Origin of the sequence: Brevundimonas terrae (genome assembly GCF_011761985.1) — a bacterium.
Classification (GTDB): Bacteria; Pseudomonadota; Alphaproteobacteria; order Caulobacterales; family Caulobacteraceae; genus Brevundimonas; species Brevundimonas terrae.
On the sequence record NZ_JAASQT010000002.1, the window covers coordinates 616188 to 672632 of the forward strand.

A 56445-nucleotide genomic window follows, 5' to 3' on the forward strand; every position below is an offset into this window, starting at 1 on the left:
GCCGCGTTCGCGCTGCCAATCAGGCTGTCGAGGACGGTGTGCCGGAGAAACCCGCACGTCCGGTCAAGAAGGAAGGCTGGGCCAAGGCCACGCCCAAGTTCGAGCACAAGAAGACCTTTAAACCTCGTGCCCGTCCGGGTTCGGATGAAGGTTATGAGCGCGGCCCCCGCGAGGATCGCCCGCGTCCGGCATTCCAGCGTGACGTGCAGTTCATCGATGACCGCCGCAAACCTGCGGGCAAGTCCTTTGGCGACAAGCCAGCGGGCCGCTCGTTCGGAGACAAGCCGGCGGGGCGTCCGTATGGCGACCGTCCTTCGGGCGAACGCTCGGGTGGTGAACGCACGTTCGGTGGCAAACCTGCCGGCCGTTCGTATGGCGACCGCCCGTCGGGTGATCGTTCGGGCGGTGAACGCCCGTACGGTGACAAGCCGGCGGGTCGTTCCTATGGCGACCGTCCTTCGGGCGAACGCTCGGGTGGTGAACGCTCGTTCGGTGGCAAGCCTGCCGGCCGTTCCTATGGCGACCGTCCTTCGGGTGATCGTTCGGGCGGTGAACGCTCGTACGGCGACAAGCCGGCGGGTCGTTCGTATGGCGACCGTCCTTCGGGCGAACGCTCGGGCGGTGAACGCTCGTTCGGTGACAAGCCTGCTGGCCGTTCGTATGGGGATCGCCCGTCGGGTGATCGTTCGGGGGGGGATCGTCCGTTTGGTGGCAAGCCGGGCGGTAAGCCTGCTGGCCGTTCGTTCGGTGATCGTCCTTCGGGCGGCAAGCCATTTGGCGGTAAACCTTCCGGTGGTGGTAAGCCTTCGGGCGGTGGCCGTGGCGGCCCGCGTGGTCGTTCCTAAGCCATGCGGATTGTCGCCGGCAGTCTGAAAGGTCGCGCCATTGTCGCGCCGGAGGGGCAGGGCACACGCCCGACCTCCGACCGCGCACGGCAGGCTATTTTCAACGTGCTTGAACACGCCGCATGGGCCGAGGATGTTCTGGACGGCGCACGGGTCATCGACCTGTACGCCGGTTCCGGTGCGCTCGGCTATGAAGCCATTTCGCGTGGTGGTGCCTTCTGCCTGTTCGTCGAAACCGACGATGAGGCGCGTGGTGCCATACGTGAAAACATGGATGCCTATGGCCTGTTCGGGCGCACACGGGTTCATCGCCGCAGCGCGATTGATCTGGGGCCTCGTCCGGGGTCAACGGGCGAAGCCTTTACGCTGGCCTTCCTTGATCCGCCCTATGCCAAGGGATTGGGCGAGCAGACCTTGCAGAAGCTTCTGGAGGGCAACTGGCTGGCCCCTGAAGCGGTGGTTGTTTACGAGCGCGGTTCGGACGAGCCGGAAATCGACACCCCCGGTTATGAACGCATGGATGCGCGTGACTATGGCGCGGCGCGTGTGCTGTTCCTGAAGGTCGCACCTTCGCAATAACAAGGTTAGGCTGTGGCGCATGATGATTCATCGCCGCAGCCTGATCGCCTCTGTTGCCGTAACCGCGGCACTTCCCCGCATGTCTATAGCTTCGGAAAGCCCGCACTGGCAGCGACGGGCCGAAATGCCGTGGGCGACGCAGGAGATCTACTGCGCGGTGCTGGATGGCAAGGTCTATGTGGCGGGCGGGCTGATCCGTGATGTCGTTGGAACGCGGATCAATGACCGCATGGGCATCTATTATCCGGCCCATGACAGTTGGGCGGAGGGGACGCGCCTGCCGCAGCCACGCCACCACCCGATGCTGGCCGCTGCGCGCGGGCGAGTTTGGGCCTTTGGCGGCTATGACCGGCGCGAGGGCGGTGAATGGACGTCCATGACCGACTATTGGGCGCTGGATGGCGATGTCTGGCATCCGGTTGGCCAGATGCCAGAGCCTTTGGCCGAGACTGTCGGCGTCACGGTGGGCGATCATGTGCATCTGGTGACGGGGCGCTCTCCTCTTGGGGGCAAGAACGGCCAATGGAACGATCAGGGTGATGTCGCCACCCATTTGGTGTTCGACGCCTCGAATAATAGCTGGACTACAGCACGTCCTGCCCCCGAGGCCCGCAACAGTGCGGCGGGGGCGGTGTATGGCGGTCATATCTACATTGCTGGCGGGCGCATGGTCGAAGGCGGGCGTGGGACGGGACGTCTGGATCGCTATGATCCGCAATCAGACCAATGGGATACGCTCAGCCCTGTTCCGGTATCGGATACGGGCAATCAGGTCGGTGGCGGTCTGGCCATGGCGACTGTGGGTGATAGGCTGGTGGCCTTTGGCGGTGAATGGCTGGCCAGACCGGGCGGTGTTTTCACCGAGACGTGGATTTACGACATTGCCGCAGACCGTTGGACGCGCGGGCCGGATATGGGCGTGCCGCGTCACGGCTTGGCGGGATGCAGTGTGGATGGCGTCATCTATGCCATTGCGGGTGGCGAGGTCTATTCGGGCGGCAAGGCCAGCGGTGTGGTCGAGGCCCTGAGACTGTAGGTGTCGCGGTATGGGGGCGAAGCTGTTACAGGCGGGGCAGTTTTACGCGACCCGAGGATGTGTCGATGATCCAGCCCACTGCTTCGTTCAAGGATAACCTGCAACTGCTGCCGTCAATCGATGGCCTTGCCCGTATCGATCTGGTTGATGACGCGGGCGCTGTGGTCGCATCCATCGAAAATCAGGCTGGGAAACAGGGATCGCTGCGCGTCTATCAATACCTGCTGCAAGTCTTTGGCGCGCTTGATGCCAAGGCTGCCGCGCACGGTCTGGATGTTTTTGCCGAACATACGGCCGATGCCAAAAACCGTCCGGGCGCGCACCCGAATATCGACCGCCTTATCGAGATCGTGGATGGCGCGGCCCCGCTGGACATCAAGCTGATAGCAGCCTGAAGGGCTTAGTCCGGCTTGTGGGCCAGATGATCGGCCAGACCTTTTGAGGCCTCGACCACATCGGCCCAAGTGACGGAAAAACCGTCTTCATCGCCATAATAGGGGTCTTCTACCGAAGCCCCCTCGCGGCCCTTGGCCCAGTCCATCATCAGGCTGAGGCGGGCCGTGCTGTCTTGCGGCTGCACGCGTTTCAGGTTGGCGAGGTTGTCGGTGTCCATCGCCACGATGTGGGTGAAGCGCTTGAAATCTGCGGGTTTGACCTGACGGGCGCGTAGAGAGGCGATATTCACCCCGTTGCGCTTTGCCGTGGCTATGGCACGTGGATCGGGCGGATTATCGGTGTGATAGGCGGCGGTTCCTGCCGAGTCCGTGATGATCGACAGTTTGCGCTTGGCGACCTCGTCACGGAACGCGCCCTCGGCCAGAGGGGAGCGGCAAATATTGCCAAGACAGACGAATAGAACGCTGTACATGATTGATTATCAACGCCTTCCGAACAGTTTTTCGAGGTCGTTGAGTTTCAGTTCGACATAGGTCGGGCGGCCGTGATTGCACTGGCCAGAATGGGGTGTAGCCTCCATCTGGCGCAGCAGAGCATTCATCTCGGGGGCGCTCAACACGCGACCCGCACGGACAGAACCGTGACAGGCCATAGTGCCACAGACCTCGGCCATGCGTTCTTTCAGCGACAGAGCCGAACCATGCTCGGACAGGTCATCGGCAATATCGCGGATCAGGCCCTGAACATCTGTATCCCCCAACAGCGCAGGGGTTTCGCGCACCAGCACGGCACCTGCGCCAAAGGCTTCGACGATCAGGCCCATCTCGGCCAATTCGTCGGCCTTGGCGGAAACACGTTCGGCTTCGGCGGGGTCCAGTTCAACGACTTCGGGGGTCAGCAAGGCCTGACGGGAGACGTGGCCGCCTTCCATCTGTCCCTTCATGCGCTCATAGACGAGGCGTTCATGGGCGGCGTGCTGGTCCACAATCACCAGACCGTCGCGGGTTTGGGCAACGATATAGGTGGCGTGAAGCTGGGCGCGGGCGGCCCCCAACGGGAAGTCGATGGGATCGACCGGCGTATGGGGCGCAGGCGCGATCTGGCCTGCATGTTCGGCCTGAACCTCGGCGAGAGTGCGGAAGGTTGGCGCGGCCTGCTGGCCCGACCATGTGTGTTCAACGCGGGCCGAGCGTTCGGACAGGCCGGGGATGATCTGGGCAGCGGCTTCGGGTCTGGACCATCCGGCCCATGCCGAGAAACCCGAAGCCGAAGGTTCGGACGGCGCATACTGCCCGTGGTTCTGCACGCCCGTATGCGGCTGGAAGCCGGACAGGGCATCGGCGGCCACTGTGGTCGAGGCGCGGTGACCGGCGGCGTGGAGCGCATGTTTCAACGCGCCGACAATCAGGCCACGCACCAGTGCCGGATCACGGAAACGGACCTCGGCCTTGGCGGGATGGACGTTCACATCGACATAGAGCGGGTCGATATCGATAAACAAAACTGCCGCCGGATGGCGGTCGCGGGCAAGGAAGTCGGCATAGGCTCCGCGTAGTGCGCCCTGCAACAAACGGTCCCGCACTGGGCGGCCATTCACAAACAGGAACTGGTGCGCTGCATTGCCCCGTGAATAGGTCGGCAGACCGGCATAGCCCGACAGGCGGGTGCCATCACGTTCCTGATCGATCAGCAGGGCATTGGCCTCGAAATCGCGGCCCAGAATGGAGCCGAGGCGACGAAGGCGACCTTCATCACCTTTGTGTTCGGCAGGCAGGCGCAAGGTCGTCTTGCCGTCCAGCGTCAGGGTAAAGGCCACTTCCTCGTGCGCCATGGCCTGTCGCTTGATCTCCTCGGAGATGGCCATGGCCTCGGAGCGTTCCGACTTCATAAATTTCAGGCGGGCAGGGGTGGCGTAGAACAGGTCGCGCACTTCGACGCGCGCGCCGTGCGGGCCGGGGAAACCGGCGGGGGCGACAGGATGATGGTGGCCGCCTTCAACAGTGATCGCCCATGCGTCGTTCTGGCCGGTTTCGGCCTTGGCGCGGGTCGTGATGTTCAGACGCGCAACCGAACCGATCGAGGGCAGGGCCTCGCCACGGAAGCCCAGCGTAAAGATACGCAACAGGTCCACATCGCCCGCATCATCGGGCTCCAGTTTCGATGTCGCGTGACGTTCAACCGCGATGGGCAGTTCGTCTTTGGGTATGCCCTTGCCGTCGTCAGCGATCAGGATGCGGGTCAGTCCGCCACCGTCCGCCTGTATCTCGATGTGGCTCGCGCCAGCATCAATAGCGTTCTCCACCAGTTCCTTGATGGCGCTGGCGGGGCGTTCAACCACTTCGCCTGCGGCGATGCGGTTTACGGTTTCGGGTGGGAGACGACGAATGGGCATGTGATTCACAAGATAGGACGGATGGCACCAAGGTGCATCTGGCGCATTCTGTTTCTCGCGAAGATTTTTTTGATACCGGCGGGGTTGCGGTTTTCTATTCGCAACATATACTGTTACGGACTAGCGGCGAGAGTCGTTAAGCCATTTTTTCCTGCCCTGCTTTGGTACCTTCAAAGAGGGGCAGGCCATATCCGGGAACTCAAGATGAAGATCAAAGCTGCTTTTGTTGCTATTTCGGCCGCCGCACTGCTGGCTGCCTGCGGTCAATCGGCTACGCCTGCTACGGGCACGACCGATGCTGCTGCCACCGCTCCGGTCGAGCTGAAGGCTCCGTCGGGCGTCTATAATCTGGACCCGACCCATGCCAGCCTGCAATGGTCGGTGCCGCACAACTCGGTTTCCAACTACACCGCCCGTTTCAACACCTTCTCGGCCAAGCTGGTTCTGGATGCTGCCGATCTGTCGAAGTCGACCATTGAAGCGACCATCGATCCGACTTCGGTTGATGCCAACTATGCGGGCGATTACCTCGGCACCCACGCTGCCACCGGCTTCAAGAGCTGGAGCGAGGACATTGCCAAGGCGGCTGACAAGCTGAACGCCGCTGCTTTCCCGCAAATCACCTTCAAGTCGACCAAGGTTGAACTGACCGGCCCGCGCACGGCTGATGTGACCGGTGATCTGACCTTCCTCGGCGTCACCAAGCCGGTGACCCTGAAGGCGACCTTCGGCGGCGAGATCGAAAAGCATCCGTTCCTGCAAGTTCCGACCCTCGGCTTCTCGGCTGAAGGCAGCTTCAAGCGTAGCGATTTCGGTATGCCTGCCGGCTATGTGGGCGATGAGGCCACCATCAAGTTTGATGGCGAGTTCATTCAGGAAGTCGCTCCGGCGGCTGCCGCTGCTCCGGCTGCCTAAGCTTCGAGCTTGATTGACGGGCGGGGCCAAAAGCTCCGCCCGTTTCTTTTAGACGTTCAAAAAAACCGAGCCTGACCATGTCCGAGCGCCCGAACCGATATTCTGCTGTGGCCATCACCCTTCACTGGCTGATTGCGCTGGCCATCCTGTCCATGATCCCGATGGGGTTGTGGATGAGCGATGCGATCAATGATCCGGCGCAACAGGCGCTGGCCTATCGGGTGTTCCAGATCCACAAGTCGGTCGGCTTCCTGATTTTAACCCTGACGGTTCTGCGTGTTCTGTGGCGTTTGAGTCATCCGGTTCCGGCACTGCCGCTGGAAATGAAGGGTTGGGAACAGTTTGCGGCGCGGGCAACGCATGTGGCGTTTTATGCGCTGATGATCGCCATGCCTCTGACGGGTTGGGTTTATGTGTCCTCGGGGTGGGCGGTGACAACCGATCATCCTCTGGCGGTGGCAACCAGCTGGTTTGGTCTGTTCGGCATTCCCCATATCGGCTTTGTTGAACATGCGGCCGAGGTGGCCCGTCGCAACATCGCCTTTGCCAGCATGGGCGCACACACCTTTATGGCGTGGGGTGCGGTGGTTCTGGTGGCCCTGCATGTCGGTGCGGCTCTGAAGCACCAGTTCCTGAACCGTGATGGCGTGCTGGCCCACATGGTGCCGGTGTTCAAACATGTTGACGGCCCGACGGCGGCTGAACCCAAGGCATCGACCAAATGGGCCGAGCGAATGGCGGGTCTGGGCCTGATTGCGGTACTGGCTGTGGCGGGTGCCATTGCGGCGCGTCCGGCCCCAATGACCGAAGGTCCGGCAAAGGCACCGGTCGCAGCTTCGGCTCCGCAGGATGCCGATGTGGTGGCGGGTACGGCCCAAGCCTGGACTATCGACAAGGCGCAATCGAATATCGCGTTCAGCGGCACCCATTCGGGCGCACCCTTTACCGGCACGTTCGGCGAATGGGATGCCAAGGTCTGGTTCGATCCGGCTGATCTGGCGGGCTCCAAGGCGGTGGTGACCATCTCGACCGCATCGGGCAAGACGGGCGATGCGACCAAGGATGGCTCGCTGGGCGGTGCCGAATGGTTTGATCCGGCTACCTATCCGACGGCCCGTTTCGAGGCCGACAGCTTTACGGCTCTGGGCGGCAACCGCTTCGAGGCGCGCGGCACCCTGCGAATCAAATCGATGACCGTTCCGGTGGTTCTACCCTTTACCTTTAACGAGGCATCCGGCGTGGCCACGGTCGAAGGTAAGGTCGAGCTGGATCGCACGGCCTTTGATCTGGGCATGGCGTCCGATGCCGCCGGAAGCTGGGTGTCCAAGGCCATCGAGGTCACGATCAAGGTGCGTGCCGAGCGCGCATCCTGACCGATTGCAGCACTCTTTGAGCGTTTGAGGCGCTACGGGGTTTGCCTGATGGGGCAGGGGGCGGTAGAGCAGGCGCTCTTCCAACCTTTGCCCCAGATACAGGCCAAGACCATGCACGACATCAGAGCGATCCGAGACAACCCCGACCTCTATGTGGCCGGCTGGTCGTCGCGCGGCGTGGATGACGCGCAAAACGTGGTCGATAACATCCTGAAACTGGATGAAGCTCTGCGTGCTGCCCAGACCAAGGGTCAGGAAGCACTGGCCAAACGCAATGCGGCCTCCAAGGCCATTGGCGCGGCCATGGGCAAGAAGGACATGGCCGAGGCCGAGCGCCTGAAGGCCGAGGTGGAAACCCTCAAGAACGAGATTGCCGAAGCGGGCGAAGTCGAAGCCGCCAAGGGTGGTGAACTGCGCGACCTGCTGGCGGGCCTTAAGAACCTCGCTGCTGCCGACGTGCCGAACGGTGCCGATGAAAACGACAATGTCGAAGTCAGCAAGTGGGGCAGCCCGCGCACCGAAGGTCCGAAGAAAGACCACGCCGATCTGGGCGAAGCGCTCAAGATGTTGGACTTCGAAGGCGCGGCCAAGATGTCCGGCTCGCGCTTTGCAGTGCTGAAGGGGCAACTGGCGCGTATGGAACGCGCCATTGGCCAGTTCATGCTGGACCTGCAAACGGACAAGCACGGCTACACCGAAGTGAACCCGCCGCTGCTGGTGAAAGATCAAGCCATGTTTGGCACTGGCCAATTGCCTAAGTTCGAGGAAGATCTCTTCTTCGCCACCAGCAAGGCTACGCTCGAAAAAGATGAAAACGGTAACCCGATTATTTCGGGCGATAATGTCTTCATTCCGAACGTTTCTGGTGCGGATATTTTTGAAGATGGTAGCGGCAAACTTAGCGCTTACATTCCGGCTCAAAATGCACTGTCGGTCAACGATGCACGCTATTTGATCCCGACCGCCGAGGTGTCTCTGACCAACCTCGTCCGCGAACAAATCCTGCCGGATGAGGAAGTGGCCCAGCCGATCCGCATGACGGCGCTGACCTATTGCTTCCGTGCCGAGGCGGGTTCTGCCGGTCGTGACACGCGCGGCCTGATCCGTCAGCACCAGTTCCAGAAGGTGGAAATGGTGTCGATCTGCAAGCCGGAAGACAGTGAAGCCGAACACGAGCGCATGACCGGTTGTGCCGAAGCTGTGCTTCAAGCGCTGGAACTGCCGTATCGCAAGGTTCTGCTGTGCAAGGGCGATATGGGCTTCTCTGCCACCAAGACCTACGACCTCGAAGTGTGGCTGCCGTCGCAGAACACCTATCGCGAGATCAGCTCCTGCTCGAACTGCGGTGACTTCCAGAGCCGCCGCATGGACGCTCGCTTCAAGCGCGCTGGCGAGAAGAAGACCGAGTTCCTGCATACCCTGAACGGTTCGGGTCTGGCGGTAGGCCGCACCCTTGTGGCCGTGATGGAAAACTATCAGCGCGAAGACGGCTCGATTGCTGTGCCTGCCGTGCTGCAACCCTATATGGGCGGTCTGACCGCCATCGCTGCTGCATAAACGAGTATCATGCGTATTCTTCTGACCAATGACGACGGCATCGATGCCGAAGGCCTGACCTGTCTGGAAAACATCGCCCGCGCATTGTCGGACGATGTGTGGATCGTGGCCCCTGCGGTTGAACAGTCGGGCAAGGGCCGTGGCCTGACCCTGACCGAGCCTCTGCGCGTCAACAAACTGGGCGACAAGCGTTTCTCGGTGACCGGCACCCCGACCGACTGCGTTATTCTGGCCGTCAATGAACTGATGCCTGAAAAGCCCGATCTGGTGCTGTCGGGCGTCAATCGCGGCCACAATGTCGGCGAGGACACCTCCTATTCGGGCACTGTCGCCGGTGCGCTGCAAGGCATGGCCTTTGGCATTCGCTCGATTGCCCTGTCGCAATCGCTGGAGCGCTTCCATGACGAGGCCGTCGCCCATTGGGAAACGGCCGAAGCCTTTGCGCCGGGAATCATTCAAAAGCTGCTGGACCAGAAATGGCCGGACGGCGTGATTATGAACGTCAACTTCCCGCGCTTGCCGCCGGAACTGGTCAAGACGGTAGAAATCACCCGTCAGGGCTTCCGCGATATTGGCGAACTGCATGCCATCCGTCGTGATGACCTGCGCGGGCGCCCGTATTACTGGATGGCCTTCCGCGGCCAGCCGCACGAACATGCCCAAGGCACCGACTTGCGCGCTATGGAAGAGGGCCGTATCTCGGTCACACCGCTGCAAATCGATCTGACGCACACGCAAATGATCAACGATCTCAAGAAAGTGCTGGGTGGCGCACCACCCAAGGGACCGCACGAACAATGACTTTAAGGGACGACCGTGCCGGACGCCTGATCCTGTCGCTACGGCGGCAGGGTGTCACCGATGCGCGCGTCCTTGCGGCCATGGAACAGGTGGATCGCTCCCTGTTCGTACATGAGAGATTTCTGGATCAGGCATGGGAAGATCAGGCGCTTCCCATCGACTGCGCCCAGACCATCAGCCAGCCCTATATTGTCGGCCTGATGACGCAGGCTCTACAGGTCGGGCCGCGCCACCGTGTGCTGGAGATCGGCACCGGCAGTGGCTATCAGTGCGCGGTACTCAGCCGCATGGCGCGCTTCGTCTATACGGTTGAGCGATACAAAAGCCTGCTGACCGAGGCCGAAATCCGGATGAAACGTCTTGGTCTCGAAAATGTGTTTACCCGCCATGGTGATGGCGGTGTGGGCTGGATCGAGCAGGCACCGTTTGATCGCATCATGGTGACGGCGGCATCCCCGCACGAACCGACCGAACTGTTGAAACAACTCAAGCCGGGCGGGGTTCTGGTGGCTCCGGTGGGGCGTACTTCGGTTCAGATGTTGAACCGCTATACCGGACAACCGGACGGCAGTTTCACACGCGAAAGCCTGTGCGAGGTGCGCTTTGTGCCCTTGGTCGAAGGCACCGCCAAAGAAGGGTAAACGCGCCCTTAACTATTCCGCCCCATTTTTGCACAAGTTAACCGTTTCAGTCTGCCGCGAATCCGGCAAGGCCGGTTGATGATGTGATTTTCAAGATGGAGACGGGCATGCTGGGCAGCCGCAACTGGATCAAAGCGGGATTGCTGGCAGGGAGTGCGCTGACGCTCGCCGCCTGTTCGACCTACCCCCAAGAGCCGCGCTACTCGACGCGTCCGGTGCCGACCGGTCAGGCACCTGTACCCTATGGCCAAAGCCCGTATGCCAACCGTCCGCAGCAACAGCCTGCGGCACCGGCCCAGCAGCCGAACAATCCCTATTACCAGCCGACCACGCCACCTGCAGTAGAGCAGGGGCCGATTGCTTCGGCGGGCTCTATTGCAGGGGGCGGGTTGCCGCCGGCTTCGTCGGGACCGGCCTATCCGTCTACGGGTGAGCCGGTGCGCGTGACGCCGCCCGCATCGTCCGGTCCTGTACAAGCTGGGTCTGCCTATATCATTCAGCCCGGTGACACGATTTCCGGCGTGGGCCGTCGTTTCCAGACTCCGGTTCAAACTCTGATCGAGCTGAACGGACTTGGTCCGCGCGGGGCCATCAGTTCCGGCCAGCGGATTATCCTGCCGACGACGGCTGTGGATGGTGGAACCGATCCCTATGCAACAGGTCCGGCTCCTTCGGGTGTCGTGAGCCGTGTCGAGGGCGTGACCGCGCCGCCACCGCCACCACCGAGCGGCAATGCGCCTCTACCGGTGGCCCGCCAACCGGCAGCAAGCGTGCCGCCAGCCCGGACACAAGCGCCAGTGCAAGCCCCAGCGCAAGCTCCGGCGCAACCCGCCGCCGCATTGGGCCAGAACATTGCCCTGCAATGGCCGGTGCGCGGTGACATCCTGCGCCGTTTCGGCCCGACAGGCATGGGCGAGCGTAATAACGGCATCAATATCGGCGCGTCGGCCGGTGCCGAGGTCAAGGCTTCGGCGGATGGCACTGTGGCCTATGTCGGCGATGACATTGTGGGGCAGGGCCTGACGGTTCTGATCGTCCACCGCGACGGCTGGCGCACGGTTTACAGCCATCTCGGTTCTTCGACCGTTCGTGATGGCGCACAGGTTCGTGCCGGTCAGGTGATCGGAACGGTGGGTACAACCGCCGGTGATGGTCGCCCGTCGATCCATTACGAAGTGCGCCAGATGCGCGGTGATGATCCGGTCGCACTGGACCCGCTGGGCGTCCTACCGCGCTAAAATCGCGACAAAGTGACATTATCGGGGGCGGATTGGTTGAAATGATCCGTCCCTGTCATGCCGTCGCGTTGCAAATGCATGCGGCGCACCCTAGTTTTCGCGCCTTAAATCCATTGAGCCCCCCACTGTGGGACGAGGCTCAGTATGGGGAGCCTTACATTGAATACCCAAGATCCCGGCATGATGGGTGCTATCATTCAGTTCGCACCGCTCGTTCTGATTTTCGTCCTGTTCTACTTCCTGATGATCCGTCCGCAGCAAAAGCGCATGAAGGAACACCAGTCCACGCTGAAGGCTCTGAAGCGCGGTGATGAAGTGGTTCTGTCGAACGGCATGGTCGGCAAGGTAACCCGCGTTGAAGAAACCGAAGTGATGGTGGATATCGCCCAGGGCGTCTCGGTCCGTGTGGTCCGTTCCATGATCGCCGACGTGCGCAACCGCACCGCCATCGCCGCCAACGACAAGGGCTAAGCCCCTTTTACCACGGCTTTTAAGCCGCCCGGAGAAGCCCTGACATGATTCAGCTTGCACGCTGGAAAGTCGTCTTGGTCTCGCTGTCGCTCGTTTTCGGGCTACTGCTGGCCTTCCCGAGCATGCTCACGCCCGAGCAGCGCGCTGCGCTGCCGGGCTGGCTGCCGAAAAATGGTGTGAACCTCGGTCTGGACCTTCAGGGGGGCTCTTACCTCCTGTTGGAAGTCGATGTTCCGGCCATGCGCGAGAAGCGCGTGGGTAACCTGATTGAAGATGTTCGCGTCTCGCTGGGCGAGCAGCGCGTTAATATTGGCAATCTGCAACGTGAAGATAGCGGTGTTGTTATCACTGTGGCCGATGGTGCCCAGTTCGATACAGCCCTGAAAACGCTGCGTGACATGGCCAATACGGGCGTCGGTTCGACCGGCGTTTCGGATCGTCAGGTTTCGCGCCTCAGCGGTAACCGTATCCGTTACGGCTTCACCGATCTGGCTATGGCCAATATGGGTGCAACTGCCGTCGACCAGTCGATCGAGGTTGTACGCCGCCGTCTCGACAGCTCGGGCACCAAGGAAATCTCGATCACCCGTCAGGGCTCGGACCGTATTGTGGTTCAGGCCCCGGGTCAGAGCGATCCGGCCGAGCTGGAACGTCTGGTGGGCCAAACCGCCCAGCTGACTTTCCAGATGGTTGATACCAGCGCCACGGGTCTTCAGGACGCATTGGCAGGCCGTGTGGCTCCGGATTCGGAACTGCTGGCCGATGATGCCGGCACGCCGTATCTGGTGAAGCGCCGCGTGCTGGTTTCGGGTGAAAACCTGACCCGCGCCAATGTTGGCTCGGACCAGTCGGGCCGTCCGGCCATCGACTTCCAGTTCGATGGTCAAGGCGCACGTCGCTTTGGCGAGGCTACAGCCCAGAACATCGGCAAGCCTTTTGCCATCATTCTGGACGGCAAGGTTATTTCGGCACCGACCATCCAGTCGCCGATTACCGGCGGTAGCGGCCAGATTACCGGCAGCTTCTCGATCCAGTCCGCTTCGGAACTGGTGAACCTTCTGAATGGTGGTGCCCTTCCGGCTCCGCTGAAGGTTGAAGAGCGCCGCGTGGTGACTGCGGAACTGGGGGCTGATGCTGTTAAGGCGGGTGCGATTTCGACCATGATCGGCTTTGGCCTGATCATTGTCTTCATGATCGGTGCCTACGGCTTCCTGTTCGGCGGTATCTCTGTTCTGGGCTTGATCCTGAACGGTATCCTGATCGTGGCAGCCATGTCGCTTATCGGCGCAACCCTGACCCTGCCCGGTATTGCCGGTCTGGTGTTGACGTTCGCCGTGGCCGTTGATGCCAACGTGCTGATCTATGAGCGTATGCGTGACGAAGCCCGTCTGGGACGTTCGCCTATCGCGACTATGGATGCCGGTTTCAACCGCGCCATGGGCACCATTGTTGACGCCAACCTGACGACCCTTGTGGCGGCCCTGATCATGTTCATGTTCGGTGCCGGTCCGGTTCGCGGCTTCGCATGGACCCTGACCATTGGCGTCTTCACCTCGATGTTCTCGTCGGTGATGGTTGCCCAAGTTCTGCTTGGCTACTGGCTCAAAGTGGCCAAGCCTAAAAAACTGCCGATTGCGGAGTAATGCCGATGCGTGGATGGCCTCTCATCAAACTGCTTCCGCAGACAACGAACTTCCAGTTCGTCAAACACTCCAAGCTTATGGGCGGTTTGGCTGTACTTCTTTGCGTGGCCTCGATCGTGGGTTGTTTCTATCCGGGGTTGAACCTGGGTATCGACTTCCGTGGTGGTGCCTCGATGGAAGTGAGCAAGCCTGCCGGTCAGGTTCTGGAGCTTGATAAAGTGCGTACTGCCATGGGCGATCTCGACCTTGGTGACGTACAGGTTCAGGGTATCGACAGTGACTCTGCCGCTCTGATCCGTTTCCAGATTCCCGACGGTGCCAATCAGTCCGAAGTCGTTGCTCGCGTTGAAAAAGCGATCAGCGACTCAGTTGGCGAGGTCACCTATTCGGGTGTCAGCGTCGTGGGTTCCAAGGTCTCTGGCGAACTGTTCCGTTCAGGCATCTATGCACTGGGCGCAGCCATTTTCCTGATGTTCCTCTACATCTGGTTCCGCTTCGAGCCTCAGTTCGGTTTCGGTGCCATCATCGGTCTGCTTCACGACGTGATCCTGACCTTTGGACTGATCGTTCTGTTCCGCTTCGAGTTCAGCCTGAATACCGTGGCCGCCATTCTGACGGTTATCGGTTATTCGATGAACGATACCGTGGTTGTATTTGACCGCCTGCGCGAGAACCTGCGCAAGTACAAAACCATGCCACTCAAGGACGTTATCGATCAGTCGCTGAACGAAACCCTGTCGCGTACGATCATTACCGGTGTGACAGCCGTTGGTGTTCTGGCGGTTCTGGCTCTGTTTGGCGGTGAGGCCCTGTTCGACTTCTCGATCGTTCTGATGATCGGTATTGTCATCGGTACCTTCTCGTCGATCTATGTCGGCACGCCGGTCGTGCTGCTCTGGGGCGTCAAGCGCGGTAATATCGACCGCGACAAGGACGACCTGAAGCCCGTCAAGCTGGGCATGGCCAGCCGTCCGTAAGGACAGCGAAACCTAAAGACATAGACCCGCTCTTTCGTAAGAAAGGGCGGGTTTCTTTTTGGTCGCAGGTGCGTTGTGTCGTTCGGGCTTGCGCCACGGGGCAGGGTGCCGCATGGCATGGGCAACATGACTTCCCTAGATCTAGACTCACAGGTCCGCGTGGCCGACATTGACCGTTGGCTGTCCAGCCGCTTTGTTGATGATCTTCAGGCACGCGCCGACCTTATCACCCTCTATGCATTCGAGGCCGAGTTGCTGGCCATCCCTACGCGCGTCACCCAGCCCTTACTGGCCGAGATGCGATTTACGTGGTGGGCCGAGCAGTTGGACGGGGTATTTTCCAACACGCCGCGCAAAGGCCATCCTATTCTGGAGGCACTGACCGAGCTTGCAACACGTCGTGCATTGGAACGGGCGCAGTTTGATGCCTTGATCGAGGCTCACATCGGCCGTGTTCATAATCAGCCTCACGATCTGGATGCCTTCTTTGTGGCACCGATGCAGATCGCGGTTCAGATATTGGCTGGCAAGGGCCATGATGCGGCTGTTGCCGAGGCTGGCAAGCTGTTTGGTTTGATGCAGACGGGGCGGGATGCCGAGGCCAAGGCCTTGCGCGCAAAGGCCAACAGGGCGCTGAAAGCACTTCCGGCCAAGGCGTTTCCGGCGGTCGCCCATGCCAGCCTGTCGCGTTCGGCACCCGAACCCGTCAAACGGCTACAACTATTCTGGAACACGGTGAGGGGCCGTATCTGATGTCTGAAGCACACCTGAGGAAACCGGCATCCATGTGGCTGGCGGTAACGACCCTGTTCGGCCTCGCCGGGACGATTGTGGGACTATTGCCGGTTATTATGGTCTGGGGCGGCTTTCGGGCGGGCACGGTGCCGCTGGGCACCGCGCTGTTGACCATGGTGCCGTATTGCAGCCTGATGCTCTGCCCGTTGATTGCATGGTGGATGCTGATGCGACGTCAGTACAAGCTGGCCCTGATCATCGCCAGTCCGCCGATCGTGATGTGGTCTGCGTCGGTGCTGATCAATGCTGTGAGATAAGAGAAAAGGCGGTGACCGTGGTCACCGCCTTCTTTTTTGGTCCGGCCTGATCAGGCGTTGGCGTCGCGCCAAGCCTTGAGGGCTTCAAGGCCGCGTATGCTTTGCAGGCGCTTCTTGGCGCGTCCGCGTTCCTTGGGATGGATGCGCTTGCCTTCTTCATCAACCTTGGGCGCTTCCAGCGGCGGCAGCAGACCATAGTTGATGTTCATCGGCTGGAATTTCGAACCCGCCATGTGGCCACCGGTAATGTGTTCCACCAGTGCGCCCATTGCCGTTTCCGGCGGCGGGACGGACAGTGCCTTGCCCAGTGACTGAGCCGCAGCCAGACGACCGGTCAACAGACCCATGGCTGCGCTCTCGACATAGCCTTCGACGCCCGTGACCTGACCGGCAAAGCGCAGACGCGGCATGGCCTTGAGGCGCAACTGCTTGTCCAGCAGTTTGGGGCTGTTCAGATAGGTGTTGCGGTGTAGGCCACCCAGACGGGCGAACTGTGCATTTTCCAGACCCGGGATCATACGCAGGACCTCGGTCTGGGCCCCGTACTTCATCTTGGTCTGGAAGCCGACGATATTATACAGCGTGCCAAGGGCATTATCCTGACGCAGCTGGACAATGGCGTGGCATTTCACGGTGGGGTTGCGCGGATTGGTCAGGCCGACCGGCTTCATCGGGCCGTGACGCAGAGTCTCGCGACCACGCTCGGACATGACCTCGATGGGCAGACAGCCATCGAAATAGGGGACGTGTTCCCATTCCTTGGACACAGCAGTCGGGCTGGCCAGCAGGGCGTCGATAAAGGCGTCGTACTGTTCCTTGTCCATCGGACAGTTGACATAGGCCGCCGTCTCGCCGCTGGGGCCTTCCTTGTCATAGCGCGACTGGCGCCACGCAATGTCGAAATTGATGCTGTCGGCGTGGACGATCGGGGCAATAGCGTCAAAGAAGCTGAGCCCTTCTTCGCCACCCAGTTTGAGGATGGCATCGGCCAGCGCCTGTGACGTCAGCGGGCCGGTGGCGACGATGACATTGTCCCACTCTTCGGGCGGGATACCGGCGACTTCTTCGCGCACGATGGTGATCAGCGGGTGCTCGGACAGCTTCTTGGTCACGGCATCCGAGAAACCGTCACGGTCCACAGCCAGCGCACCACCGGCGGGGACCTGATGGTCGTGACCGCAGGCCATGATGATGCTGTTCAGTTCGCGCATTTCCTGATGCAGCAGGCCGACAGCATTATACTCCCAGTCGTCCGAACGGAACGAGTTGGAGCATACCAGTTCGGCCAGACCGGCAGTCTGGTGGGCATCGGTGCGAATCTCGACGGTCGAACCGTCGGCGGCTGTCTCGTCGCGGCGCATCTCGTGCAGGATGACAGGGACGCCAGCATTGGCGATCTGCCAGGCGGCTTCGGAACCGGCCATGCCGCCGCCAATGACGTGGACAGGGCGAATAGGGGATTGGGTGGACATGCAGCGGCTTCTAGCGGTGAAAAGGCCCGCTGTCATGTTGAACAAACATCGCTTAATCTCTGCGCGAGGCTCGGGAGGGAGATTCCATCAAGATGCGTGTTCAATACGATATCGGTAAGGTGTTCGCGGACAGCTTTGCATTAGTGCGCGCTCGCCCTTGGTGGGTTGTGGCATGGGGCGCATTGCTGATTGTTTTGCCGACCATTCCCGTCATTCCGATGTTTGTCTGGATAGCAGGCAATTTCGAGGTTCTGGTCGATAATCCCGAAGCGATGAACGAGATGATCGGGCTGAACATGCTCGCCAATCTGTCTTCGATTTTGCAGTTCGTGCTGCTGATCCCGATAATCGGCGCCATTGTGCGCTTGGTGCTAGACAAGGGAACAGGCCGCTTTATCGGTCTGCGCGCCAGCATGGACGAGTTGTGGGTCTTCGTGACCTATATCGCGCTTGTGCTCGGCTTCTGCGTGGTGGCCATGGTTGTTGGCATGATCGCGGTACTTGTCGGCGTGATCGTGGGTTACAGCAGTGGTACAGAGGCCGCAGGTGTGGGGGCCGGTATTTTTGTTGCCCTGCTGGCGGTGCTGCCATTGATTTGGGCAGGAGTTCGTCTGTGTCTGCTTATTCCGGCCAGTGTTGACCTGAACACCTTTGCGCTGGTTCCGGCATGGAAGGCATCCAAGGGGCATTTCTGGCCGCTGTTGGGCACGGTTTTCCTATCGGTTCTGATCGCGCTGGCCATTAGCATTGTCTGGATGATTGTCCTGATGGTGGTCATTATTTTGCTGGGCCTCATTGGCGGTGCCACGGGCATGGTGAATATGGGTGCAGACCCGTCCCAGTGGAACTGGGTGCCCTTTGCCATTATTGGTGGAGTGTTGTTGGCCGTACCGACTTTCTTCATGCAGGGCGTGAATTCGGTTCTGTCCATTGCCCCGTACACGTCCGCATGGCGTCAACTGAAACCGTCTGTTGAACAACAGGCTGCTCCGGTCGTTACGCCGGAACTCTAATAAGGATCTGCCTATGAAATTCGGGGCAACAGATGCGGTGTTCGAAGGATTCCGCATCACCCGCCAGAAGCCTGTGCTGCTGTTGTGGCTGTCGCTGGTCTATGCGGTGACGAGTGCGATTGCTGTCGCGCTGGCATACCAACCTTTTGTCCAGTTGATGGAGGTGGTTGCCAACATTCAAAGCGGCCAGCAGCCTGACGAAGCAGAGGCCATGAAGATCATGGGGGCCTATGGCCGCGTGATCATTGTGGCCTTGCCGCTGTCACTGATCGCGACGGCAGTAACCTATCCTGCTGTAGTGCGGGCCATTCTGACGCCAGAAGACAGCCGGTTCGGTTATCTTCGCCTTGGCCGTGACGAGTTGAACACCTTTGTGGTGATTTTGGCTCTGACCGTGGTCTGGAGTGCTGTAATCTTGCTCGCCGGTGGGATTGTGGGTGTGGCCGCTATGGGCGGGATGGCCGCAGCGATGTTGGTCGGTTTGCTGGTCTTCTGCGGCGTCGTGGCTTTTGCGATCTGGTTCGGGGTGAAGTTCAGCCTTGCGGTGCCGATTACCGTGGCCGAGAAGCGTATCGCCATTATGGACAGCTTCCGCATGACCAAGGGTCATTTCTGGCCGTTGCTGGGCATGGCATTCTTGGCGGGCATTCTGTCGTTTGGCGTGAACCTGCTGGTCAATATTATTTCCATGCCGTTTGCCGCCATTTCGGGTGGAGGTTTTGGCCTGCTGACAGGGCAGGGTGTAACGGCCCTGACGGTTACCGGCTTTATTGGCACGGTTGTGCTTAGCCTGCTGATGGCCTCGGCGCAGGCATTGATCCTGTATGCGCCGTTTGCGGCGGCCTACCGGATGCTGAAGCCGAACTGACAGACAGTTGAACGATAATGAAAAGGCCGGATCGCCCTGAAGGTGATCCGGCCTTTTTGTTTATCCGGTTGCCAGTTGGGCGACCCGTGCCTTGCGGCGTTTCTCGTGCCGATCCAGCACGTCTTTGAGGTACTTGCCGGTCCAGCTGTTTTTGTTGGCGGCGACCTCTTCGGGGGTGCCAATGGCGACAATCTCGCCACCGCCATCACCGCCCTCGGGGCCGAAGTCGAGGATGTAGTCGGCGACCTTGATGACATCGAGATTGTGTTCGATGACAACAATGGTGTTGCCGTTATCGACCAGCTCCTGAAGCACTTCCAACAGTTTGCGCGTGTCTTCGAAATGCAGCCCTGTGGTCGGCTCGTCGAGGATATACAGGGTCTTGCCAGTGGCGCGACGTGACAGTTCTTTGGACAGCTTGACGCGCTGGGCCTCGCCGCCCGACAGGGTGGTGGCAGGTTGGCCGACCTTGACATAGCCCAGCCCCACACGGGCCAGTGTCAGCATCTTGTCGCGGATCGACGGTACGGCCTCGAAGAACTTGCCGGCTTCCTCGACAGTCATATCCAGCACGTCGGAAATGCTCTTGCCCTTGAACAGAATTTCCAGCGTTTCGCGGTTATAGCGTTTGCCCTTGCAGACGTCGCAGGTGACGTAAACATCCGGCAGGAAGTGCATCTCGATCTTGATGACGCCATCGCCCTGACAGGCCTCGCAGCGACCGCCCTTGACGTTAAAGCTGAAACGCCCCGGTCCATAACCGCGTGCCTTGGATTCAGGCAGACCCGCGAACCAGTCACGGATCGGGTTGAAGGCCCCCGTATAGGTGGCGGGGTTGGAGCGCGGTGTGCGGCCAATCGGCGACTGGTCGATATCGATGACCTTGTCGAAGTGGTTCAGGCCTTCGATCCGGTCATGGTGGGCAGGGGCGGCCGAAGCATTGTGCAGACGGCGAGCCGCAGCCTTGTACAGCGTCTCGATGGTAAAGGTGGACTTGCCGCCACCGGATACGCCGGTGATGCAGTTGAAAACGCCGACCGGAATTGAACCAGTGACGTTCTTCAGATTATTGCCCGTCGCACCTGAAATGGTCAGCATTTTCTTGCGGTTGATCGGGCGGCGACCTTCTGGCGGCAGCGGGATTTCGCGCGTTCCCGTCAGATATTGACCCGTCAGGCTTTGCGGATTGGCCATGACCTGTTCTGGCGTACCCTCGGCACGGACGGTACCACCGTGCGCACCCGCACCGGGGCCCATATCGATGACGTAGTCGGCGGTCAGGATGGCTTCTTCGTCGTGTTCGACCACCAACACCGAGTTACCGAGATCACGCAGTCCGCGCAGGCTTTCCAGCAGGCGGGTATTGTCGCGCTGGTGCAGGCCGATGGACGGTTCGTCCAGCACATAAAGCACGCCGGTCAGACCCGAACCGATCTGGCTGGCCAGACGGATACGCTGGCTCTCGCCGCCCGACAATGTGCCGGACGCGCGCGACATGTTCAGATATTCAAGACCGACATTGTTCAAGAAGCGCAACCGGTCGGTGATCTCCTTCAGGATGCGGCGCGCAATCTCCATCTGTTTCTCGGTTAAGCTGTCTTCCAGCGTCGAGAACCAGAGGAAGGCCTTGGAAATGGACAGCACCGATATCTCGGCAATATCTGCCGTGCCGACCTTAACGGCCAGAGCTTCGGGTTTCAGACGTTTGCCATCACAGGCATCGCAAGGCGTTTCGGACTGGTAGCGGCCCAGTTCCTCACGCACCCATGCCGAGTCCGTCTCGCGCCAGCGACGCTCCAGGTTCGGCATAATGCCTTCGAACGGCTTGGAGACTTCGTATTTGCGGGCATTGTCGTCATAGACGAACTTGATCTTCTCGCTGCCGGTGCCTTGCAGAATGACCTTCTGGGCACTGGCCGTAAGCTCGCGCCACGGCTTGTCCATCGAGAAGCCATAGTGCAGCGACAGCGCCTGTAGGGTCTGGGTGTAGAGCGGTGACTGGCCGCGCGACCATGGCGCAATGGCTCCACCATGCAGGGTCTTGTCGCGATCCGGCACGACCAGATCGGCATCGAATGCCAGCTTTACGCCTAGACCGTCACATTTGGGACAGGCCCCGAACGGGTTGTTGAACGAGAACAGGCGCGGTTCGATCTCGGTAATGGTGAAACCCGATACGGGACAGGCGAACCGTTCCGAGAAGATCAGGGTGCGTGGTTCGGTTTCACCCTCGGCTGGTTTGAGCCATTCGGCCACAGCCAGACCATCGGCCAGTCCCAGAGCGGTTTGCAGACTGTCGGCATAGCGGCTTTCAAGGCCAGCCTTGGTGACAATACGATCCACCACGATGTCGATGTCGTGTTTGAACTTTTTGTCGAGGGTCGGGGCGTCCTCGATGGCATAAAGCTCGCCATCGATCTTCAGGCGCTGGAAGCCCTGACGCTGCCACTCGGCGATTTCCTTTTTATACTCGCCCTTGCGACCGCGCACGACGGGGGCCAGCAGCATGATGCGCTCGCCTTCGGGCAAGGCAGACAGCTTGTCGACCATCTGGCTGATGGTCTGGCTTTCGATAGGCAGGCCCGTGACGGGCGAATAGGGGATACCTACGCGCGCCCACAGCAGACGCATATAGTCATGGATTTCCGTGACCGTGCCGACCGTCGAGCGCGGGTTCTTGGATGTGGTCTTCTGTTCAATCGAGATGGCCGGAGACAGGCCTTCGATCAGGTCCACATCCGGTTTGCCCATCAGTTCCAGAAACTGGCGGGCATAGGCCGACAGACTCTCGACATAGCGGCGCTGACCCTCGGCATAGATAGTGTCGAACGCCAGCGAGGATTTGCCCGAGCCGGATAGGCCGGTCATCACCACCAACTGCTCGCGCGGAATGTCGATATCGACATTCTTGAGGTTGTGCTGACGGGCGCCACGCACGCGGATGAAGTTATGTTTTTCGCTCATGGAAGCCGCAAACACGCAAACAGAAGGGAGGAGCTGTATCTAGAACAAAGATTGAACATTAGTCGAGAGGCTTATGCCTCTTCCGGTGTTCAGCCTGTGTCGGAACGCACAAAACGCTGGCCGTGATCCAACAAAACGCCATTGGCATTGGCGATGCCCAGTTCCAGACTTTGGGCAATGCGGCGGGCGCGGACAATGAAGTGGTGACCGGCAACAGGCCCGCAAATTTCCGTCGCTGTGGCCTCGAAAATCTCTAGCCAGCGGTCAAAATGGCGGGCGTCGATCGGAAGGGGCAGGTGTTTGGGCATCGGGCGTCCCTGATAGACGCCGCTATGCAGGGCCACCGACGACCAGAACAGTTTCATCTGCGCCAGATGCGGTCCCCAGTCGCTGATCCGTTCCATAAAGACAGCACCAATCAAGGGATCTTGTCGCACACGGTCGTAGAAGCCCTCGACCAGACGGTCGATCATCGCATCGTCAATGCCGGTTTCGGCCTGAACGCGCGATACAGATTTTGCACGGCGGGCTTCGGCATCGCGACGTTCGTCCGGTGTCTGGATGGAAAAATCGAGGGTGGATCGCGTGGGTTTCATATGTGCCTAGATAGGTGTGGTGGCCGGTAATCCCAAGCTGGCGCCAATCATTTGCCAGTCATTCTGTGACGTTTTGGCATTCGCTTGTTACTTTTAGCTACTTGCATGCAGGCGCGCATGGCCCCATGTTTTGGTTCGCCGCACAGTTTTAGGAGGCTTGAATATCATGATCATCGCACTGGCTACCGCAACGGTTTTGTCTGCAATGATGCTCGTGGTGCTCCATGCCAACCAACCTAAAGCCAAGCGTGTCCGCGTCCGCATACGCGACCCTCGTATCGGTCGCCGCCCGTACAACTGACGACTCTACGCTTTTCGAAAATCTGAATCTTGCTGTCGGTGCCGAACGCATCGGGCTTGTCGGTGCCAATGGTTCCGGCAAATCGACCCTGCTTGATCTGATCGCACAGAAACGTGCGCCCGATGACGGACATGTGTCGGTTGCGGGTGATGTGGTGCGTCTGGATCAGCAAACGGGCGCGTTTACCGATATGTCCGTCGCCGAGGCCCTGAATGTCGGCGAGGACTGGGCGCGGATTACCCGTATTCTGGACGGTGTTGCCAGCGACGACGACTTGGAGCGGGCGGACTGGGATCTAGAGCCGCGTATGCACAAGGCGCTGTTGGCGCTTGGCCTGACAGGACTTGATCCTGCCCGCCCTATGTCCAGCCTTAGTGGCGGCGAGCGGACGCGAGTTTATCTGGCCGGTTTAAAACTGACGCAGCCCGATATTGTGCTGCTGGATGAGCCGACCAACCATATGGATGCCCAAGGTCGCGAGGCCGTTATGGCTCTTGTCCGCGATTGGGAAGGCTGTCTGATCGTGGCCTCGCATGATCGCGACCTGTTGCAGCATGTGGACCGGATCGTAGAGCTGTCACCACTGGGGCCGCGCATTTATGGTGGCAATTACGAGCTTTACCGTGCCACGCGCGATGCCGAGCGACAGTCAGCAGATGCGGCCTTGTCACAGGCCAAGCGAGCCATGGATAGCGCCAAGGTAGAAGCGCAAAGCCAGCGCGAGGCCCGCGACCGGCGCGATGGTGCCGGTAAGCGGGCTTCGCTACAGGGCGGCCAGCCCAAAATCCTGCTTGGTCGGCGTAAAGGTATAGCCCAGCAGAGCGCAGGACGCGAAAACACCTTGGCCATGCGCAAGATGGATACGCTCCAGAGCGACTTGTCACAGGCCCAAGCGGCGGTTGCCCGCACCCGAAACCCTGACATCAGGATCAGCAGCACAGGTCTGGGCTCGGGCCGCGAGATTGTGCGGCTGGAACAGGCTGTGGTCCGGCATGGCGAGCGAACCATAGTGGGGCCGCTGGATATGCGTCTGGCCGGACCATTCCGTTTGGCGATTACCGGACCGAACGGTGCGGGTAAATCCACATTGATGGCGTTGCTATCAGGGCAGGTTGAGCCTGATAATGGCTTGGCCGAAGTTCTGGAACCTGCGGCCGTGCTGGATCAGGATGTCAGTCTTCTGCATCCTGAAGAGACGGTGCGCGATGCATGGCTGCGCCTCAATCCCGGATGCACCCCGCAACAGGCACAGGCGGCTTTGGCGGGTTTTCTGTTCCGCAATACAGCCGCGATGAAGTGCGTCGGCGAGTTATCCGGTGGCGAGCGCCTGAGGGCAGGGCTGGCCTGTGTGTTGGGCGGTGAAAAACCGGCACGTTATCTGTTGCTGGATGAACCGACGAACCATCTGGATATCGCGTCGGTGGAAGCCATCGAAACCGCATTGGCCGATTATGACGGTGCGCTTGTGGTCATCAGTCATGATCGCCATTTTCTGGATGCCATCGGCATAGAGCAGGAGTTGAGCCTAGCCCCAGCTGTCCATAGCGCCCTTGCGTCGTGACGACGGGGTGTTGATCTGCGTGCGCGGTTCCGGCTCTGCCTTGCCGAACAGCCAGCCCTGACCGTGGGTGACGCCGAGCGAATGCAGGGTGATGGCTTCGCTTTCGGTTTCGACCATCTCGGCCACTGTCACCATGTCCAGCGAACGGCAAAGTTCTACCAGATGGGCAATCATGGTGCGGTGGCGGGAATTATCCGTCAGGCCGCGTACCAGAGACCCGTCGATCTTGACGATGTCGGCATTCAGGCCGCGCAGATAATCGAAACTGGCCGAGCCGACACCGAAATCATCAATGCAGATTCTGACGCCTGCATTTTTCAAGGCTGTCAGGCGGCGATTGGCCGAGCCGATATCGGCAAGGGCTGCGGTTTCGGTCACTTCGATCAGCAAACGGTTACGGGTTTGCGGCGTATCGGCCGTCATGGCCAACAGAGCCGAGACATAGGAGTCGTTGGATAGCGACGCGCCCGAGACGTTGACGGCGACATTCAGAGAGGCATTTTCCGGCCTGTTCAGGCGGTTGATGGCCATTTCGGCGACCGTGCGGTCAAAGCTTTCGATCAGGGCCAGTTCTTCGGCCATGCGAATGGCGGGGCCGGGGCTGGTTGAACGCGGGAAGCGCGACAGGGCTTCGTGATGGTGAACCGTGCGGGTCTTCAGATCGACAATCGGTTGATAGTGCAGCTCGAAATCGCGGTCGCGGACAATATTGCGGAACCGCTCGGCGTCCCTGAGCGTACGCTGCAAAGCCTCGGCGAAATGCGCTTCGGGGTTTTCCAGATTGTCTTCGCGCAGGCAGGCCTCGATCGCAAAACGCATGGCCCGCAGTGCCGATGCCGGATCACTGCCCAAGGGCGAGTTACCGGATTTTGAGGTTAGCGGTACGCCCTTGTTCTCGCCTATGGCGCGGATCTCGGCATCGATATCGCGACCATTATCGGGGGCATGCACAACAGCATAGCGGTCATGTGCCAGTCGGCCCGCAGACTGACCGTCCAGAGAGATAGAGCGCAAAGTGGCGTTTAGACCGGCGTAAATCTCGGGGCGCTGTTCAGTGGGAACACGGTCCATACCGGCGACATCGACAAAGGCGAGTGCCAGTTTCTGGACATCGCTTTCTGTGCCGTCGTGCAGGCGGAACCTGAGATTGGCCAGCATGTCCTGTGCTTCGGGCAGTTCATCCGAGCTTGAATCTGGATGTGTGACGGGACGGATCGTGGCGGTCTTGTCGATATAGGACAAGGAACAGGAAACCGCCGGTGCCAGTTCAGGCAGCCGAAAAACATTCAGTCTTGCCATGCGTTGATGGTTGCCACCGCAATCAATGGCGACATCCACAGACGGGCTGCGATGGCCCGCTGGCAGGGACTGGATCAGGGCTTTGAGGGCAGCGGCCCCTTCGGGGCTGAGCCGGTCAGCGAGGGGATGACCAACCCATTGGGCCACGGGTGCCGTAGGCACAGGTCCAGCGCCCAAGGCGAAGCGTACGACACCTTGTTTGTCCAGCTCGATCAACGCATCTGCCGAAGCGAAGGCCAAGCCTAAAAGGCGTGTGGCAAGCGTCATACGGTGGAATCAAAGCCTTGACTGAAGAACGGGTTGTAAATTGAAGGTTCATCACCATACACGCAAGGCATTATGATGGCGCGTGTTTAATCAGGCCTTACGATCCAGCGCGACGGCGCGTCCGTCGCCGGATGCAGCATGACCGGATGCCATATAGCCAGTCCCCATGGCGCGGTTGCTGGCCACTTCGGAAGCAATCGTACGCACCAGTCCTTCGGAAATACGGCGCGCGGCCTCGATGGCTTCGGAATGAACCGCTAGCGTTTCGTCAAACCGCTCGGTGGCGCTGATTAGAGTTTGCTTCAATTCCAGCGGTGCATTGGCAACCAGTCCGGGATTGGCTTTGAGGCGGGCGGACTCGCGGCGATACTCGTTCGCCAGTTCTGCGGTTTCGGCCATGCCGTGCGCCATGTCGGCTGCCTTGTGGCTGCGAACCAGTTCAAGTTCTTGCAGCAGACGCGCATCCAGTCGTTCCGTCAGACCAATCAACTTTTGTAGTTGAAGGCCCGCCATTTCAGCGTCCAAACTCATACGAGGCCTTCCTGTGCCTTAAGCATGTGCGACATGACCTTGTCCGCAAGGCCGACACCGCCAGCCTTGGAGGTTTCCTTGGCCATGGCCTCGACCAGAAACCCGCGCCACATTTCTTCGCCCGCGCCACCGCCGAAGGGAGCCTCGGTGCTGAGCCCTTCGAACATGGGCTTGAGCATCTGGGACAGGTAGCTAGCCTCGAAATCCTGCGCGATCTGGCGCATTTGGTCGGGGCTTTTGGCCTTGGGTGGCGTTCCAAAACCGCCAAGCGGACGGATCAGGGCGGGGTTCAGTTCGGAAGCGTCCATCAGATCACCTCGATTTCGGCTTGCAGGGCCCCTGCGGCCTTGATGGCTTGCAGGATGGAGATCATGTCGCGTGGGCTGACCCCGAGGGCGTTCAGGCCGTTGACCAGTGATGAGAGAGAGGTTTGGCCGCCCACAATTTGCATCTGACGCCCCATTTCTTCTTCGACAGTCACCGAGGACTGCGGGGTGACGACCGTCTGGCCGTTACCAAACGGGTTGGGTTGGCTGACCATCGGGTTTTCCTGAACCGATACGGTCAGGTTGCCTTGGGCAATGGCGACAGTTGAGACGCGTACGGCCTCGCCCATAACGATCACGCCATTGACCTCGTCGATGACGACCTTGGCGGGGGTATCGACAGATACAGGCAGGTTTTCGACGCTGCTGATGAACCCCGCGACTGACTGGCCCTGCGGCGTGCGAACGGCGATGACCGTGCCGTTCTCGGCATGGGCGGTGCCGGGGAAGGTCTGGTTGATGGCCTGCGCTACGCGCTGGGCTGTAGTGAAGTCAGGATTGCGCAGGGCGAGGCGCAAAATGTCCATGTCTTGCAGGTTGAAGCCGGTTTCCAGCTCGACCACGGCACCCGAAGAAATGCGGCCTGCGGTCGGCACGCCGCGTGTAATGGATGAACCCGAACCCCCTGAAGCCGAGACGGCACCCGTTTGAACGGCGCCTTGGGCGACGGCATAGACCTGGCCGTCGGCACCTTGCAGGGCGGTGACCATCAGCGTGCCGCCGAGCAAGCTCTTAGCATCGCCCATGGCCGATACTGTCACATCCAGACGTCCACCGGGGACGGCGAAGGGCGGTAGTTCGGCGGTGACGATGACGGCGGCGACGTTCTTGGTGTTTGCGGTGGTGCCGCGAATATTGACGCCCTGACGCTCCATCATCCCTTCGACCGACTGGCGGGTGAAGGGGGAGTTACGAAGGGAGTCGCCGGTGCCGTTGAGGCCGACCACCAGACCATAGCCCATCAACTGGTTGGTACGCACACCTTCAACCGACGCCACATCCTTGATGCGCGACTGGGACAGGGCGTCCGAGGGCAGGGCAGCCACGGCCAAAAAGGCGAGGGCTGCTGCCGGAGCTATAAGAGTGGTAAGAAACTTCTGCATACGACAGGCGTCCCTGTTTAGGTGTTCGCGATTAACCATGCGAACTTCGTGCCGAAGAAATTTCGTAGTGTTTTCAATAGTAGGTAAATTCTTGGAGTAGGCAGTGCGGCAAAATATGCCGGGGCGTTAACCAAGATTTCAGCCCCGCAGTCCAGATTGCAGGCTAGATCAGGAGCAAGTCTGATGAAGGTCAATGGTGTAGGCGGCCCCGCCGTCCCCTCTGCGTCCAGACCGGCGTCCAAAAACGCTGACGGTTTTCGCCTGCCCGGTGCAGGCGGGGCGGGGGCAGCAAGTGCAGCCAGTGCTTCCAGTGCCAGTGCGGGCTTGACGGGGCTATCTGCGCTGATGGCATTGCAGGGGGTCGAAGATCCGATGGAGCGTCGCCGCCGTGCCATCCGGCGTGGATCGACACTGCTGGACAAATTGGACGAGTTGAAACTGGGGCTTTTGGGCGGAGAATCCTCGCCTGTGAACCTTCAGGGGCTGGCCCGTGCCATGAGCGAGACACGCGATGGTGATGAAGAGCCGGGCCTGAAGGCCGTGCTCGATCAGATTGATCTTCGCGCTGCGGTTGAAATAGCCAAGGCGGAAAGTCGTCGTAAATCCTAGAGATTTTACAGCAAGACCGCTTTTCTTGGGTAAATCATGCAATCATAGGTATGGATTTACGGAGTTATCCACCAATCTGTATAGCGTTGCTATATCAAAGGATGAATAGTGGGATTGCGCACTAGGGAATCGTTTAATATAGGCGGCACTGCGCCACAGGGGGGCGCGACCAAACGAGCGTTAAGCCAATGAACGCAACCGCGACCTTGATCCGTCAAGAAACGGCAATGTACCGGCCTTCGGATGACGAACCGTTTATGAACGATCGGCAACTGGCCTATTTCAAGGGCAAGCTGCTGCAGTGGAAGGAAGACATCCTTCTCGAAGCACGTGGAACGGTGACGAACCTTAAATCGGAAACGGAAAACCATCCTGATCTGGTGGATCGGGCATCTTCCGAAGCCGATCGGGCACTGGAGCTGCGGACGCGTGATCGCCAGCGCAAGCTGATTTCCAAGATCGACGAAGCACTGCGTCGTATCGAGGAAGGGTCATACGGATATTGCGAAGAGACGGGTGAACCTATCGGTCTGGGCCGACTGGAGGCCCGACCGACGGCAACCTTGTCCGTAGAGGCGCAAGAGCGACACGAGCGCCGCGAGCGCGTTCACCGCGACGACTGAGATTTGAAAGGCCGCTTCGTTCCGAGGCGGCCTTTTCTTTGTTTTGTCGATGGTGTCGGGGCAATAATGGTCTCGGTCCCTTGACTTCGCTCCACGGCGGCGCGACCAAACCGCCTCGTTTTGAGGTCAAAGGCTGCCATGTCCGTTAAGGTCCGTTTCGCCCCGTCACCGACGGGTAAGCTGCACGTAGGTAATGTGCGTACCGCTCTGGTGAACTGGTTGTTCGCCAAGGGGCAGGGCGGCTCGTTCGTGCTGCGCATTGACGATACCGATCTGGTTCGTTCGACCAAGGAGTCGGAAGACAATATCGAGATCGATCTGAAGTGGTTGGGTCTGGAATGGGACGAGCGTTACAACCAGTCCAAGCGTTTTGACCGTTACGAGGCCGCAGCCGATAAGCTGAAGGCGTCGGGGCACCTGTATCCTTGCTATGAAACGGCCGAAGAGCTGGATCTGCGCCGCAAGGTGCAGTTGTCGCGCGGTATGCCGCCGATCTACGACCGTGCGTCTTTGAACCTGACCGACGAACAGAAGGCCGCATACGAGGCCGAAGGCCGCAAGCCGCACTGGCGCTTCAAGCTGGAAGGCAAGCGCGTGTCGTGGGAAGATCTGGCCCGTGGTCATGCCGAGGTGGATACCGCCTCGATGTCGGACCCTGTGCTGATCCGCGCGGACGGCCTGTTCCTCTACACGCTGCCGTCGGTGGTCGATGATATCGATATGGAGATCACCCACATCATCCGTGGCGAGGATCACGTTACCAATACCGGTGCGCAGATCGAGATTTTCGAAGCTCTGGGTGCCAAGATGCCGGGCTTTGCGCACATGCCGCTTTTGGTGGGGGCCGATGGATCAGCCCTGTCCAAGCGCCTTGGTTCGCTGGCCATCATGGATATGCGCGCCGACGGCTATGAGCCGATTGCGATCACCAGCCACCTCGGCAAGATCGGTACCTCGGACAATCTCGAAATTGCGGCATCAATGCAGGAACTGGGCGAAGGTTTCAGCTTCTCCAAGATGGGCCGCTCGCCTGCGCGTTATGACGAAGCCGATCTGGGCCGTCTGAACGCTCAGGCATTGCAGGTCATGCCGTACGAAGTGGCCAAGCCGCGTCTTGCTGAACTGGGCGTCGATCTGGGCGAGGACTTCTGGAATGTGGTGCGTCCGAACCTGAATTTCTTCAAGGAAGTTGAAGGGCTGGCTGCGATTGTGAATGGTCCGATCACGCCGGTGATCGAAGATGCGGCCTTTGCCGAGGCGGCGCTGAAGCTGTTGCCCGAAGAAATCGGTGCCGATGTCTGGTCTGTCTGGACTGGTGCCGTAAAGGCCGAGACGGGTGCCAAGGGCAAGGGGCTGTTCATGCCTCTGCGTCTGGCCCTGACCGGACAGGCGCATGGGCCGGATATGGGTGCTATTGTGCCGATGATCCCGCGCGAGCGTCTTGTGGCCCGCCTTAAGGGCGAAACGGCCTGATCCATCGGATCGCCAGGTAATAAAGAAAGGCCGCTCCATCGGGAGCGGCCTTTTTTGTAGTTGTCAGTTTATCGGCGCTGGGCGGGATAAATCAGTCGGCGTTGCAAACGGCCAGTTCTTCGGCGGTCAGCTCGGTGCCTTTATAGGCAAAGGCCGAGACCTTGCCGATGCGGGCGACAACGCGGCGGCAAGCGCGCGGTGCCGGTTGGGCCGAGCCACCCGAAGCCGTGCACGAGGTGCCTTCACAGCGCCATGCAGCGCCATCGACGATCAGACGGCCGGCCGGAGCCTTGGCGGTGTCAACGAGGGTCGCGCGGGTAGCCGGCGCGTCGGCAAAGGCAGGGGCTGCAGCGAACAGAACAGCAGCGATAGCAATGGCACGCATGGTAGATCTCCTGAACCAAAAACCGGGGAGGACACGCAACAGAAAGGGGAGTTATGTGCGTTGTTTTTGGAGACTGTCAACATAGGTGAACGCTGATTTGTTAACGGCGTTCACTTTGTCGCACTTTATCGGGGATCGTGGCGGACGTGGGGCGTTGATTCGGATTCCTGCATCATTTTGATCGCTTCTTCGACGGAAGTCGCAACCGTATAGGCTTCGAGGAAGGAGGCGGGCGTCATGCCTGCTTTCACGGTCTCTTCCAGAAGGGTGAACAGGCTGTCCCAGAAACCGAGAATGTTGAGGAAGATGACCGGCTTTGCGTGCAGGTCGAGGCGTTTCCACGACAGAAGCTCGATGACTTCTTCCAGCGTGCCTACGCCGCCCGGCGCCACGACAAACACGTCGGACTCGTCATACATCATCTGTTTGCGCTGATGCATGGATTCCACGATCACGGTTTCGACCTCGTCGAACAGGCGTTCGCGGCTGCGTAGGAAGCGCGGCATGATGCCCACCACGCGACCGCCCTCTGCGTGGGCTGCGCGTGCCGATGCGCCCATCAGGCCAACGCCGCCGCCGCCATAAACCAGTCGCCAGCCCGCCTGTGCCGTCTGTTGTCCGAATGCGCGACCGGATTCGAGATAGGCAGGATCATTGCCGTCCGAAGAGGCGCAGAACAGGCAAACCGATTGGCCTTCATAAGGCGCGACAGTGGATTTCAGTTCAGTCATGGCAGCTCTGGCTGTGGGGGAAGGGGAGACAATACGCCTTGAAACGGGCATGGACTTATCTAGCAGAGAATCTGGGGGATGAGTGAAGATGAAACCTTGTCGGGTCGCCAAAACTTTGACCTGTGCTGCGGTTCTGTCGATATTCGCCTTGTCGGCATGCAAGCCTGCGGACCAAACCAAGATCGATCAGAGCATCTCGGGCACGGAATGGGTGCGGCCTCCGTCGCTGGAAAATGCGACCTGGAATGGAAATTCTATTCGCCTTGATGGCGAGGCAGAGCCTAACGGACGAGTTGTTCTGGCGGACCCTAGTGGCCGTGTTTATGCCGTCAATGCCAAGCCGAGCGGCAGTTTTGAAATCGAACTGAACGTCCCCGACCAAGGATTGTATCTGAAACCGCGATCGCAGGTTGGTCAGGAATTTATCGACGGACAAGGGCTGGTTTTTCTGAGGCCCGGTGAGCATCCGGTGGCAGTGACGCTAACGGATGGCGAGGCCAGTTACCGGTTGGCGCATAATAACGCTCTGGAAGCTGTCGATAGTGACGGGGCTATGCTGATTGTGTCCGGGCACGCATCGACAACCGCGATCCCGAAGCTGTTGGTGAACGGGCAGCCTATGCCGGTCGAGCTCGACGGGCTAGGACATTGGGCGGTTGTCTTGCCCGCGGGAACGGGGGCTGCGCTGATCCAGCTAGACGACAAGGCCTATCATTATCCCGGACTTGGGGCGGTGGAATCAGGTGTCGAGTTTGTTTCCGATGGCTGGCGCATTACGCGAAAAATCGGGGACAAGGCTGTGCAATCCACATGGTTGCCTGTCGATAGATAGCTGTTTGGTAATGAAATATTTACCGTTAATCTTTTGTTAACCAAAACAGATAGAACTAGGGACGTTCTCTGAATTTCGAGAGCACCCACCACCACCGAATACTTTTACCCGGCGCTTCTCGTGCCGGGTTTTTTCTGTTCGTTATCCTGCTGCATCATCAGAAGCGGCTCGAACAGATATCGGGCAAGGTGGCTGACGACGGGAACGGCCACGCCGTCTCCGGTCAGGTGATAGGCATCATTATAGTTTTTGGGCAGGCGATACTGGTCATCTAGTCCCATCAGACGTGCCGTCTCGCGCGGCGAGATCAAGCGCGAGCGGATACGACGCCCATCCACCACCATGATGATCTGACGACTGGAGCCGCCCGAAGGGGTTCTCAAACATCCCGCCACATCGTCAAAGCGCACTTCGGCACGTTGAACCTTGGTGCCGTCGGCCAGACGGCGCGTGCGCTTGTAGATGCCGCCAACCATGCGTCGGCCAGAGCGTTTGGCGGCTGTGACCTTGGCGAGATTAACGTCGGACATCTTGGCCAGAAGTGCGCGGGTTTCATCCATGGAATGCCATTCCACGCCCTTGGGCCGCTCTTCGATGATGTCGACAAAATCCAGAGGCCGTCGCGGCGGGGTTGGCAGGTTCCACCACAGCATTTTGGCGCGCACATCTTCCGGCAGGGCCATGGCTGCGCGGCGCAGGGGGGCTGTGTGGAAGGGCGCAAACGGCTCGGGTGATATCAGTTCGTCACTGATGGTAATGCTGTCGGCAATACCGATCACAAACAGGCGCGGGCGGGACTGGGGCACGAACTGGTCTGCATTGATAACCAGAGCGCCAAACCGATAGCCCGCCTCGGCAAAGGTCGTACAGATGCGAACAAAGTCGGCCCCGCCACGCGAGGTCAGCGCGCCACAGACATTCTCGACCGCAACAACCGGCGGCGCACGGCCTTCGGATTTTAGTTGCTCGATAAGGGCCCAAAACGTGTGGAAGGTGCCGGAGCGCTCTCCGGCCAGTCCTTTGCCCCATCCTGCCAGCGACAGGTCCTGACAGGGGAAGCTGCCCCAGCACATGTCCGCGTGACCGGGCAAATCACCGGATGTCAGATTACGGATGTCCCCGACATTCAGCTCGCCGCCGGTGCCCCAGTTGGCCTGATAAGAGAAACCCTTTTTGGCGTCGAAATCATTGGCAAAAGTGCAGTCCCAGCCTGCACCCAGCCCCTGACGCACCATGCCGCCGCCAGCAAAAAATTCATAGAAACTGGGCATCGAGACTTCTGTGGCGGGGAATCGGGACGCATCAGTGTGCGCCCCGACCCTACAGGCGGCAAGGCGGCTTTAGGTCGGCCAGGCACTTAGTCCACGATGAAGATCGGCGATCAGGTCATCTGTGTCCTCTAGGCCAATGTGAAAGCGCATAAGTTGCCCTTCCAGGTCGGCTTGGTGCAGGCGTTGTTCCAGTTGCGGCGTTTCGTATGTGACGAGGCTCTCGAAGCCACCCCACGAATAGCCCATGCCGAACAGGCTGAGGCCCGACATCAGGCGGTGTGCGTCCGCACGGCTGCCGCCCTTCATAACCACACCGAATAGCGAGGCGGCACCGTCAAACTGACTGTTCCACAGCTCATGGTGCGTGAAGGACGGGAGGGGTGGATATAGCACGCGCGAGACTTGCGGTTGCTGTTCTAGCCACTGCACGACTTTCATCGCTGACTGGAACTGGCTGCGGTATCGCAAGGGCAGGGTGCGAATACCGCGCAAGGCCAGCCATGCGTCATCGGGCGACACATGCCAGCCATTATCGTCAATGGTCTCGAATATCGTATCGGCCATAGCCTTGGTCGCAACCGAGATTGCGCCCATCAGGATATCGGAATGCCCACCGACATACTTGGTTAGAGCTTGCACGCTGATGTCTATGCCGTGTTCCAGCGGGCGATAGGCCAGCCCTGCACCCCATGTATTATCGACAATCGTGATGATGCCGCGTTCCTTACAGGCACGGGCCAGTGTGGCCATGTCCACCATTTCAAAAGTCAGGGAACCGGGCGCTTCGATCAGCAGCACGCGGGTATTGTCGCCGAGGCTGTCGATGATGGCATCGGTTGAGGCATCGGCAGGGTGAAAGCGTGTCTGAATGCCACGCTCGAACATATGGCGGGTCAGGAAACGGCGGGTGGGGCCATATACGGCATCCGTACACATCACTTCATCACCGGCACGCAAAATGGCTGTCAGCGGAACGGTCACGGCAGCCAGACCGGACGGCACGATCAGGCTGTCATGCGCGCCCTCCATGTCGGCCAGAATGCTGCGAAGTTGTCGCGCGGCCGAGCCACCTTCGAGACCGTAAACCGGACCATCGCGCGAACTGGTCATCTGGGCCGGATCGTCGCTGAGCATGGTCGACGCCCGCTCGATGGGCGGGTTGACGGGGCGACGTCCCTTGCCGCGCTGGGTGGCGGGGGAGATCAGACGCGTCGCTAGCGCTTTAGGGGGAGTTGAATCGTCGCTCATGGTTATCTCGGGTTGCGGCCAAGGGCATACAGGGGTCTAAAGGGTGCGGGGCGCAAGACGTGTATGGAGATTCAGGCATGGGATTGGCCGTCGGAATGCGGATTGCCTTGGTAGGTTTGGCAGTCAGCTTGACCTTGGCCGGTTGTCAACGTTCTGGTGATGACCGCAACAAAGCCGACACCCAGCCTCCCGCTGCGGCGACCAACCTGACCGAAATCGAGATGAGCAGCCCGACACTGGCAAGGGTGCTTCAACGCGGCCATCTGTTGTGCGGTGTACATGAAGGCTTGGTCGGGTTTGCCTACACGGACAATAAGGGTAACTGGCGTGGTTTCGATGTTGATTTTTGTCGGGCCACGGCTGCGGCATTGTTCGGCGATCCCGATGCTGTCCGCTTTGTCCCGCTGACCGCCGCCCAGCGTTTCCAGTACCTGTCCGAAGGTCGGGTGGATGTGTTGTGGCGCAATACCTCGTGGACGATGAGCCGTGATTCCAGCGGCGAACTGACGTTTGCGGGGATCAACTATTATGACGGGCAGGGTTTTCTGGTCCGGCGCTCGCTGAACCTGTCCAGTGCGACCGAGTTGAACGGCGCGCGTGTGTGCGTTCATGCCAATTCGACCAACGAACTGAATGCCGAAGATTTCTTCCGTACGCGCCAGATCGAGGTCCGGCCTGTGATCCTGCCGACCGAGGAGGAGGCTCGCCAAACCTACCTGCGCGAAGGGTGTGATGCGCTGACGGGAGATGTGTCCGCACTGGCGGCGGCCCGCAGTTTGATGACCGACCCGAGGCAGCATGTTCTCTTGCCCGAGGTGATCTCCAAGGAAGCGCTGGGACCGGTGGTACGCGCGGGCGACGAGCGCTGGGCCAATGTTATTCGCTGGGTGTTGAACGCCCTGATTTCAGCTGAAGAGCTGGGCCTGACCCAAGACAGTGTGATGCGCATCAAAGAGGGCGAAGGCTCGGCCGATGTACAGCGCCTGCTTGGCTATGAGGGGGAATTCGGCCCGCGTCTGGGCTTGAGCCGCGAATGGGCGCGCGATGCCGTGGCTGCGAGCGGCAATTACGGCGAGATTTTTGAACGCAATATCGGGCGTCAGTCTGCTCTGGGTCTAGAGCGCGGATTGAATGCCCAGTGGAACGCACCGGAGAGTGGTTTGATCTACGGCCTGCCTATTCGTTAGGGGGCCAAACCGAAGGAGAGGGGGATCTATGGATCAGGTAGAAAAACGCGGTTTGCCGCTGCATGTGTTGATGTTGATCGGCTTTGCAGTGGGGCTAACTGGCGGACTGATCGTCAATGCGACGATTGGGGGCGATCACTACTGGGTCCAGCAGGTCACTCAAAATGTCACAGGCCCAATCGGCCAGATATTCCTGCGACTGCTCTTCATGCTGGTATTACCCTTGCTGTTCTCGGCATTGGTTGTCGGCGTGGCGGAAATGGGCGACCTCAAGGTTCTGGGCCGCGCCGGTATCAAGAGCCTGTTGTTCACCGTTTTAGTATCGACCATTGCGGTGGTTATCGGTCTGGTGATGGTGAACCTGTTCCGTCCGGGGGCCGGTGTTGATCCGACCGTGGCGGCGCAACTGCTGGAGCAGGGCAAGGCGGGGGCTGCCAGCATTGTCGAAAATGCAAAATCCGGTACTTCTGGTACCAACTTCTTCGTCGAGTTGATCCCGAGCAATGTGTTCAAGGCGGCCGCCGACAACGACATTCTGCCGGTCATGGTCTTTGCCCTGTTGTTCGGTGTCGGTGTGGTGATGGTGCGTAACAGCGCCACCGATCACATGCTGAAATCGCTCGAAGGTCTGTTCGAAGTGATGATGAAGCTGATCGGCCTCGTCATCAAACTGGCTCCGTATGCGATTGCCTGCCTGATGTTCAACCTGTCGGCACTGTTCGGTCTGGACCTTCTGGTGCGTCTGGCGGCGTTTGTCGGCGTGGCGGTCGGGGCCATGGCAATCCACATGTTCGTGGTCTATCCGCTGCTGGTCTGGACCATGGGCGGCATGTCGCCGATCAAGTTCTTTTCCAGCATCCGCGAGGCGATGGTGGTGTCGTTTTCGACGGCCTCGTCCAATGCGTCCTTGCCGGTGTCTTTGCGCGTTGCCGAACAGGAACTGGGTCTGCCGCGCAAGATTGCCCGCTTTGTCCTGACGGTCGGCGCGACGGCAAACCAGAACGGTACGGCTTTGTTCGAGGGGGTGACGGTACTATTCCTCGCCCAGTTCTTCGGCGTTGATCTGACACTGACCCAACAGTTCGTCGTGATGCTGATCTGTATTCTGGGTGGCGTGGGGACGGCGGGCGTACCTGGCGGTTCTTTGCCGGTGGTGGCGATGATCCTCGGCATTGTTGGCGTGCCGGTCGAGGGGATCGGCCTGATCCTTGGTGTCGATCGCTTCCTTGATATGTGCCGGACCACGCTGAACGTCACGGGGGATCTGGTCGTCGCAACGGTGGTGTCGCGGGGCGAGGAAGATACCGGCTATGATGAAGGCGATGTCAGGCCATCGGTTGGTTGAGTATCAGGGCTGGATGGGGGTGTCGGTACGACTCCCCCATTCACTCCACGAGCCGTCATAAAGCCGCGAGGACTTGCCCAGCAGGGTCAGGCCCAGCGTCAGAATGGCAGCCGTAACGCCCGAACCACATGTGGTGATAACGGGGCGATTCATATCCAGTCCAACTGACCGGAAAGCGGCCTCCAATTCGGGGCCGTTTTTTATTGTGCCGTCGGGATTGAGAAGCTGTCCGAACGGCAGGTTAAAAGCACCGGGCATGTGGCCGCTTCGGACGCCGGCGCGCGGTTCGGGCATACTGCCGTTAAAGCGGGCGCTGCCACGCGCATCAAGAATCTGGGTTGTGCTGCCTAGCGCGGTTTTGACGTCATCCAGAGAGGACACAGGGTCCTCATTGAATACGGCGTCAAAGATCACGGCGTCGGGTGTTCCGGCAGGGCCGGATACGGTTGGCCGTCCCTCGGCCTTCCACTTGGGCAATCCGCCATCCAGTATGCGGACATGGTTTGCCCCATACAGCTTGAACATCCACCAGAAGCGCGCTGCCGAAAACAGGCCCTGCGCGTCATACACGACGATGGTGTCGTTACGGCTGATGCCCGCCTTGCCAACGACCGTGGCAAAATGGTCGGGCGAGGGCAGGGTGTGGGGCAAGGGTGAATCGGGTGCGGATATCTGTTCCAGATCGAGGAATATCGCACCATCGATATGTTCGACCTTGTAATCTGCATAGGCATCGCGGCCATCCAGCCACCAACTGCCATCCACCAGTTTCAGCGCGCCGCGATCCAGAAGCGCAGCTAGTTCTTCTGTCGAAATCATGGGGGAGGCAGGGTTTGTCATGCGTTCTTTCTATCACATCTAGGGGTTAAACGCAGGGTGTGGTCAGGCCGGATAGTGGCATGGTATCTTGCGTTTAACCGCATCAGACGCCACCTGATGTTTCAGAATCAGGGTGTTGAGTCGCGCCCGCCTATTAGTTTGAAAGCTCTGCTGTGACCCTTCCTAACGCTGTCATCGAACTCTCCCAAGGTCTGGCCAAGCCGGTCATCATCGGCGGTGGTAACCGGATCGCTTTCATCGCTGGCCCGTGCCAGATGGAAAGCCGCCAGCATGCGCTGGAAACCGCGCACCAGCTGAAGGAAATCGGTGACCGCCTGAATGTCGGCATCATCTACAAGACCAGCTTCGACAAGGCGAACCGCACCAGCGCCAATGCCGCACGCGGTATCGGCCTGAAAGACGCAATGCCGATCTTTGCCGAAGTGCGTGAAACCTATGGCTTGCCGACCCTGACCGACGTCCACTCCGAGGCCCAGTGCGGTCCGGTGGGCGAAGTCGTGGACGTGTTGCAGATTCCGGCCTTCCTGTGCCGCCAGACCGATCTGCTGCTGGCCGCAGCAGCCACTGGCAAGGCCATCAACGTCAAGAAGGGCCAGTTCCTCGCGCCTTGGGACATGAAGAACGTCATCGCCAAGATCACCGGCGCGGGCAATCTGAACGTCATGGCCTGCGAGCGTGGCGCTTCGTTCGGCTACAACACCCTCGTCAGCGACATGCGCGCCCTGCCGGAACTGCGCTCCATTGGTTGCCCCGTTGTGTTCGATGCGACCCACAGCGTGCAACAGCCGGGTGGTCAGGGCACGTCTTCGGGTGGTCAACGCCAGTTCGTGCCGGTTCTGGGCCGTGCTGCTGTGGCGGTCGGTGTGGATGCTGTCTTCATGGAAACCCACCAAGACCCCGACAATGCGCCGTCGGACGGTCCGAACATGGTTCCGCTGGACAAGTTCGAGGCTCTGGCTGCCGAACTGATCGCTTTCGATGATCTGGCGATCAAGATTGGTGCAAAGGGACCAGTGGCCTGATCGGCCTGAATCCGGTAGCTCAGCATTATGGCTGAACGTTCTTTCGATCTCGCTGAGCTCCGCAATCTTCTGGAGCGGATCAAAAGCATCAAGGTCGCCTGTGTGGGCGACCTGATGCTGGACCACTTCGTCTATGGCGAGGTGAACCGCATTTCTCCCGAGGCACCGATCCCGGTGCTGAAGGCCCGCCGCACGGTGTCTATGCCGGGCGGTGTGGGCAATGTGGCACGTAATATTGCGGCATTGGGAGCTGTCTCGCGTCTTGGCGCTGTGACGGGACAGGATCGCGCCGGTGATGAACTGGCGGCGCTGATTGATGCCGATACCCGTATCGAGGACAAGATCCAGCGACCGGATGATGCCCATACGATCGTGAAAACCCGCTTTGTCTCTTCGGGCCAGCAACTGCTGCGTCTGGACGATGAAGTGGGCCTCAGCCCTGCCTATCGGGACAAGAGCGTTTTTGACCACGCCAAGGCCATTCTGGTCTCGGATTATTCCAAAGGCGTTGTCGATAGCGACTTGATCGAGGCCGCGCTGTGGGCCGGTCGTCAATATGGCGCGCCGGTGATCGTTGATCCCAAGGGAACCGATTTTGCCCGCTATGGCGCAGCGGACGTGGTCAAGCCGAACGCCAGTGAACTGGCCGCTGCCACGGGCATGCCGACGGGGACCGACGAAGAGGTCGAGGCGGCACTGGCGGCACTGTTGGATAAAACGACGGTGAAGGCCGTGGTCGTCACCCGTGCAGGCAAGGGTATGAGCCTGATCCAGCGCGGTGGCGAGGTTCAGCACTATCCGGGCCGTGCGCGCGAAGTGTTCGACGTGTCGGGTGCCGGTGATACCAGCCTTGCGGCACTGGGACTGGCGCTTGCCGCAGGTCTGACGCTGGGACAGGCGGTCCAGTTTGCATTGCTGGCTTCGGGTGTCGTTGTAGGCAAGGCGGGGACCGCTATCGTCACGCCACAAGAACTGATCGATGCCGAAGAAGACGAGGTTGGTCGTCCGCTGATGGGCGATGTGGTGGCAGTCGATGATCTGGCTGAAACCGTCGCCCGTTGGCAGACTGATGGCCTGAAGGTCGGGTTTACCAATGGCTGTTTCGATATCCTGCATCGTGGTCACGTCACCTATCTGGCGCAGGCGCGTCGCTGGTGCGACCGGTTGGTGGTGGCACTGAATACCGATGCATCCGTTAGCGCGCTCAAGGGGCCCAGCCGTCCGGTCAATAATCTGGAAAGCCGCGCCAGCGTGATCGGCGCCTTGGCCAGCGTGGATGCAGTGACCTTCTTTAGTGATGATACGCCACTTGCCGCGATCAAGCGTCTGCGACCCGATGTGCTGATCAAGGGTTCGGATTACACCAAAGAACAGGTGGTCGGAGCTGCCGAGGTCGAAAGCTGGGGCGGTGAAGTACGCCTTGCCAGTTTCGAGGACGGCTATTCCACCACCAAGACCATCGAAAAAATGACTGCAAAGACGGACAAGGCCTGATGACCCCGCGTATGATTGTTGTGACGGGTGGAGCGGGCTTTATTGGCTCCAACATCGTGGCCCATCTGTGTGAAACACAGGCATGGGACGTGGTGGTGTGCGACCGTCTGGAAACGGCGGACCTTGGCAAGTGGAAGAACATCGCCAAGCACCCGATTGCCGACTTCTGGCAGCCCGAAGAGCTGTTCGAGCAACTGGAACGCCACGCGGATCAGATCGAGGCCGTCATTCACATGGGGGCGATCTCCTCGACGACCGAGGCGGACGCAGACCTGATTATCCGCACCAATTTCAGCCTGTCGCGTGATATCTGGGACTGGTGCTCCATTCGCAATGTGCGGATGCTCTATGCGTCGTCGGCGGCGACCTATGGCGACGGCGAGCAGGGCTTCGAGGATCGCGATGATCCTGAGAGCTTGAATGCGCTTCGCCCTTTAAATGCCTATGGTTACTCAAAATATCTGTTTGACCAGTATGCGGTGCGTCAAGCCGATCGCGATCAGGCACCACCGCAGTGGGCCGGTCTGAAATTCTTCAATGTCTATGGTCCGAATGAAGGCCACAAAGGCTCGATGAAGTCTGTCGTCGCTCAAATCTGGCCCAAGGTCGCAGCAGACGAAACGATCAGCCTGTTCAAGTCGCACAACCCGAACTATGCCGATGGCGGACAGCTTAGGGACTTCGTGTTTGTTGACGACATTGTCTCGATCATCAACTGGCTGCTGCTTCGTGATGATGTGAGCGGTGTGTTTAATGCAGGCTCGGGTCAGGCGCGATCCTTTGCTGATCTGGCCAAGGCCACGTTTGCAGCGGCAGGTAAGGAAGCCAAGATTTCCTATATCGACATGCCCGAAAGCATCCGCGACCGGTACCAGTATTTCACCGAGGCCAGCATGGATCGCTTGCGGGCTCTGGGTTACGATGGCCAGCAGACGCCGCTTGAAGAAGGCGTCCGTCGCTACGTCCAGAACTACCTGTCGAGCGGGGATTCCTATCGGTGATAAAATCACGCCTTAGCTTAAAGCATTGGATTAGACTGACGCTATTTGCGATTGTTTTTCTGGTTCTTTTGGCCTTGGTGGTGTGGCGCGGTGATATTGTCCGAGCGGCACTGGACCCTCAGGTTCCGTTCCAGACCTATACCCCGCCTGACGCACCTGATTATGCCCGTGCCGATAGCTGGGCTTTGCGCGATGTGAAGATTGCGGGCGCTGAAGATGCAGCGGTGTTCTTCGTGCATTCCACCACGTTTGATGGCGGGCATGAATGGAATGGCCGGATCGGCGACGAAAAAGCCGATGCCTATCTGGAGCGCATAGTCCTGCCGAACTTCGCAGGTCCGTTTGCTATGGCTGGCTCCGTCAGCGTGCCGAAATACCGACAGGGCAGCCTGTATAGCCGTCTGACCTTGCGTGACGATGCGCGTGAAGCGCGGGCCTTTGCCTATCGCGACATTGAGGCGGCTTTTGATCACTGGATCGCGCGTCACCCGCAAGGGCCGATTGTGCTTGTTGGCGTAGAGCAGGGTGCAGAACTATTGGCGCGCTTGCTGCGCGACCGTGTGGCCAAGGATGCCGCTCTAAGGGACCGTCTGGTCGCGGCCTATATGATGGACGCTATGATCCCGCGTGATGCCATTGACCTGCCGGTCTGTTCGCGCCGCGAGGAAAGCGGCTGTCTGGTGGCATGGTCCATGGTGGACGAGGGCAAGTCAGGAGCCATTCCCCGCAGGCAGCGCCGCGCCCTTTTCTGGGACGAGCGTGGCCAACTGGTTGAATCCGGCAACCGGCCTATAATCTGCGTCAATCCGGTCAGCGGCTCGTCCGATGAAGTGAAAACCGAGGCCCGCCGTCATTTGGGCGCGGCCAACGCCGCAGGTCTGGAATGGGGTGTGCGTCCGGCATTCATCGACCGTGTCGTCGAGGCCCAGTGCCGCGAGGGTTTCTTGCGCAATACGCCGTTGAATTCCGAGTCCTTCCGCGAGAACAGATCATGGACGGATCGCCGCAAAGCCAAGCCCTATAATCTGTTCTATGCCGACACCATGGCCGATGTTCAGGCACGTCTGGCGGCATGGCATGCAAAGAAAGCCACCACTTTTTCCGCTTCGCCCCCAGCCTAGTTACAGAGTGGGCTAGACTTCTTCGTCCTGATCCTCGATTCGATTTCGTATGACCGTCCATACCAATCCGCCGCAAGGCGGCCGCATCGTTGAAGAACCGATGGCCGAGGCGCTGTCGCGCCGTTATCTGGCCTACGCGCTTTCGACGATTACCAACCGTGCGCTTCCCGATGTGCGTGACGGCTTCAAGCCGGTCCACCGCCGCATCATGTACGCCATGCACCAGATGCGCCTGAACCCACAGTCTGCGGCGCGTAAATGCGCCAAGGTGGTGGGTGAGGTCATGGGTGGATATCACCCGCACGGCGATGCATCGATTTATGAGGCGCTGGTCCGTCTGGCGCAGGATTTCGCGCAGCGTTATCCGCTGGTCGATGGTCAGGGTAATTTCGGCAATATCGACGGCGATAGCGCCGCCGCCATGCGTTACACCGAATGCAAGCTGACGCCTGCAGCGGTGCTGCTGCTGGAAGGTATCGATCAGGACTCGGTCGATTTTCGTCCGACCTATGACGATCAGGACGAAGAACCGATGGTTCTTCCTGCGGGTTTCCCGAACCTGTTGGCTAACGGGTCGTCGGGCATTGCGGTGGGTATGGCCACCTCGATCCCGCCGCATAATGTCGGCGAGCTGATTGATGCGTGCCAACTGCTGATAGACAGGCCCGAAGCCACGACCGCTGATCTGGTGCAGATCGTACCGGGGCCGGACTTCCCGACGGGCGGTGTTTCGGTTGAAGGCCAGGCCTCCATTCTTGAAGCCTACGAGACGGGACGCGGCGGTGTGCGTCTGCGTGCCCAGTGGGTGAAGGAAGAACTGGAACGCGGCACCTGGCGTGTGGTGATTACCGAGGTTCCCTATCAGGTCCAGAAGTCCAAGCTGATCGAACAACTGGCCGACTTGATCGAAAATAAAAAGGCCCCGCTGTTGGGCGATGTGCGCGATGAATCGGCGGAGGATATCCGCCTGATCCTCGAGCCCAAGTCGCGCACCATCGAGCCTGAAATGCTGATGGAAAGCCTGTTCAAGCTTTCCGATCTGGAAGTGCGTTTCCCGATCAATATGAACGTGCTGGACGCCACGGGCACGCCACGTGTCATGGGCCTGAAGGAATGCCTGCGGGCCTTCCTCGACCATCGCCGTGTGGTGCTGAACCGCCGTTCGCAGTGGCGCATTGCCCGCATTGAAAAGCGCATGCACCTGCTGGAAGGTCTGCGGCTAGTCTTCCTCAATCTGGATGAGGCGATCCGCATCATCCGCGAGGAAGAGCAGCCCAAGGCGGCACTGATCGCGCATTTCAAGCTGACGGAGCTTCAGGCCGATTTCATTCTCGATACGCGCCTGCGTCAGCTGGCCCGTCTCGAAGAGATGGTCATTCAGGAAGAATACGACAAACTGGCCGCAGAACTGGCCGCTCTTCAGGCTCTGACCTCGTCGGAAGCCAAGCAGTGGAAGGCCATCGGCAAGGAGCTTCAGGCTGTCCGCAAGGCCCTGCTGTCGCCGCGTCGCACCATTATCGCCGACGCCGTGGATTCCTCGGCCTTTGTCGCGCCCGAGGCCTTTATTCCTCGCGAGGCCATCACCGTCATCCTGTCGGATCGTGGATGGATCCGTGCGGCCAAGGGCAAGGTGGATGATCCGTCGGAACTGAAGTTCAAGGAAGGCGACAAGCTGGGCTTCCTCGTGCCGGCCTATACGACCGACAAGCTTCTGATCGGGGCATCGGATGGCCGTATCTTCACCATTGGCGCGGACAAGCTGGCATCCGGTCGTGGGCATGGTGAGCCGCTACGACTGATGATCGACCTTGATGAAAAAGCCGATATTATCAATGTATTGGCGCATGAACCTGATGCAAAACTGCTAGTGGCTTCGGCGGCGGGCTATGGCTTCGTGGCCCCCGAAAATGATTTGCTGGCCCAGAAGCGCGGCGGCAAGCAGGTTCTGAACGGCGACATGAAGGCCATGATGCGCGTGACCGGCGATCACATCGTGACCATTGGCGACAACATCAAAACCTTGATCTTCCCGATTGCCGAACTGCCCGAAATGGGCCGTGGCAAGGGCGTGCGGTTGCAAAACTTCAAGCAGGGCGGCCTGGCCGACGTGGCTGTGTTCAACGCTGAAACCGGCCCGGAATGGGTCGATGGCGGTGGCCGCAAACGCAAGTGGGACGACTGGCGTGACTGGCTGGGCAAACGTGCCGGTGCGGGCCGTCAGGGGCCGCGCGGTATGCGCAAGTTCCGATAAGTATAGAAAAGGGGGCGAAAGCCCCCTTTTTTAGGGCTGTATCGGCTGCCAACCAAACAGGGTCAGTCCCTCAAGCGGCTGATACTGCGATTTGTAGTCCATGGTCGGCGAGCCCTGCACCCAATAGCCCAAATAGACATAGGGCAGGTTGATGGTGCGAGCCTGATGCAGGTGGTCCAGCACCGCATAGCGCCCCAAGCTGCGGTGCGGCATTTCGGGATCGAAGGCGCTGTAAACCAGTGACAGGCCATCATTCAGAAGATCGGCCAGTGTAAACCCGACCAGTGTGCCGCGCTTTTCGTTACCGTCCCGCAGCCGGTATTCGACGATATGGGTGCGGACTGTGCTGTCCTCGACCATCGTCATAAAGTCGCTGCCGTTCATCTCGTTCATGCCGCCGTCGGGGTGGCGGGCCGCCAGATAGGTTTTCAGCAGGTCGTATTGCTCATCGGTCGCAACCGGATCGACGACGAAGCGGTCCAGATCGGCATTGCGATTGATGATCTTGCGATTGGTACGGTTGGCGACAAAGCGATCGACCGGAATGCGTACCGAGACACAGGCCGCACATTGCTCGCAGGCGGGACGATAGGCGATGTTCTGGCTACGGCGGAAACCGGCATGTGACAGGGCGTCATTGACGCTGGCAGCATCGGCAAACGGCAGATGGGTAAAGACTTTGCGTTCTTGCTTGCCCTTCAGATAAGGGCAGGGCGCTTCGGCAGTGACAAAGAACTGTAGCTGTCGCGTGGGGACATGTTCGGTCATACCGCCAAATCCTTTTGGCGAAGCGAAACCGGATCACTGGAACAGGCCATAATCATAAGGCGATATGTCGCCCCTTGCGCGATTTACGCAAGGGGATGGACATAGACTTATTGCGTCTACAGGCTGGTATCACGCGGTAAAACAGGGGCTTCGCGCAGCAGGACAATGGCAATGCGACGGTTGCCAGCCAGTGCGGGATCATCCGGATACAGCGGATCGGAACCCGCCTTGCCATTGACCGAATAGACGCGGTCCATATTCACACCGGCAGCCTGCAGGACCAGACGCGAAGCATCGGCACGGGCAGCGGACAGCGGCCAGTCGCCGGCTGCGCTGGCGCGGTTGGAACCGGCGGCAGAGCTGGTATGGCCGGATATGGTGATACGGTTCGGCAACTGGTTGATGACGCGGGCCACGGCACGCAGCAGGGTCTGGGCGCGTGGATTGGGGCGCGAGGAGCCATTCTCGAACATCGAACGTCCTTCCTGATCGACCAACTGGATACGCAGACCTTCGGGGGTCTGGTCGATAATCAGCTGTTTCGACAGTTCGGCCAGTTCCGGCATGGTCTGCATGGCTTGGCGCAGGGATTCAGCGGCGCTGGCAAAGTCTGCGGCTTCGCGGCGGGCAATCTCGGCACGAAGAGCCGATTCACTGGCGGAGGCCAGATCGGAGGACTGTCCGGCTTCTTCGGGGGAATCCGGTGCGGGCGGTGCCATTTGCTCGATCACCGAGTTGGAACCGGCACCCTTGGCCCCTTCGGCGTCGCCCAGAGACGTGCCGCCCAGAATCCCACCCGAACCGGAGGTGCTGGCCGAGACACTGGAAGGGGCAAAATATTCGGCAATGCCTCGCTTTTGTTCGGGGTCGGTCGTGTTGATGAGCCACATCAGCAGGAAGAAGGCCATCATCGCGGTTACGAAGTCGGCATAGGCCACCTTCCACGCGCCACCGTGGTGGCCGTGTCCCTGAACCTTTTTGACCTTCTTGATCAGAATGGGCCGATCACTCGATGCCATTATGCGCAACCTTAACCTTAGTCTTTAAGCCTGTTGATGCCACACGGGCCGTTAAGAAGCGGTTGCGGTGTCGCACACACTTGCTGTGCTTGGCGGTAAGTCCTAGTCAGAGGGCGTGACTGGACTGATTGAAAATACCGAAGCCTTTGATCCCAAAGCCTATCGCCGCGCGCTGGGTGGCTTTGCCACGGGCGTTTGCGTTGTGACGGCCCACACCAAGGACGGGCCGCTCGGGATTACCGTGAACTCGTTCACCTCGGTATCACTGGACCCGCCGCTGGTGCTGTGGTGCATGGATATCAAGTCTGACCGCCATGATGCCTTTGCAGGCGCAGACCGTTTTGCGGTCCATATGCTGCCTGTCGAGGACAAGGAGATGTCCGACCGTTTTGCGTGGGGTGTTGCCCGCCTGAGCGAGGACGAGTTCGAGACTGCAAACCCCGAACCGCCATGCCTGCGCAATGCGGTGACACGTCTGGATTGCGACATGCACCAGCAGATCGTCATGGGCGACCATCTGGTGATTGTCGGCCATGTGCGCGGTTTCGCCACCCGTCCGGGCGATGCCCTGACCTATTTCCGTGGCAAATATGGTCAGGCTGTCGATCCGACGATCTGACCATAAGTAAAAGGCGAGGGGGCAGATGCCCCCTTTAACTCAGCCCTGCATCTGGCGCGCTGCGGTCGGCGCGAAATAGCTGATGATGCCGGATGCGCCAGCGCGTTTGAACGCATGCAGGCTTTCCAGAATGACGCGATCACCGTCCAGCCAGCCATTCTGGATGGCGGCCTGCATCATCGCGTATTCACCGGACACCTGATAGGCGAAGGTCGGAATACCAAAGGTCGAGGTGACGCGCTGGACGATGTCCAGATAGGCCAGACCCGGCTTGACGATGACGGCGTCAGCCCCTTCGGAAATGTCGATGGCGACTTCGCGCAGGGCTTCTTCGGTGTTCGCAAAGTCCATCTGGTAGGTCTTCTTGTCGCCGGTCAGCGATTTGGACGATCCGACGGCATCGCGATACGGGCCGTAGAAGGCCGAAGCGAACTTGGCCGCATAAGAAATGATCATCGTGTCCGAATAGCCATTGGCTTCCAGAGCATTACGGATGGCTTGAATACGGCCGTCCATCATGTCGGACGGGGCCACAGCATCGGCACCGGCATGGGCATGGATGAAAGCCTGTTCCTCTAGGCGCTCGATAGAAGCGTCGTTGAGGATTTTGTTGCCTTCCATCACGCCGTCATGGCCGTGGTCGGTGTAACAGTCGAGCGCGACATCGGTCATGATGCCGATTTCCGGCACAGCATCCTTGATGGCGCGGATCGTCTCGGGGATCAGGCCGTCCGGATCGGTTGCGCCGCTGCCGGTATTGTCCTTGGGCGTATTCGAGATGTTCGGAAACAGGGCGATCATCGGGATGCCCAGATCGCGGGCCTCGCGGGCGGCATTAACCGCTTCTTTGCGAGACAGGCGGAACATGTCGGGCATGGACGAGACGGCGACTTTGTCTTCATCGCCATCATGGACAACGATCGGCCAGATCAGGTCGGACGGAGTGAGCGTGGTTTCAGCAACCAGACGACGCACCCACGGTGCCGTGCGCAAACGGCGCGGACGTGCATAGGGGAAGGCGGCGGGCTGGTAGGGAGGGATGCTCATGGCAGTAGTCCTTGAAACGCGAACGGCGGTGCTAGACCAATCCGCCGCATCACGCAAAACACGTGATGAAACCGTAACTTTCAGTTGTTTCCAGTGGGTATGAAGTGTCGGTGCGTGTGCGAACGATTATCACCTAGTCGGGCTGGGGCATTTTGTCCCTCGACGAGCGTGGACATACGTCTAACAAGGGTCCAAATAAGCTAAAGCCCATATAAAGAAAAGAAACGCAGTTTTGTTCGACTATAAATCCGCTTTTCAAAACTCTGTAGAGCAGGTCCGTAGCGAGGGCCGTTACCGTGTCTTTGCTGATCTGAAGCGCGTGCGTGGCCAATTCCCCTTGGCCACCCGTCGTCGCGAGGATGGAACCGAGCAAGACGTCGTGATCTGGTGCTCGAACGACTATCTGGGTATGGGCCAGCATCCGGCGGTTCTGGACGCCATGCATGATGCGCTGGATACGGTCGGTGCGGGCGCGGGCGGTACGCGCAATATTTCCGGCACGACGCGCTCTGCGGTGGACCTGGAGGCCGAACTGGCTTCGTGGCACCAGAAAGAAGCTTCGCTGCTGTTCACCTCGGGCTATGTCGGCAACGAGGCGACCCTTTCGACCCTGCAAAAAATCCTGCCGGGTCTGATCATTTTCTCCGACGCCCTGAACCATGCCTCGATGATCGAAGGCATTCGTAATGGCGGCGGCCCGCGTCATATTTTCCGCCACAACGATCTGGCCCATCTCGAAGAACTGCTGGCGGCAGCACCTGCCGGTGCGCCCAAGCTGATCGCCTTTGAGTCTGTCTATTCGATGGATGGCGACATTGCCGACCTGAAGGGCACGATTGCTCTGGCGCGCAAATACAATGCCATGACCTATCTGGACGAAGTCCATGCGGTTGGCCTGTATGGTGCCACGGGTGCCGGTGTGGCCGAGCGCGATGGTGTGCAGGACCAGATCGACATTATCGAATGCACCATGGGCAAGGCCATTGGTGTGATGGGCGGTTATATCGCTGCCGACGCCGTAATCGTGGATGCGGTTCGTAGCTGGGCTTCGGGCTTTATCTTCACGACCTCGCTGCCGCCCGCACTTACCGCTGGTGCCTTGGCCTCGGTGCGTCACCTGAAGCAACATTCCGAACTGCGCGAGCAGCATCAAGAACGCGCTCAGGCTCTGAAGGACCGCTTTGCCGCGGCGGGCCTGCCGGTCATGCCGTCGGAAAGCCACATCGTGCCGGTGCTGGTGGGCAATCCGGTCCACTGCAAGAAGATTTCGGACATGCTGCTGGATGACTACGGCATTTATGTTCAGCCGATCAACTACCCGACTGTGCCCAAGGGTACCGAACGCCTGCGCTTCACGCCGTCGCCGAACCATGACGACGACATGATGAACAAGCTGGTCGATGCGATGGACAAGCTGTTCTCCCACTGCAACGTGGCGCGCCGTCCGGTTGCGGCCTGATGAAACGCGATGCTGAACTCGGCGATATTATCGTCGAGTTCGTTCGCAACGGTGCCTATCTAAAATGCTCGGCGGTGCATGTGAAAACAGGCGTCGAAGTGTCGGCTCTGGGCCCAGCGCGTGAGCCCAATGCAGTCGAGCGCGTGGCTGTGGCCAAGCTGAAACGCGCATTGGAAAATCGCTGACCTACTAGATGTTGTGGTTACGGGCGGCACGGCCTAGAAGGAAGCACCAACCAGCCGCTCAGCCTTGGGGATTCCCACAGTGACCGCCTTTACCCACGACGCTTATTTCACCCAGTCTCTCGCCGATTCCGATCCGGAGATTTTCAAGGGTATCCAAGGCGAACTTGGTCGCCAGCAGGAAGAGATCGAATTGATCGCCTCGGAGAACATCGTCTCCAAGGCCGTTCTCGAAGCCCAAGGCTCGGTTTTGACGAACAAATATGCCGAGGGCTATCCGGGCCGTCGCTACTACGGTGGCTGCGAGTTCGTTGATATCACCGAGGATTTGGCCCGCGAGCGCGCCAAGAAACTGTTCAACTGCCAATATGTGAACGTCCAGCCGCACTCGGGCGCACAGGCAAACCAGGCTGTGTTCTTTGCCCTGCTGCAACCGGGTGACACCTTCCTCGGTATGGATTTGGCCTGTGGTGGTCACCTGACCCACGGTTCGCCTGCCAACCAGTCGGGCAAGTGGTTCCGTCCTGTGACCTATAAGGTCCGCGAAGACGACCAGACCATCGACTATGACAACGTCGCCGAAATGGCAGAGCGCGAAAAGCCCAATCTGATTCTGGCGGGTGCCTCGGCCTATGCGCGCCAGATCGACTTCAAGCGTTTCCGCGAGATTGCGGATTCGGTCGGTGCTTATCTGATGGTGGACATGGCCCACTATGCGGGCCTGATTGCGGGCGGTGCCTATCCTGACCCGCTGCCGCATGCCCACATTGTCACCACCACCACCCACAAGACCCTGCGCGGTCCGCGTGGCGGCATGATCCTGTCCAACGATCTGGAACTGGGCAAGAAGATCAACTCTTCGGTCTTCCCCGGTCTGCAAGGCGGTCCGCTGGAGCACGTCATTGCCGGTAAGGCCGTGGCCTTCGGTGAAGCCCTGAAGCCGGAGTTCAAGCTCTACGCCCAGCAGGTCGTGAAGAACGCCAAGGTTCTGGCCGAGGTTCTGATCGAGCGCGGTCTGGCCATCGTCACCGGCGGTACCGACAGCCACATGATGTTGGTCGATCTGCGTCCGAAGGGCGTGACCGGCAAGGCCACCGAGCGTGAGCTCGAAAAGGCTCTGATGACCTGCAACAAGAACGGCGTGCCGTTCGACACTGCACCGTTCACCATCACTTCGGGTATCCGTCTGGGGACGCCCGCTGGCACCACCCGTGGTTTCGGCGAGGACGAGTTCCGTCAGATCGGTCACTGGATCGCCGACGTTGTTTCGTCGATGAACGGTGGCGACGAAGCGGATCCGGCTGTCATCGCTTCGGTGGCGGCTCAGGTTCGCGAATTGACCCATCGCTTCCCGATCTACCGCTAAGGCTCTGAAATGAAGTGCCCTTTCTGCGGTAACGCCGACACTCAGGTTAAGGACAGCCGACCGTCAGACGACGGTTCGGCTATCCGCCGCCGTCGCTCGTGTCCGCAGTGCGGAGGGCGCTTCACCACCTTTGAGCGGGTGCAGTTGCGCGAACTGGTGATCCTGAAACGCAACGGCCGTCGTACGCCGTTTGACCGTGACAAGCTGGAACGCTCGCTGGGCATTGCGCTTCGCAAGCGTCCGGTAACGCCAGATCAGGTGGAGCAACTGGTCAGCCGCATCGTGCGCCAGTTAGAGAGCTTGGGCGAAACCGAAATCCAGTCGCACGTCGTTGGTGACTTCATCATGAAGGCGCTGAAGAGCGTCGATGAAGTGGCCTATGTGCGCTACGCCTCGGTTTACAAAGACTTCCGCCATACCAGCGACTTCGCCAAATTCCTCGGTGACGAGGGCTTTGAAGAGAACAAGCCGCTTTACGGCGACGACTGATGCGCCCGCGCGTCACACTTAAACTGGCGACGTCTCTGGACGGCAAGATCGCTATGGCCTCCGGTGAAAGCCAGTGGATCACGGGCGAAGCCTCGCGTCTTCAGGGGCATCGCCTGCGGGCCAGTCATGATGCCATTCTGGTTGGGATCGAGACGGTGCTGGCTGATGATCCGCAACTGACGGCGCGGATTGCGGGCGAAGAACCGAAACAGCCCCTACGGGTTGTGCTGGACAGCCGCCTGCGGACGCCATCGTCTGCAAAACTGGCCCATAATGCCCTGATCCTGACAGCGGTCGAGCCTCGGCAGATCGGCACGTCGCGCGTTGTGCGTATTGATGCTGATTCTAATGGTCGCCCTGCGGTCGGGGCGGTTTTGGCGGCCTTGGCGGGCGAAGGCATTCAATCCTTGCTGATCGAAGGCGGGGGCAGGGTGGCCGCCAGCTTCATCCAGGCGGGTTTGGTCGATATAATCGAGTGGTTCCGTGCACCTATGATCTTGGGTGATAGCGGCCGTTCGGGTATTGCTGCGCTCGAATTGACGAAACTTTCTGATGCTCCGCGTTTCCGGCGTCTTGCGGTCCAGCCTTCGGGTGACGACTTGTGGGAACGTTACGAGAAGGTCTGAACTATGTTTACCGGTATTGTTACCGACATCGGGCGCGTTCGCAGCGTGCAACGTACCGAGCGGGATTGGCGCTATGAAATCGAGACCGTGTGGGACACCACGACGATCGATCTGGGCGCGTCCATTGCTCATGCTGGCTGCTGTCTGACGGTAACCGAAAAAGGCGATGGCTGGTTCGCCGTCGAGGTTTCGGGTGAAACCCTGTCCAAGACCAAGCTTGCCGAATGGGCCGAAGGTTCGCGCATCAATCTGGAACGCGCGGCCAAGCTGGGTGACGAACTGGGGGGCCATATTGTTTCGGGCCATGTGGATGGTCTGGGCACGGTGGCATCCATCACGCCGGAAGGCGGCTCGCACCGTATCCGTTTCGAGGCTCCCGAGCCTCTGCACCGTTTCATCGCGCCCAAAGGCTCGATCACTGTTGATGGCGTGTCCTTGACCGTCAACGAGGTTGAGGGCCGCGTATTTGGTGTGAACATCATTCCCCACACGTGGGAAGCAACGACCTTGGGCTCGCTAAAGGTCGGGGATAAGGTCAATCTAGAGATTGATATGCTGGCGCGTTACCTCGCCCGGTGGCAGGAGACCGCATAATGCAACTGACAGCGACCATGACCGATAGCCCGATCAGCCCGATCGAAGATATCATCGACGATGCCCGCAACGGGCGTCCGTACATCCTTGTGGATGCCGAGGACCGCGAGAACGAAGGCGATGTGATCATCCCCGCCCAGTTCGCGACCCCTGACCAGATCAACTTCATGGCCAAGCATGCGCGTGGCCTGATCTGTCTGGCCATGACGGCGGATCGCGCCAAGCAATTGCGCCTGCCGCCGATGGCTGCGGAAAACCGCGAGAGCATGGGCACGGCCTTCACCGTCTCGATCGAGGCCAAAGAGGGCGTAACGACCGGCATTTCGGCGGCGGACCGCGCGCGCACCGTTCAGGTGGCAGCCGATCCGACCAAGGGTGCCGACGATATCGTCTCGCCCGGCCATATCTTCCCGCTGGTGGCGCGTGATGGCGGTGTTCTGGTTCGTACCGGCCATACCGAAGCGGCTGTCGACATCAGCCGCATGGCGGGCCTGACGCCTGCGGGCGTGATCTGCGAGATCATGAACGATGACGGCACCATGGCCCGTATGCCGGAGCTGATCTCGTTCGCGCAGTTGCACGGCATCAAGATCGGCACCATTGCCGACCTGATCGCCTATCGCCGTCGCACCGAGCGCTTTGTCGAGCGTGCGCTGGATACGCCGTTCGAGAGCATCTATGGCGGCACATTCCGTATGGTCGTCTATCGCGACACCATCGAGGGCAACGAGCATGTGGCGATGGTGAAGGGCGATATTACGCCGGACCAGACCACGCTGGTTCGTATGCACCAGATCGACTTTGCCGCGGACCTTCTGGGCCACATCGAAGCGCGTCAGGACTATATCCCGCGTGCGCTTCAGGCCCTTAGCAAGCATGACGGCCCCGCCATTGCCGTATTTTTGCGCGATCCGGGCCTTCACAGACTTTCTGAACGACTGGTTGGCGGCGACAAGCCGGCCGCCGTCGATCGTGCCCTGAAAAACTATGGCGTTGGTGCGCAGATTCTGTTGGATCTGGGTGTTCGCGACATGAAACTGATGAGTTCCACACGCCCCAACCCGACGGCGCTGGAAGGCTATAGCCTGCGCATTGTCGGCTGGTGTGACATGGACGGAGAAGAACAATCCTAAACGATCCTTACCGCGTGCTGATTGTCGAAGCACGCTTCTACGACGATCTGGCCGACGCCCTTCTTGAAGGGGCCAAGGATGCCTTGCGCGCGCAGGGCGTTGAATTCGACGTTGTGACGGTTCCGGGCGCACTGGAAGTGCCGACTGTGATCGCCATGGCTGAAGACGCTGGCCGTCTGCCAACCGCGCCGCGCTATGACGGCTATGTTGCGCTGGGCACAATCATCCGTGGTGAAACCTATCACTTCGAAATCGTCGCCGACCAATCGGCTGCGGCCATCAGCACGCTGGGCTTGAAGGGTATCGCCATTGGTAATGGCATCCTGACGACCGAAGACGAAGATCAGGCATGGGCCCGCGCCCGTGTTTCCGAAGCGGACAAGGGTGGCTTTGCCGCTCGCGCCTGTCTTGATCTGATCAACCTGCGTAAACGACTGTCTAAAGGACTGGCTTCGTGACCGACGCCCCCAAGCCCGCAACCGTGGCCGAAGTCATGGCGCAACTGGACGAAGTCCAGAAGAACAAGGCCGAGCCGCAACTGACCAGCCGTCAGCGCCGCGCCCGTACGGTTGCCCGTCTGGCTGCTGTTCAGGCCCTGTACCAGATGGAACTGATCGGTGAGCCGGTCGAGCAGGTTGTGCGCGAGTTCCGCAACTTCCGCTTTGACGGTGACATCGACGGTCAGACCATGGCCGAGGCCGACGAAGACTGGTTTGCCGAGATCGTTCGCGGTGTGGTCGAGGACCAGTCGGCGATTGATACGCTGGTCAAGTCGCATCTGGCTTCGAACTGGCGCATGGAGCGCCTGGACTCGACGGTGCGTGCCCTGCTGCGCTGCGGTTCGTGGGAACTGAAGCACAAGACCGAAGTGCCGCGCGAAATCGTCATCGACGAGTATGTCGAACTGGCCAAGGCCTTCTTCGACGATGCGGAATCCAAATTCGTGAACGCAGCGCTGGACGCTGTTGCACGCGATGCCCGCGATTGATGCCGTAGGCGAATTCGAGACGATCCAGCGGCTGTTCAAGCCGCTGGCGCACCCCGAATGGGCGAGGGGGCTGGCCGATGATGTGGCCGCCCTGCCGTCCCGTCCGGGGTATGATCTGATCCTGACCAAGGATGCCTTGGTCGAGGGCGTGCATTTTCTCCCAGAAGATCCGCTGGATACGTTGGCGCAAAAGCTCTTGCGCGTGAACCTGTCCGACATTGCCGCCAAGGGCGCGGTGCCGTTCGGCTATCTGCTGGCGTGCCACTGGTCCGAGCGGTGTGGCTGGCCGGAACGCGAGGCCTTCGTAGCGGGCTTGCGCCGCGATCAGGCGCTTTTCGATATCTATCTGCTGGGCGGAGACACGGTTTCGACACCGGGCCCGTTGACGTTCTCGGTGACCATGTTGGGCTGGGTGCCTGCAGGGCGCGCTGTGCATCGCGGCGGTGCCAAGCCGGGTGATGTGGTCTTTGTGACCGGAACGATTGGCGATGGCTGGCTGGGACTA

Annotated in this window: 57 protein-coding genes (2 of these 57 running past the window's edge); 40 read left to right on the forward strand and 17 right to left on the reverse strand. The window is 59.8% G+C overall.

Annotated features, from left to right (window positions below; translation table 11 throughout):
* The 4 genes from FHS64_RS07695 to FHS64_RS07710 form a co-directional block, all read left to right on the forward strand.
* On the forward strand, positions 1-845 hold the 3' end of the coding sequence (locus tag FHS64_RS07695; protein ID WP_167177382.1) for a pseudouridine synthase. Its footprint begins 1120 nt before the window's first position; the window shows 845 of its 1965 coding nt (coding positions 1121-1965); its start codon lies off the left edge, out of view; its stop codon occupies positions 843-845.
* A 3-nt stretch (positions 846-848) separates the two neighbouring features.
* The gene (gene rsmD, locus FHS64_RS07700) at positions 849-1424 is read left to right on the forward strand and encodes a 16S rRNA (guanine(966)-N(2))-methyltransferase RsmD (protein ID WP_167177384.1); all 576 of its coding nucleotides are present in this window, start codon (positions 849-851) and stop codon (positions 1422-1424) included.
* 19 nt (positions 1425-1443) lie between these two features.
* Positions 1444-2460 carry a Kelch repeat-containing protein gene (locus tag FHS64_RS07705; RefSeq protein ID WP_167177385.1) on the forward strand — a complete coding sequence of 339 codons (1017 nt, stop codon included), beginning with the start codon at positions 1444-1446 and terminating at the stop codon, positions 2458-2460.
* A gap of 65 nt (positions 2461-2525) precedes the next feature.
* Positions 2526-2855 carry a DUF2322 family protein gene (locus FHS64_RS07710; protein WP_167177387.1) on the forward strand — a complete coding sequence of 110 codons (330 nt, stop codon included), beginning with the start codon at positions 2526-2528 and terminating at the stop codon, positions 2853-2855.
* Positions 2856-2860: 5 nt separating this feature from the next.
* Here the strand turns inward: FHS64_RS07710 and FHS64_RS07715 are convergent, their stop codons facing one another.
* The gene (locus tag FHS64_RS07715) at positions 2861-3328 is read right to left on the reverse strand and encodes a low molecular weight protein-tyrosine-phosphatase (protein WP_167177389.1); all 468 of its coding nucleotides are present in this window, start codon (positions 3326-3328) and stop codon (positions 2861-2863) included.
* Positions 3329-3337: 9 nt separating this feature from the next.
* On the reverse strand, positions 3338-5248 hold the full coding sequence (gene mutL, locus FHS64_RS07720) for a DNA mismatch repair endonuclease MutL (RefSeq protein ID WP_167177391.1): 1911 nt from the start codon (positions 5246-5248) through the stop codon (positions 3338-3340).
* A 204-nt stretch (positions 5249-5452) separates the two neighbouring features.
* On the opposite strand from mutL, the gene FHS64_RS07725 reads away from it, so the two are divergent.
* From FHS64_RS07725 to FHS64_RS07775, 11 genes are all read left to right on the forward strand, one after another.
* Positions 5453-6163: a YceI family protein gene (locus FHS64_RS07725; RefSeq protein ID WP_167177393.1), complete on the forward strand. Its 711-nt coding sequence runs from the start codon at positions 5453-5455 to the stop codon at positions 6161-6163.
* A gap of 77 nt (positions 6164-6240) precedes the next feature.
* Positions 6241-7536, forward strand: coding sequence for a YceI family protein (locus FHS64_RS07730; protein ID WP_167177395.1), 1296 nt, complete (start codon positions 6241-6243; stop codon positions 7534-7536).
* 111 nt (positions 7537-7647) lie between these two features.
* Positions 7648-9093 (forward strand): serine--tRNA ligase, encoded by a 1446-nt coding sequence (gene serS / locus FHS64_RS07735; protein WP_167177764.1) that lies wholly within the window; start codon positions 7648-7650, stop codon positions 9091-9093.
* Between the two features lie 9 nt (positions 9094-9102).
* On the forward strand, positions 9103-9894 hold the full coding sequence (gene surE, locus FHS64_RS07740; protein WP_167177397.1) for a 5'/3'-nucleotidase SurE: 792 nt from the start codon (positions 9103-9105) through the stop codon (positions 9892-9894).
* Positions 9891-10535: a protein-L-isoaspartate(D-aspartate) O-methyltransferase gene (locus FHS64_RS07745; RefSeq protein WP_167177398.1), complete on the forward strand. Its 645-nt coding sequence runs from the start codon at positions 9891-9893 to the stop codon at positions 10533-10535. Before surE ends, FHS64_RS07745 begins: the two co-directional genes overlap by 4 nt.
* An 83-nt stretch (positions 10536-10618) precedes the next feature.
* Positions 10619-11773 (forward strand): peptidoglycan DD-metalloendopeptidase family protein, encoded by a 1155-nt coding sequence (locus tag FHS64_RS07750; protein WP_341771111.1) that lies wholly within the window; start codon positions 10619-10621, stop codon positions 11771-11773.
* Between the two features lie 183 nt (positions 11774-11956).
* Positions 11957-12244, forward strand: a complete 288-nt coding sequence (yajC, locus tag FHS64_RS07755; RefSeq protein WP_167177766.1) for a preprotein translocase subunit YajC — start codon at positions 11957-11959, stop codon at positions 12242-12244.
* 44 nt (positions 12245-12288) lie between these two features.
* Positions 12289-13887, forward strand: coding sequence for a protein translocase subunit SecD (secD, locus tag FHS64_RS07760; RefSeq protein WP_167177400.1), 1599 nt, complete (start codon positions 12289-12291; stop codon positions 13885-13887).
* Positions 13887-14864, forward strand: coding sequence for a protein translocase subunit SecF (secF, locus tag FHS64_RS07765; protein WP_167177402.1), 978 nt, complete (start codon positions 13887-13889; stop codon positions 14862-14864). The genes secD and secF overlap by 1 nt, the downstream gene beginning before the upstream one ends.
* A gap of 126 nt (positions 14865-14990) precedes the next feature.
* Positions 14991-15617: a squalene/phytoene synthase family protein gene (locus tag FHS64_RS07770; protein ID WP_167177404.1), complete on the forward strand. Its 627-nt coding sequence runs from the start codon at positions 14991-14993 to the stop codon at positions 15615-15617.
* Positions 15617-15916 (forward strand): hypothetical protein, encoded by a 300-nt coding sequence (locus FHS64_RS07775; RefSeq protein WP_167177406.1) that lies wholly within the window; start codon positions 15617-15619, stop codon positions 15914-15916. The genes FHS64_RS07770 and FHS64_RS07775 overlap by 1 nt, the downstream gene beginning before the upstream one ends.
* Before the next feature lie 50 nt (positions 15917-15966).
* On the opposite strand, the gene trmFO is transcribed toward FHS64_RS07775, so the two are convergent.
* The gene (gene trmFO / locus FHS64_RS07780; protein WP_167177408.1) at positions 15967-17388 is read right to left on the reverse strand and encodes a methylenetetrahydrofolate--tRNA-(uracil(54)-C(5))-methyltransferase (FADH(2)-oxidizing) TrmFO; all 1422 of its coding nucleotides are present in this window, start codon (positions 17386-17388) and stop codon (positions 15967-15969) included.
* A gap of 92 nt (positions 17389-17480) precedes the next feature.
* Here trmFO and FHS64_RS07785 point away from each other — a divergent pair, with 92 nt between their 5' ends.
* Positions 17481-18401: a hypothetical protein gene (locus tag FHS64_RS07785; protein ID WP_167177410.1), complete on the forward strand. Its 921-nt coding sequence runs from the start codon at positions 17481-17483 to the stop codon at positions 18399-18401.
* Between the two features lie 13 nt (positions 18402-18414).
* Positions 18415-19269 carry a hypothetical protein gene (locus FHS64_RS07790; protein WP_167177412.1) on the forward strand — a complete coding sequence of 285 codons (855 nt, stop codon included), beginning with the start codon at positions 18415-18417 and terminating at the stop codon, positions 19267-19269.
* 60 nt (positions 19270-19329) lie between these two features.
* Here the strand turns inward: FHS64_RS07790 and uvrA are convergent, their stop codons facing one another.
* Together uvrA and FHS64_RS07800 are read right to left on the reverse strand one after the other, a co-directional pair.
* Entirely contained in the window at positions 19330-22233 is a 2904-nt protein-coding gene (gene uvrA / locus FHS64_RS07795; protein ID WP_167177414.1) for an excinuclease ABC subunit UvrA, read from the reverse strand.
* A gap of 89 nt (positions 22234-22322) precedes the next feature.
* Entirely contained in the window at positions 22323-22829 is a 507-nt protein-coding gene (locus FHS64_RS07800) for a group III truncated hemoglobin (protein ID WP_167177416.1), read from the reverse strand.
* Positions 22830-23077: 248 nt separating this feature from the next.
* On the opposite strand from FHS64_RS07800, the gene FHS64_RS07805 reads away from it, so the two are divergent.
* Positions 23078-24691 carry an ATP-binding cassette domain-containing protein gene (locus FHS64_RS07805; RefSeq protein WP_208380692.1) on the forward strand — a complete coding sequence of 538 codons (1614 nt, stop codon included), beginning with the start codon at positions 23078-23080 and terminating at the stop codon, positions 24689-24691.
* On the opposite strand, the gene FHS64_RS07810 is transcribed toward FHS64_RS07805, so the two are convergent.
* From FHS64_RS07810 to FHS64_RS07825, 4 genes are all read right to left on the reverse strand, one after another.
* Positions 24656-26257: an EAL domain-containing protein gene (locus FHS64_RS07810; protein WP_167177420.1), complete on the reverse strand. Its 1602-nt coding sequence runs from the start codon at positions 26255-26257 to the stop codon at positions 24656-24658. The genes FHS64_RS07805 and FHS64_RS07810 overlap by 36 nt on opposite strands.
* A 90-nt stretch (positions 26258-26347) precedes the next feature.
* Positions 26348-26788 carry a flagellar basal-body protein FlbY gene (locus FHS64_RS07815; protein ID WP_167177422.1) on the reverse strand — a complete coding sequence of 147 codons (441 nt, stop codon included), beginning with the start codon at positions 26786-26788 and terminating at the stop codon, positions 26348-26350.
* Positions 26785-27096 carry a rod-binding protein gene (locus FHS64_RS07820; RefSeq protein WP_167177424.1) on the reverse strand — a complete coding sequence of 104 codons (312 nt, stop codon included), beginning with the start codon at positions 27094-27096 and terminating at the stop codon, positions 26785-26787. Before FHS64_RS07820 ends, FHS64_RS07815 begins: the two co-directional genes overlap by 4 nt.
* Complete coding sequence (locus FHS64_RS07825; protein ID WP_167177426.1) at positions 27096-28217, reverse strand: flagellar basal body P-ring protein FlgI; 1122 nt, start codon at positions 28215-28217, stop codon at positions 27096-27098. The genes FHS64_RS07820 and FHS64_RS07825 overlap by 1 nt, the downstream gene beginning before the upstream one ends.
* 183 nt (positions 28218-28400) lie before the next feature.
* Between FHS64_RS07825 and FHS64_RS07830 the strand changes: the two genes are divergently transcribed.
* From FHS64_RS07830 to gltX, 3 genes are all read left to right on the forward strand, one after another.
* Positions 28401-28826, forward strand: a complete 426-nt coding sequence (locus FHS64_RS07830; protein WP_167177428.1) for a flagellar assembly protein FliX — start codon at positions 28401-28403, stop codon at positions 28824-28826.
* Positions 28827-29014: 188 nt separating this feature from the next.
* Positions 29015-29449, forward strand: coding sequence for an RNA polymerase-binding protein DksA (dksA, locus tag FHS64_RS07835; RefSeq protein WP_167177430.1), 435 nt, complete (start codon positions 29015-29017; stop codon positions 29447-29449).
* Positions 29450-29587: 138 nt separating this feature from the next.
* The gene (gene gltX / locus FHS64_RS07840) at positions 29588-30922 is read left to right on the forward strand and encodes a glutamate--tRNA ligase (RefSeq protein WP_167177431.1); all 1335 of its coding nucleotides are present in this window, start codon (positions 29588-29590) and stop codon (positions 30920-30922) included.
* Positions 30923-31013: 91 nt separating this feature from the next.
* On the opposite strand, the gene FHS64_RS07845 is transcribed toward gltX, so the two are convergent.
* The gene (locus tag FHS64_RS07845) at positions 31014-31307 is read right to left on the reverse strand and encodes a DUF8200 family protein (protein ID WP_167177433.1); all 294 of its coding nucleotides are present in this window, start codon (positions 31305-31307) and stop codon (positions 31014-31016) included.
* Positions 31308-31432: 125 nt separating this feature from the next.
* Entirely contained in the window at positions 31433-32038 is a 606-nt protein-coding gene (locus tag FHS64_RS07850) for an LOG family protein (protein WP_167177435.1), read from the reverse strand.
* A gap of 82 nt (positions 32039-32120) precedes the next feature.
* Here FHS64_RS07850 and FHS64_RS07855 point away from each other — a divergent pair, with 82 nt between their 5' ends.
* Positions 32121-32870 carry a hypothetical protein gene (locus FHS64_RS07855; RefSeq protein WP_167177437.1) on the forward strand — a complete coding sequence of 250 codons (750 nt, stop codon included), beginning with the start codon at positions 32121-32123 and terminating at the stop codon, positions 32868-32870.
* A 104-nt stretch (positions 32871-32974) separates the two neighbouring features.
* Here FHS64_RS07855 and FHS64_RS07860 read toward each other — a convergent pair whose 3' ends face one another.
* Positions 32975-34141: a DNA cytosine methyltransferase gene (locus tag FHS64_RS07860; RefSeq protein ID WP_167177439.1), complete on the reverse strand. Its 1167-nt coding sequence runs from the start codon at positions 34139-34141 to the stop codon at positions 32975-32977.
* Between the two features lie 69 nt (positions 34142-34210).
* Positions 34211-35389, reverse strand: a complete 1179-nt coding sequence (gene metC, locus FHS64_RS07865; RefSeq protein WP_167177441.1) for a cystathionine beta-lyase — start codon at positions 35387-35389, stop codon at positions 34211-34213.
* Positions 35390-35523: 134 nt separating this feature from the next.
* Between metC and FHS64_RS07870 the strand changes: the two genes are divergently transcribed.
* Both FHS64_RS07870 and FHS64_RS07875 read left to right on the forward strand, forming a co-directional pair.
* Complete coding sequence (locus tag FHS64_RS07870; protein WP_243862857.1) at positions 35524-36576, forward strand: amino acid ABC transporter substrate-binding protein; 1053 nt, start codon at positions 35524-35526, stop codon at positions 36574-36576.
* Between the two features lie 28 nt (positions 36577-36604).
* Positions 36605-37921, forward strand: coding sequence for a dicarboxylate/amino acid:cation symporter (locus FHS64_RS07875; RefSeq protein ID WP_167177443.1), 1317 nt, complete (start codon positions 36605-36607; stop codon positions 37919-37921).
* A gap of 3 nt (positions 37922-37924) precedes the next feature.
* On the opposite strand, the gene sseA is transcribed toward FHS64_RS07875, so the two are convergent.
* Complete coding sequence (gene sseA / locus FHS64_RS07880; RefSeq protein WP_167177445.1) at positions 37925-38761, reverse strand: 3-mercaptopyruvate sulfurtransferase; 837 nt, start codon at positions 38759-38761, stop codon at positions 37925-37927.
* A gap of 152 nt (positions 38762-38913) precedes the next feature.
* Here sseA and kdsA point away from each other — a divergent pair, with 152 nt between their 5' ends.
* The 5 genes from kdsA (at position 38914) to parC (ending at position 45650) form a co-directional block, all read left to right on the forward strand.
* Positions 38914-39783: a 3-deoxy-8-phosphooctulonate synthase gene (gene kdsA, locus FHS64_RS07885; protein ID WP_167177447.1), complete on the forward strand. Its 870-nt coding sequence runs from the start codon at positions 38914-38916 to the stop codon at positions 39781-39783.
* Positions 39784-39810: 27 nt separating this feature from the next.
* A complete protein-coding gene (gene rfaE2, locus FHS64_RS07890; protein WP_167177449.1) occupies positions 39811-41277 on the forward strand; it encodes a D-glycero-beta-D-manno-heptose 1-phosphate adenylyltransferase in 1467 nt (488 codons plus the stop codon).
* Entirely contained in the window at positions 41277-42278 is a 1002-nt protein-coding gene (rfaD, locus tag FHS64_RS07895) for an ADP-glyceromanno-heptose 6-epimerase (protein WP_243862858.1), read from the forward strand. Before rfaE2 ends, rfaD begins: the two co-directional genes overlap by 1 nt.
* A gap of 80 nt (positions 42279-42358) precedes the next feature.
* Complete coding sequence (locus tag FHS64_RS07900) at positions 42359-43399, forward strand: DUF3089 domain-containing protein (protein WP_341771112.1); 1041 nt, start codon at positions 42359-42361, stop codon at positions 43397-43399.
* Positions 43400-43448: 49 nt separating this feature from the next.
* Positions 43449-45650, forward strand: a complete 2202-nt coding sequence (gene parC, locus FHS64_RS07905) for a DNA topoisomerase IV subunit A (RefSeq protein ID WP_167177451.1) — start codon at positions 43449-43451, stop codon at positions 45648-45650.
* A gap of 30 nt (positions 45651-45680) precedes the next feature.
* On the opposite strand, the gene FHS64_RS07910 is transcribed toward parC, so the two are convergent.
* Positions 45681-46418, reverse strand: a complete 738-nt coding sequence (locus FHS64_RS07910) for an arginyltransferase (protein ID WP_167177453.1) — start codon at positions 46416-46418, stop codon at positions 45681-45683.
* 116 nt (positions 46419-46534) lie between these two features.
* Positions 46535-47437, reverse strand: a complete 903-nt coding sequence (locus FHS64_RS07915) for a flagellar motor protein MotB (protein ID WP_167177455.1) — start codon at positions 47435-47437, stop codon at positions 46535-46537.
* A 115-nt stretch (positions 47438-47552) separates the two neighbouring features.
* Here FHS64_RS07915 and FHS64_RS07920 point away from each other — a divergent pair, with 115 nt between their 5' ends.
* Positions 47553-48056, forward strand: coding sequence for a flavin reductase (locus FHS64_RS07920; RefSeq protein ID WP_167177457.1), 504 nt, complete (start codon positions 47553-47555; stop codon positions 48054-48056).
* A gap of 39 nt (positions 48057-48095) precedes the next feature.
* Here the strand turns inward: FHS64_RS07920 and hemB are convergent, their stop codons facing one another.
* A complete protein-coding gene (gene hemB / locus FHS64_RS07925) occupies positions 48096-49103 on the reverse strand; it encodes a porphobilinogen synthase (protein WP_167177459.1) in 1008 nt (335 codons plus the stop codon).
* A 232-nt stretch (positions 49104-49335) separates the two neighbouring features.
* On the opposite strand from hemB, the gene hemA reads away from it, so the two are divergent.
* From hemA to thiL, 10 genes are all read left to right on the forward strand, one after another.
* Positions 49336-50562 carry a 5-aminolevulinate synthase gene (hemA, locus tag FHS64_RS07930; protein WP_167177461.1) on the forward strand — a complete coding sequence of 409 codons (1227 nt, stop codon included), beginning with the start codon at positions 49336-49338 and terminating at the stop codon, positions 50560-50562.
* Positions 50562-50747 carry a DUF6898 family protein gene (locus FHS64_RS07935; RefSeq protein ID WP_167177462.1) on the forward strand — a complete coding sequence of 62 codons (186 nt, stop codon included), beginning with the start codon at positions 50562-50564 and terminating at the stop codon, positions 50745-50747. The genes hemA and FHS64_RS07935 overlap by 1 nt, the downstream gene beginning before the upstream one ends.
* 79 nt (positions 50748-50826) lie before the next feature.
* Entirely contained in the window at positions 50827-52110 is a 1284-nt protein-coding gene (gene glyA, locus FHS64_RS07940) for a serine hydroxymethyltransferase (protein ID WP_167177464.1), read from the forward strand.
* Positions 52111-52119: 9 nt separating this feature from the next.
* Positions 52120-52599 carry a transcriptional regulator NrdR gene (gene nrdR / locus FHS64_RS07945; protein WP_167177466.1) on the forward strand — a complete coding sequence of 160 codons (480 nt, stop codon included), beginning with the start codon at positions 52120-52122 and terminating at the stop codon, positions 52597-52599.
* Positions 52599-53225, forward strand: coding sequence for a RibD family protein (locus FHS64_RS07950; protein WP_167177468.1), 627 nt, complete (start codon positions 52599-52601; stop codon positions 53223-53225). The genes nrdR and FHS64_RS07950 overlap by 1 nt, the downstream gene beginning before the upstream one ends.
* Positions 53226-53228: 3 nt before the next feature.
* Complete coding sequence (locus tag FHS64_RS07955; protein ID WP_167177470.1) at positions 53229-53819, forward strand: riboflavin synthase; 591 nt, start codon at positions 53229-53231, stop codon at positions 53817-53819.
* On the forward strand, positions 53819-54952 hold the full coding sequence (gene ribB, locus FHS64_RS07960) for a 3,4-dihydroxy-2-butanone-4-phosphate synthase (protein ID WP_208380696.1): 1134 nt from the start codon (positions 53819-53821) through the stop codon (positions 54950-54952). The genes FHS64_RS07955 and ribB overlap by 1 nt, the downstream gene beginning before the upstream one ends.
* A gap of 14 nt (positions 54953-54966) precedes the next feature.
* The gene (gene ribH / locus FHS64_RS07965; RefSeq protein ID WP_341771113.1) at positions 54967-55410 is read left to right on the forward strand and encodes a 6,7-dimethyl-8-ribityllumazine synthase; all 444 of its coding nucleotides are present in this window, start codon (positions 54967-54969) and stop codon (positions 55408-55410) included.
* A gap of 35 nt (positions 55411-55445) precedes the next feature.
* Positions 55446-55940 carry a transcription antitermination factor NusB gene (gene nusB / locus FHS64_RS07970; protein WP_167177772.1) on the forward strand — a complete coding sequence of 165 codons (495 nt, stop codon included), beginning with the start codon at positions 55446-55448 and terminating at the stop codon, positions 55938-55940.
* Positions 55927-56445 carry the 5' portion of a thiamine-phosphate kinase gene (gene thiL / locus FHS64_RS07975; RefSeq protein ID WP_167177472.1) on the forward strand. 471 nt of this gene lie beyond the right edge of the window, so 519 of the gene's 990 nt are visible here — the first part of the coding sequence; its start codon is at positions 55927-55929; the stop codon falls past the right edge of the window. Before nusB ends, thiL begins: the two co-directional genes overlap by 14 nt.

Coding starts and splice junctions, on each gene's coding strand:
- rsmD (WP_167177384.1), top strand. CDS start 849: ATGCGGATTGTCGCCGGCAGTCTGAAAGGTCGCGCCATTGTCGCGCCG.
- FHS64_RS07705 (WP_167177385.1), top strand. CDS start 1,444: ATGATGATTCATCGCCGCAGCCTGATCGCCTCTGTTGCCGTAACCGCG.
- FHS64_RS07710 (WP_167177387.1), top strand. CDS start 2,526: ATGATCCAGCCCACTGCTTCGTTCAAGGATAACCTGCAACTGCTGCCG.
- FHS64_RS07715 (WP_167177389.1), bottom strand. CDS start 3,328: ATGTACAGCGTTCTATTCGTCTGTCTTGGCAATATTTGCCGCTCCCCT.
- mutL (WP_167177391.1), bottom strand. CDS start 5,248: ATGCCCATTCGTCGTCTCCCACCCGAAACCGTAAACCGCATCGCCGCA.
- FHS64_RS07725 (WP_167177393.1), top strand. CDS start 5,453: ATGAAGATCAAAGCTGCTTTTGTTGCTATTTCGGCCGCCGCACTGCTG.
- FHS64_RS07730 (WP_167177395.1), top strand. CDS start 6,241: ATGTCCGAGCGCCCGAACCGATATTCTGCTGTGGCCATCACCCTTCAC.
- serS (WP_167177764.1), top strand. CDS start 7,648: ATGCACGACATCAGAGCGATCCGAGACAACCCCGACCTCTATGTGGCC.
- surE (WP_167177397.1), top strand. CDS start 9,103: ATGCGTATTCTTCTGACCAATGACGACGGCATCGATGCCGAAGGCCTG.
- FHS64_RS07745 (WP_167177398.1), top strand. CDS start 9,891: ATGACTTTAAGGGACGACCGTGCCGGACGCCTGATCCTGTCGCTACGG.
- yajC (WP_167177766.1), top strand. CDS start 11,957: ATGGGTGCTATCATTCAGTTCGCACCGCTCGTTCTGATTTTCGTCCTG.
- secD (WP_167177400.1), top strand. CDS start 12,289: ATGATTCAGCTTGCACGCTGGAAAGTCGTCTTGGTCTCGCTGTCGCTC.
- secF (WP_167177402.1), top strand. CDS start 13,887: ATGCCGATGCGTGGATGGCCTCTCATCAAACTGCTTCCGCAGACAACG.
- FHS64_RS07770 (WP_167177404.1), top strand. CDS start 14,991: ATGACTTCCCTAGATCTAGACTCACAGGTCCGCGTGGCCGACATTGAC.
- FHS64_RS07775 (WP_167177406.1), top strand. CDS start 15,617: ATGTCTGAAGCACACCTGAGGAAACCGGCATCCATGTGGCTGGCGGTA.
- trmFO (WP_167177408.1), bottom strand. CDS start 17,388: ATGTCCACCCAATCCCCTATTCGCCCTGTCCACGTCATTGGCGGCGGC.
- FHS64_RS07785 (WP_167177410.1), top strand. CDS start 17,481: ATGCGTGTTCAATACGATATCGGTAAGGTGTTCGCGGACAGCTTTGCA.
- FHS64_RS07790 (WP_167177412.1), top strand. CDS start 18,415: ATGAAATTCGGGGCAACAGATGCGGTGTTCGAAGGATTCCGCATCACC.
- uvrA (WP_167177414.1), bottom strand. CDS start 22,233: ATGAGCGAAAAACATAACTTCATCCGCGTGCGTGGCGCCCGTCAGCAC.
- FHS64_RS07800 (WP_167177416.1), bottom strand. CDS start 22,829: ATGAAACCCACGCGATCCACCCTCGATTTTTCCATCCAGACACCGGAC.
- FHS64_RS07810 (WP_167177420.1), bottom strand. CDS start 26,257: ATGACGCTTGCCACACGCCTTTTAGGCTTGGCCTTCGCTTCGGCAGAT.
- FHS64_RS07815 (WP_167177422.1), bottom strand. CDS start 26,788: ATGAGTTTGGACGCTGAAATGGCGGGCCTTCAACTACAAAAGTTGATT.
- FHS64_RS07820 (WP_167177424.1), bottom strand. CDS start 27,096: ATGGACGCTTCCGAACTGAACCCCGCCCTGATCCGTCCGCTTGGCGGT.
- FHS64_RS07825 (WP_167177426.1), bottom strand. CDS start 28,217: ATGCAGAAGTTTCTTACCACTCTTATAGCTCCGGCAGCAGCCCTCGCC.
- FHS64_RS07830 (WP_167177428.1), top strand. CDS start 28,401: ATGAAGGTCAATGGTGTAGGCGGCCCCGCCGTCCCCTCTGCGTCCAGA.
- dksA (WP_167177430.1), top strand. CDS start 29,015: ATGAACGCAACCGCGACCTTGATCCGTCAAGAAACGGCAATGTACCGG.
- gltX (WP_167177431.1), top strand. CDS start 29,588: ATGTCCGTTAAGGTCCGTTTCGCCCCGTCACCGACGGGTAAGCTGCAC.
- FHS64_RS07845 (WP_167177433.1), bottom strand. CDS start 31,307: ATGCGTGCCATTGCTATCGCTGCTGTTCTGTTCGCTGCAGCCCCTGCC.
- FHS64_RS07850 (WP_167177435.1), bottom strand. CDS start 32,038: ATGACTGAACTGAAATCCACTGTCGCGCCTTATGAAGGCCAATCGGTT.
- FHS64_RS07860 (WP_167177439.1), bottom strand. CDS start 34,141: ATGCCCAGTTTCTATGAATTTTTTGCTGGCGGCGGCATGGTGCGTCAG.
- metC (WP_167177441.1), bottom strand. CDS start 35,389: ATGAGCGACGATTCAACTCCCCCTAAAGCGCTAGCGACGCGTCTGATC.
- FHS64_RS07875 (WP_167177443.1), top strand. CDS start 36,605: ATGGATCAGGTAGAAAAACGCGGTTTGCCGCTGCATGTGTTGATGTTG.
- sseA (WP_167177445.1), bottom strand. CDS start 38,761: ATGACAAACCCTGCCTCCCCCATGATTTCGACAGAAGAACTAGCTGCG.
- rfaE2 (WP_167177449.1), top strand. CDS start 39,811: ATGGCTGAACGTTCTTTCGATCTCGCTGAGCTCCGCAATCTTCTGGAG.
- rfaD (WP_243862858.1), top strand. CDS start 41,277: ATGACCCCGCGTATGATTGTTGTGACGGGTGGAGCGGGCTTTATTGGC.
- parC (WP_167177451.1), top strand. CDS start 43,449: ATGACCGTCCATACCAATCCGCCGCAAGGCGGCCGCATCGTTGAAGAA.
- FHS64_RS07910 (WP_167177453.1), bottom strand. CDS start 46,418: ATGACCGAACATGTCCCCACGCGACAGCTACAGTTCTTTGTCACTGCC.
- FHS64_RS07915 (WP_167177455.1), bottom strand. CDS start 47,437: ATGGCATCGAGTGATCGGCCCATTCTGATCAAGAAGGTCAAAAAGGTT.
- hemB (WP_167177459.1), bottom strand. CDS start 49,103: ATGAGCATCCCTCCCTACCAGCCCGCCGCCTTCCCCTATGCACGTCCG.
- FHS64_RS07935 (WP_167177462.1), top strand. CDS start 50,562: ATGAAACGCGATGCTGAACTCGGCGATATTATCGTCGAGTTCGTTCGC.
- nrdR (WP_167177466.1), top strand. CDS start 52,120: ATGAAGTGCCCTTTCTGCGGTAACGCCGACACTCAGGTTAAGGACAGC.
- FHS64_RS07950 (WP_167177468.1), top strand. CDS start 52,599: ATGCGCCCGCGCGTCACACTTAAACTGGCGACGTCTCTGGACGGCAAG.
- FHS64_RS07955 (WP_167177470.1), top strand. CDS start 53,229: ATGTTTACCGGTATTGTTACCGACATCGGGCGCGTTCGCAGCGTGCAA.
- ribB (WP_208380696.1), top strand. CDS start 53,819: ATGCAACTGACAGCGACCATGACCGATAGCCCGATCAGCCCGATCGAA.
- nusB (WP_167177772.1), top strand. CDS start 55,446: ATGGCGCAACTGGACGAAGTCCAGAAGAACAAGGCCGAGCCGCAACTG.